Source organism: Myroides odoratus, from assembly GCF_965118575.1.
Classification (GTDB): Bacteria; Bacteroidota; Bacteroidia; order Flavobacteriales; family Flavobacteriaceae; genus Flavobacterium; species Flavobacterium odoratum_B.
In genome coordinates, this window is sequence record NZ_CBCPHW010000023.1 from 1 (window position 1) to 57,671 (window position 57,671).

Consider the following 57,671-nt stretch of genomic DNA (forward strand, 5'->3'; position numbering starts at 1 on the left):
ATTCTTCACTCATAACACATTTCTCATAACCCATAACACATTTCTCATAACTCTTCACACTCCCTCCCTCATCATCCAAAAGATTTGATATCAGACATAAAACTTTTTTTGTTCTAATCAATTTCAAACCATCAACTGTCCCTTATTATTTTGCATTTTTTATTAATTATTCTTCTTTCCTTTACTGAATGAAGGGCTTTTTTTGCTTTTATGTAGAAAAAATACTTTTTATTTTTAGGATATGTTTTTTTTACCAAATAGTATTGCTGATAATATAAAATTAGCTATATGCACAGAATAATTTCGTTTACAAATATTTAACTACCGAATATTATTCATTTAATATGTATTGTTTCCGTATATAATTCTTTTGTAGTACATTTGCACTATAAAATTAAGGAAGGATGGAATATAAGTTAGATGAGATCGATTTGAAAATTCTGCGTATGATGCAAGATAATGCTCGTATCAATAATTCTGAATTGGCTCGTGAGCTTGGAATGGCTCCATCCGCAGTGTTAGAGCGTGTAAAGAAACTAGAGCATAAAGATGCTATTGTGGCTTATCATGCAAGAATTAATCCAAATGCGATTAATCAAAAAATGCTTTCTTTTATTTTTATCAAGGTAGATGAAATTATCGGAGATGAAAATACAGGTAGAGCTTTAGCTGAGATTCCTGAAGTTTTAGAAGTTCACGATATCGCTGGTGATGATGGGTATATCGTAAAAGTAAGAACATCAGATTCTATTGCGCTTGTGCATTTAATGCGTAATTCCTTATCTAAGATTGAAGGAATCATTTCAACAAGAACAATAATAGTATTACAAACAGTAAAAGAAGATAATAAATTAATAATTCCAGATACGTTAGAATAGTTATGAAAGCAGTAGCTACAAATCAGACAAATAATAAATTAGTACTAGGTGCCTATTTAGTAGTGTACTTTGTATGGGGATCTACTTTCTTTTTTATTCATAAAGCACTGAGTGATTTTACACCTTTTGTTTTAGGCTCTTTGCGTTTTTTTGCTGCCAGTATGATTTTGTTGACTTATTGTAAAATGAGAGGTTATAAGCTTTTTAATAAAACAGTAGTTAAGCAAGCATGTATTACTGGATTTCTGTTGTTATTTATTGATATGGGAGCATTAATTTGGGCAGAACAACATGTATCTAGTGGTATTGCCGCTATTATGGCTGCTGCTGCCGCCTTGTGGTTTATTATTTTAGATAAATCCCAATGGAAACAGAATTTTTCGAGTTTACCTATTATATTAGGATTAATATTGGGGTTCACAGGTGTTGTTATGTTATTTGCAGAGCAAATTACAATTGCAGGAGATGAAAGTCAAAGATTGTTGAATATGTTCTGCATGGTTTTATTGATTCTTGGATCGATTGCTTGGACAGTAGGGTCTTTGTATTCTAAATATTCAAAAGCTAAAAATGTAAATCAAGGAGAAGATTTACACGTGATGGTAAAAACATCGTGGCAGATGATTACTGCGGGCGTGTTATTTACAATCGTTGCTTTATTAAATGGAGAATATGCGCAATTCGACGTGTATGAGATTTCTGCATCAGGATGGTTTTCTTTATTGTACCTAATTACGTTTGGATCAATTCTTGCCTTTGGATCTTATATTTGGTTGATTCAAAATAGACCAGTAACTGAAGTTAGTACCTATGCTTATGTAAATCCCGTTGTTGCTGTTGCCTTGAGTTATTTCTTCACAGATGATGTTATTACTAGCCTTCAAATCGGTGGATTAGTAGTAGTCTTGTTGAGTGTTGGCTTGATGAATTGGGACTTATACAAGAATAAAAAATTCTTTAAAGGGTTCTCAAAAAAGCGTTCTATCCATGCACAAGACGAAGAACAACTCCCTATAAGTAATTAATTCTTTTTTTTCATTATTATAAAATTGATTAAAGCTAGCGAAGTGATTCGTTAGCTTTTTTTTAATACTTTAATTTTGAGCTGATTGATTATTAAAAATTATCAATATATGTTTTTTACATATAAAAAATGTTGTACTTTTGCACAGCTTTTAGATCAGCATTGTTTCACTAAAAGTCAAAGTAATATAAATGTAAAACCACTTCTGCCTTTATCTGCTGTATAAAGAAACGCGATAAAACAGAATACAAATTTTTATCAGCAAATGTCTGAAAACACAAAAACACAGGAAGAATTTTTAACTGATTTTAATTGGGATAACTATGAAAATGGTATCGATGCAGTAGATGCAACTCAATTGAAAGAATTTGAAAGCTTAGTAGACAAAACTTTTATTTCTACAAACGACGAGGAAGTAGTTGATGGAATTGTAGTGAGAATCACTGACAGAGATGCGATTGTAGATATCAATGCTAAGTCTGAAGGTGTTATTTCATTAAATGAATTCCGTTACAATCCAAACTTAAAAGTAGGTGACAAAGTTGAAGTATTAATCGACGTAAGAGAAGATAAATACGGACAATTAGTGTTATCTCACAGAAAAGCTCGTACAATCAAAGCATGGGATAGAGTTATCGCTGCTCATGATACAGGAGAAATTGTTAATGGTTTCGTAAAATGCAGAACTAAAGGTGGTATGATCGTTGACGTATTCGGAATCGAAGCATTCTTACCAGGTTCTCAAATCGATGTTAAGCCGATCCGTGATTACGATCAATACGTAAACAAAACAATGGAATTCAAAGTTGTTAAAATTAACCACGAATTCAAAAACGTTGTTGTATCTCACAAAGCGCTTATTGAAGCAGATATCGAAGTTCAGAAAAAAGAAATTATCGGTCAATTACAAAAAGGTCAAGTGTTAGAAGGTGTTGTTAAAAACATTACTTCTTACGGAGTATTCATTGACTTAGGAGGTGTTGACGGATTAATCCATATTACAGATTTATCTTGGTCAAGAATCAACCACCCAAGTGAGGTGTTAGAATTAGATCAAAAATTAAATGTTGTAATTTTAGATTTCGATGACGAGAAAACAAGAATCCAATTAGGTTTAAAACAACTTTACGCTCACCCTTGGGATGCTTTAGATGGTAACTTAAGTGTTGGTGATAAAGTAAAAGGAAAAGTAGTTGTTTTAGCTGATTACGGAGCTTTTATCGAAGTTGCTGAAGGAGTTGAAGGTTTAATCCACGTTTCTGAAATGTCTTGGTCTACACACTTAAGATCAGCGCAAGATTTCGTAAAAGTAGGAGATGAAGTAGAGGCAGTTATCTTAACTCTTGATAGAGAAGAAAGAAAAATGTCTTTAGGAATTAAACAATTATCACAAGATCCTTGGACTGATATTACAACTAAATATCCTGTTGCATCTAAACATACGGGTATCGTTCGTAACTTTACAAACTTTGGTGTATTCGTAGAATTAGAAGAAGGAATTGATGGATTAATTTACATCTCTGACTTATCTTGGACTAAGAAAATTAAACACCCATCTGAATTTGTAAACGTAGGAGATAAATTAGAAGTTGTTGTATTAGAGTTAGACGTTGAAGGACGTAAATTATCTTTAGGACACAAACAAACAACAGCTAATCCTTGGGATAAATACGAAGATGCTTACGCTGTAGGAACAGTTCACAATGGTGAGATTTCTGAGTTAGTTGACAAAGGGGCTACTGTAGTTTTTGAAGAAGATGTAGTTGCTTTCATTCCAACTCGTCACTTAGAAAAAGAAGACGGTAAGAAATTGAAAAAAGGTGATTCAGCTGAGTTCAAAATTATTGAGTTTAATAAAGAATTCAAAAGAGTAGTAGCTTCTCATACTGCAATTTTCCGCGAGGAAGAGGAGAAAAACGTTAAATCTGCTGAAAATTCAGCAAATAATAGCGAAAAAACTACTTTAGGAGATATTGATGCTCTTGCAGAGTTAAAAGAAAGAATGGAAAAAGGAAACTAATCCTTATTTCAATATAAGTAAGCCCCTCATGAAAATGAGGGGCTTTTTTTTGGCTCTATTTTTATTGAGATAGATAAATGCATAAAGTATCTATTTTTTGATTTAGGAAAGTTATATTTGAATCTTAAAATACAATAAAATGATTGAATTAAAACCCTTGTCAAAAGAGGATGTTGTACCTTTTTTTACTTGGTTAAACGAGGAGGAAGTAATAAAATATTCTTTAAGTTCTTTTCAGAACCTCTCTTCCAAAGCGTCGATAGAAATATGGTTTGAAAGTCTGTTTGTAGAACAAAATACGTATACTATTGGGGTGTATTTAAAATCTACGCAACAACTCATAGGCTATGCTGGAATTAGTGGAATCTCTAAGTCAAATAGAAGTGGCGAATACTTCATTTTTATTGGAGATAAGTCACAATGGGGAAAAGGTGTAGGAACTATTACTACACAAAAGATAGTCGCTTACGGATTTGAAACGTTGAACCTAAATCGAATTATGTTGACTGTTTCTCAACCTAATATTGGAGGAGTTAAGGCCTATGAACGTGCAGGTTTTAAAGTTGAAGGTATATTGCGCGAAGCATGTTTGCGCGATGGGGCTTTTCACGATAAAATAGTGATGTCCATTCTTCAATCAGAATATAAATCGATAGGGAAATAAGCTGTATTTGACTTAGGAAAGTTAAAAACGAAAAGTCAAGTAGTACGTGTGTTTTTCTTGTTTTTTTAGAAATGTTGGTTCAAAGTGTTTCTGTTTTCTATATTATTAGATAAATTAATAGCAAATGATTTTGCTTTATTATAAATTGAAAATGAACTTTTATGGGAAGATATACGGATAGAAGTCGATTTTGGGAATTATCCCAAACTTTTGTTTTTTATACTTGGTTTATGTTCAATGGTTACGTATGGTATATTTACACCATTGCTTGTTTTTATAGCAGCTTACCGCGTTGCTTATACCTCTTGGACAATTAAATCACTTGTCGTATTGGCGATACATATTGTCGTTATGGGAGGAATACTTTTCTTTAGTAAGTCTTTGAATTTGGGTGACTTAATATTCATTATGCCATTTTTAATGGTAGGTAGCGCTTATGTTTTTACCGTTTTTATGTCTTTTTTCATTAGAGAATATCTAGAGCGTTTAGATTTAAAAAACTACATGAAATTGGAATTGGATGTTTCTTATAGTTATCGTGTAGTCAAAGACAGTTTGCTGAAATTGGAAGCAAAAGAAAGGGATGAGAAGGATGTGTTTCTGAACATGTTACAAGGTTATCGTGCGAAAATAACGGATGTCCACATGATTAATAATTTAATTGAAATGGAACACTTAACCCGTTTAATTGTTGACAAGGACAAGAATCGCAGTGGGATTTTTTTTCTTAAACATTCGTCTGCTTTAGATAGTATATTGAAACAGTATATTGAGCTTCAAGATTTGCCTATAATTGATTCTGGAGTAGAGCAATTAAAAGCAAAACTTTATCAAGTCATCGGATTGTCAAGGGAAGCATTTGATAGGAAATAATTCAGGCACTGGAAGATAATAAAGCAAAAAGGAGATTCGATCGAATCTCCTTTTTTTATGTAAAAATATTACAAGTGTTATTTTGAAGCATTTTTAGCTGTTAGCTCTGCAATCTTAACAATAACTTCGGTTGCTTTAACCATACTTTCTACGGGAACATATTCGTATTTTCCATGGAAGTTATGTCCACCTGCAAAAATATTTGGACAAGGTAACCCCATATAAGATAATTGAGAACCATCTGTTCCACCGCGAATAGCTTTGATAAGAGGCTTAATACCTAAATCTTTCATCGCTTGTTCTGCTGTGTTAACGATGTGCATCACTGGCTCAACTTTTTGTTTCATGTTGAAGTACTGATCCCCAATTTCGCAGGTTACGATTGGCCCACCAAATTTTTTGCTGTGCTTTTTGTTGAATTTTTTAGCTAGCTTGTCAATGAAAACTTTTCTTTGTTCGTATTTTTTAAGGTTGTGATCGCGAATGATTAATTCAACAACAGATTCTTCAATACTACCACTTACCGTATGTACGTGGAAAAACCCTTCATAACCCGTGGTTTTTTGTGGAACTTCATCTTTTGGTAATTTGTTGATGAATTTGTTTGCTAAAAGAATCGAGTTAACCATTTTTCCTTTCGCATACCCAGGGTGAACACTTTTACCTGCAAAAGTCAATTTCGCATATCCCGCATTGAAGTTTTCGTATTCTAATTCTCCAATTTGACTTCCATCCATGGTATAAGCCCATTCAGCACCGAATTTTTTCACATCGAATAAATGTGCTCCACGGCCAATCTCCTCATCTGGTGTAAAACCAATTCTTATTTTTCCGTGTTTTACTTCAGGATGTTGTACCAAATACTCCATGGCAGAAACAATCTCTGTGATTCCTGCTTTGTCATCTGCGCCTAATAGCGTAGTACCATCTGTCGTAATTAAAGTTTGACCTTTATACTGTAATAAATCCTTGAAGTAAGAAGGCGATAAAATAATGTTTTGCTCTTTGTTTAAAACAATATCTCCACCATCATAGTTTTCTATGATTTGTGGTTTAACATTGGCGCCAGAAAAATCTGGAGAGGTATCAAAGTGAGCAATAAAACCAATAGTAGGTACTTCATGTTCTACATTGCTAGGCAAAGTAGCCATCACATATGCGTTTTCATCTATTGTTACGTCTTCTAGACCAATTTGTTTTAATTCTTCAACTAATTTGTTTGCTAAATCCCATTGTTTTTCTGTACTCGGACAAGTGTTAGAAGAAGAATCAGACTCTGTATCAACAGTTACATAACTGATGAAACGATCAATAATATGTTGCATAGTATTAAATTTTATATCTAACAAAAGTATGAATTTATTAAATGAAAGCCTTATAATGTACAGGCTTTTTCATTGAATAAATGTTGCCGTTTATTTTCAAAATATTAGAATACTATTAGGAGATTGTTTTTTTGAAAGATTGCAATTATCTGAAAAGGGGATTGTTGTATCTTTGATTTTCATTTAAAAACATCGGTACAAATGAAGTGTTTATTTTGTTTATTTACCTTGCTGTTTGTGAATCTGCTTGGTGCTGTCAATCCCATAAGGGAGTATGCAGATAATCCTGCTAATTCAAAATTTAGATATGAAGAAGTGAAGATTAATACAAAAGATGGATATACCTTAAATTCATGGGTTTTGTATCCTGACTCAGCTAAAAAATTGGATAGAACCTTGATTCTAGCCTATGGAGATGCGGGTAATATGTCTTACTGGCTAAGACAAGCGATTGAAGTTGTTAATCAAGGGTATAATGTTGTGCTGTTTGATTATCGCGGATTTGGGGCTAGTGCAGATTTTGAAATGGATGAAAATGTTTTGTATTACGATGAATTTGCAACCGATTTACAAGCCGTTGTAACCTATACAAAAGAAAAATTTACTACAAAAATTGGCGTTTGGGCTTTATCGATGGGAACAATTTCCGCTGTATTGACCAATGATGTTGAATCCTATGATTATTTAATAGCCGATGGATTTGTAGTTAGTCCTAAAACAATTGTGGAGCGATTAGATGGCTTTTTAGAAAAAGAAACCAAATTACCCCAACAGGCCAAAGACTACGATCATGCGCTAACTCGTTTATCTATTCCTGTTTTATTTATCGCGGGTGACCGCGATGGATTGACAACAGCTCATGATAGTAATCGCGTTAAACCCTTAAATCCTAAAAATCAATTAGTCCTATATAAAGGAGGTCATCTCCAAGGATTTCAAGCAATGACAGATACCTATCACGGACAAGGCTATATCGAAGCAATTAATTCGTTTTACCAAAACACATTTGAAAAGTAATAGATAAATAAAATGGAGCACAGGCATTTTCTTTTGTATAAGCCTCATGGGTATATTAGTCAATTCATCTACGAAAAAAAGAGAACCAAAAAAAAGCTAGGCGAATTGTTTGACTTTCCTGAAAGTACGATGGCAATTGGACGATTGGATGAAAATTCTGAAGGGCTGTTACTTCTTACTACAGATGGTATGACGAGTGAACGTGTACGCAGTGAGAAATACGAAAAAGAGTATTATGCACAAGTAGATGGTCAAATTACCGCAGAAGCCATTGAAATATTGAGAAATGGCGTTGAAATTGGAGTGAAGGGAGAAAAGTATTTCACCAAGCCTTGTGAGGTTACTGCATTAGCAGAAGTTCCTCATTGGATTGGGGTGGGAAGGAGAATACGCGATGAAAGACATGGTCCTACGAGTTGGATTCGACTTGTTTTGACTGAAGGCAAATTTAGACAGGTTCGCAAAATGACAGCACATGTTGGATTTCCTACCTTGCGATTGGTACGAGTTCGAGTAGGAGATATTCGATTGGAAGGCTTGCAAGTAGGCGAAGTAAAAGAAGTACACGAATTATAAATTTGAGTTTTATGCATAGTAAAGCAAATGAGAATTACCAATTTCAAAAAATAATAGCAATAGTAGGCGTACTCTTGTTTATTATCAAACTAGTAGCGTGGTATATGACTCGATCTGTAGCAATTTTTACAGATGCTTTGGAAAGTGTAGTGAATGTAATTAGCGGTTTTATCGGATTGTATAGCCTCTATTTATCTGCTCAACCAAGAGATCGAAATCATCCGTATGGTCACGGTAAAGTAGAATTTATTTCTGCAACCATTGAAGGAGGATTGATTATCATGGCAGGAATTGCTATTATTTTTGAAGGTATTCGAAATATCGTTAATCCTCAACCTATCGGTAAATTGGATTATGGGATATTGTTAGTCGCAATTACAGCCGTGGTCAATTATGTTTTAGGTTGGTATGCGGTGAAAAAAGGGAGATTGAATAAATCTTTAGCACTCGTAGCTAGTGGAAAACATCTTCAGTCAGATACCTATTCAACAATCGGCATTATTCTAGGACTTCTCTTACTGTATTTTACCAAGTTAGATTGGTTAGATAGCGCAGTGGCTTTAATTTTTGCTTTAATTATTATTGTTACGGGCTACAAAATTGTTCGTGGTGCTGTTTCGGGAATTATGGATGAAACGGATGAAGCGCTATTAAAAGAAGTAGTCGATTATCTTGAAACTAATCGAAGAGAAAATTGGATTGACTTGCATAATATGAGAATTATAAAATATGGAAGTGTTTTGCATTTTGATTGTCATATGACCGTTCCCTGGTATTTTACCATCGTTGAAGGACATCAAGAAGTTGAATTACTTGAAAAAGAAATAAGTGAACATTTTGGTTCGGAATTGGAGCTATTTGTGCATATGGATGATTGCAAAACTTTTTCTTGCTGTATCTGTAGTAAACAAGATTGTCCCTTTAGAAAAGATCCCTTTGTTAAGCAGGTGAAATGGACGATAGAAAATGTTTCAAAAAACAAACGCCATACGAGTACTACAAGGCAAGAGTAAAACGTTTATTCAATCGATCAAATTGTAAAACGTTATCGGAAAAAAAATGATCAAAGACACCATTGGAAATTAAGTTTTCGATGGTGTTTTGTGTGTAAAAATCTTCTTGAAGCACAATAGCTTCATCTGCAAATTGGAGCGCTAATTCAATATCATGGCTAGAAAAAAGAATTGTTTTATTCTCTTTTTGTGTTAGGTATTGAAGCAATTGATATAATTTAACCTTGTGATTTAAATCCAAATGACTAGAAGGTTCATCTAAAATAATAAGCGGTGTATTTTGAGCAAGTGCTCTTGCAATTAGTACACGCTGTAATTGTCCATCACTTAAACTTAGTAGCGATTGTTGTACGAATGGAGCAATAGAAGTTAGATCAATCGCTTTGTCAATCCAATAATTATCCGCATTGGTAAGGGTTGATTTCCAATTGAGATATGGGGTTCTGCTAATTTGTAAAACTTCTAATACCGTTAAATTGGATTGAGGGATGGCATCCGTTAATACTACACTAAGCTCTTTGGAAAGGGCTTGGGTATCATAAGTTGTAAATTCTTTATTGTTTAGAGAAATACCACCGCTTAAAGGTTTTAAATGACCTGATAATGTTCGTATTAAAGTCGATTTTCCAATCCCGTTAATACCTAATAAAGTAGTTAGTGTATGGGGATTCAATTGAAGGTTTAAATTTTTTTGAATGACATGCGTTTGTTTTCTTCCCCTTTGATAACCAATCGTTAAGTCTTTTGTTTGTAACATGAATCTAGTTTTTAAGCAGCAGGATACAAACTTACTACAATCTTTTTTATTGCAGGAGAATTGTCTTTTAAATGGCATAGATACTTTTTAGATTCACAGGATTATAACATAGAGAACAGTAAATAAGTTTTATATTTGTTGCATAATAAATTTAGATTGTCGAAATAATGAAACCGAACACACAACAACTAACGGAGTTAACTACACAAGTAAGAAGAGATATTCTTAGAATGGTACATGCAGTGAATTCGGGACATCCTGGAGGTTCATTAGGATGTGCTGAATATTTAGTGTCTTTATATCAGTCTATTATGGATAGAAAAGAGTCATTCACTATGGATGGTGAAGACGAAGATATTTTCTTTTTATCTAATGGACATATTTCTCCTGTATTTTATAGTGTATTAGCCCGTAGTGGCTATTTCCCAGTGGCAGAATTAGCTACTTTCAGAAAGTTAAATTCGAGATTGCAAGGGCATCCTTGTACGCATGATAAATTACCAGGTGTACGTATGGCCTCTGGATCTTTAGGACAAGGTTTATCTGTGGGAATCGGCGCTGCTCAAGCGAAGAAATTGAATAACGATGAGCATTTGATTTATGTGCTTTTGGGAGATGGAGAACTTCAAGAAGGTCAAAATTGGGAAGCGATTATGTATGCCTCCGCAAATAAAGTAGATAATTTAATTGCTACTGTTGATTTAAACGGAAAACAAATTGACGGTGCAACAGAAGATGTTTTGAATTTAGGTTCTATTAGAGCAAAATTTGAAGCCTTTGATTGGACGGTAATTGAAATTAAAGAAGGCAATGCGATTGATGCTATTCTGAAAGGATATGAACAAGCTAAGGCGTTGACAAAACAAGGCAAACCAGTTTGTGTCTTATTGCATACAGAAATGGGGAATGGAGCTGATTTTATGATGGGAACACATGCTTGGCATGGAAAAGCACCTAACGATGCACAATTGGAGGAAGCCTTAAAACAAAACCCAGAAACTTCATTTGGAGATTATTAATCTTTTGACTTTAGAATTATCATGAAAAAATATACAAATACAGGAAGTAAAGATACGCGTTCAGGTTTTGGAGCTGGACTTACAGAATTAGGACAAACAAATGAAAATGTAGTAGCCTTGTGTGCGGATTTGATCGGATCATTAAAAATGGACGATTTTAAAAAGAACCACCCAACGCGTTTTTTTCAAGTGGGAATTGCAGAAGCAAATATGATTGGAATTGCTGCGGGTATGACAATTGGAGGGAAAATTCCATTTACAGGAACTTTTGCCAATTTTTCTACTGGTCGTGTGTATGATCAAATTCGTCAATCTGTAGCGTATTCTGAGAAAAATGTAAAAATATGTGCTTCACATGCTGGATTGACACTAGGAGAAGACGGTGCAACGCATCAAATCCTAGAAGATATTGGATTGATGAAGATGTTACCAGGTATGACTGTAATTAATACGTGTGATTACAATCAAACCAAAGCAGCTACCTTGGCTATTGCAGCGTATGAAGGTCCGGTTTATTTGCGTTTTGGACGCCCAGTTGTACCTAATTTTATGCCCGAGAATGAGAAGTTTGAAATTGGTAAAGCCGTGCTTTTACAAGAAGGAAAAGATGTGACGATTCTTGCAACAGGACATTTAGTTTGGGAAGCTTTACTTGCTGCTCAAACGTTAGAAAAAAAAGGAATTTCTGCGGAGGTAATCAATATCCATACAATTAAACCGCTGGATGAAGATGCTATTTTGAGTTCAGTAGCAAAAACAGGCTGTGTAGTTACTGCAGAAGAACACAATTTCTTAGGAGGATTAGGAGAAAGCGTAGCTAGAGTTCTTACTTTAAACAACCCTTTACCACAAGAATTTGTTGCTGTACAAGATACATTTGGTGAATCAGGTACTCCGGATGAATTAATGGAAAAATATGGCTTAAAAGCGACTAATATCGTTGCAAAAGCAGAATTAGTGATCAATAGAAAATTTAAGAGATAATACAACTTATAAATAACAAAAAAAGAGATGCTTCAGCATCTCTTTTTTTATGAAGTATTTTTCCCTCAAAGGCAAAAAAAAACAGGAGCTAATTCTATTGACTCCTGTTTTTCTGTATTTTTTACTGTGACTATTTGTGTTTATATTTTTTTATTTTGTAGGCCAAACCCATTCTCCATCAACTAAAAAGGGTCTACAAGTAGCATCTAAATAGCGCGGTGTACCAGAACATGTTTTTAGCTCAGAAGCATCATAGCTGTAGTGTTTAATCTTACCATTAGCATCCTTATACTGTAGTTCTATTCGGGTAGGAACTCCATCTCCATCATCGTCAACATCCAAGAAGTTAGGTATTGCATCCTTATTGGTGTCTAACTCAAAATAATCGTGAATGGTTAATTCGGTTCCTATTTTCTCCGGTTTTACTTCATATTTAGTAGGAATACCATCTAAATCATGGTCTCTTTCAAAAGTATTAACTAAAGTTAAATCTGCAATATAGGGTTGATATGATTTTAAACTAGAATATCCCGCATTAAATTGACCAATTCCAGAAGGGATAAATGCTATAATTCGTCCAGCAGTCGCTTCATCAAAAGAAACAGTGCCATCTGGATTAATCCCTGAGTCTAAAGCCGTTTTAATAAAACTCAACATTTGACGTTCACCCGTATACATGCGTAAAGGTGCTGCTGTAGTTCCTCTTAACTCTGTAATGGTTTGCGGAAATGAATAAAAACCTCCCGTTGTTGGATGATTTGAAGAGACCACGCGCTCATTTTTTAAAGTATGGTTGATTCGCTTAACAAAAATTGAATCAACAGGCGAACTCTTTTTCCCTTGTCCTTCATTGAGGATCAAATAGTACATTTTGTATTTAACCGTATCTGCAGATCGCGCATATTTGAAAATAGTTTTGGTACGATCATAAGGATCTACCAAGGAGAATGCAGCATAATCGTCATTGTTTACAACAACCGTTTTCAAACGACTATCTTCAAAAATAGGAGGCTGATTTTTATAATCAGGACTCGTAATACTGTCAAAAGTGATAATTCCATTACTTTCAACCATGTAGTTGTTTTTCAAATACTTTTCGATTGAATTAATGTTTTCGGTGTATACTTTATGTGAATCTTTAAGTGGTTCAATAATAGGCCCTGAAGAATCATCGCTCTTATTACAGTTAGATACTGTAAAAGCAATAGTTAAGATCCCTAAAACAGAAAATAGTCTATTCATTATTTTTGAGTTATTTTAGTAGTGCAAGATACAATTTTACTTTATTTTTGTCTTGATTATTGAATAATTTTAATATTTAATTATGCGTATTGATAAGTATTTGTGGTGTGTACGATATTATAAAACTAGAAATATAGCAACGGAAGCTTGTAAAAAAGGACATATTACGGTGAATGGACAAACGGCAAAGCCTTCTCGGGAAGTTTTTTCTACGGATAAAATTACTTTGAGAAGAGATCAAATTGTTTATAGATTGACTGTATTAGATATTCCCCAAAGTAGAGTCGGAGCTAAATTAGTAGATATGTATCGCAAAGATGAAACCCCTGCTGAAGCGTTTGAACATTTGGATTTGTTGCGTCAAACTAAGGAATATTACCGAGCAAAGGGAACGGGAAGGCCTACGAAAAAAGACAGAAGGGAAATAGATGGCTATCTAGATAATGACGAAGATAATGACGAAGAAAACGATATAAAAAATGACTAAAGAGTATTGGGAAAATAGATACCTCAATCAGCAAGTTTCTTGGGATGCTAAATCCATTACGACTCCACTTAGAGCGTATATTGATCAGTTAGCGGATAAAGAGACGAAGATTTTAGTTCCAGGACTTGGCCACGGCTATGAACTTTTATATTTACATAAACAAGGATTTAAAAATAGCCTAGGATTGGATTTTACAGCAGTTGCCTTTGAAGAAACAAGTAAAGTAGAACTTGATTTTCCAAGGGATAAAGTTAGTATAGGTGATTTTTTTCAGCATGAGGGTGAATATGATTTGATTTTGGAGCAAACCTTTTTTTGTTCTATTCCTGTTGAACAAAGAACAGACTATGTGAAAAAAATGCATGGTTTGTTGCGACCAAATGGTAAATTAGTAGGTTTGTTGTTTGATGCTACTTTTGAACTAGCTACTCCGCCTTTTGGAGGAAGTAAAGATGAGTATTTAGCTTTATTTGAACCTTATTTTACGATAGAAGTTATGGATCGAGCATTTAACTCGATCAAACCAAGACAAGACAGAGAATTGTTTATTATATTAAAGAAAAAGATATGACACAAAAAATCATTTTAAATAAAGAGCAGATTGGGTTTAAAACCAAGCGCATCGCCTATCAGATTTACGAAACATTTTCAGAAGAACAAGAAATTGTAATCGCAGGTGTTGCGAATAGTGGTTTTATTTTTGCTCAAAAAATAGCAAAAGTGTTAGCAGAGATATCCACCATTCAAGTAAAACTGTGTGAAGTACAAATCGATAAAGCAAATCCAATTAATCCGATTCACACGTCTTTGAAAGGAGAGGAATACCAGGGAAAGGCAATAGTATTAGTAGATGATGTTTTGAATTCAGGCACAACCTTAATTTACGGTGTAAAACACTTTTTGAATGTACCTATAAAGAAAATGAAAACAGCGGTTCTAATCGATCGAAACCACAAGACCTACCCCATTAAAGCAGATTATAAAGGCTTGTCTCTATCGACTTCTTTATTAGAACATATTCAAGTTGTCTTTACCGAAGAGGATGAATATGCGTATTTAAGCTAAGTAGAAAGCAGAGCGGTAATTTCCTTTACAATTTGATCAATAGGCTTGGTATCTACCGGAATAATGTGTTTAGCTTGGTAATAAAAATAGCTTCGATCAAATAGATGTTTAGCGATATAAGTTTCAAGAGTGTCTTCTGTGTTGGTTTGCAACATAGGACGATGCTCTTTTTCTTTTTCTAATCGCTCAGTTAGCGTTTGTATGGAAGCTTTTAGATAAAAAGATTGAACATCTTTGCGTTGTAATACTTCATGATTATTAGCATAGCATGGCGTACCCCCTCCTAAGCTAATTACAGCTCTTTCTTCTTTGTTTAAGAGCTGATGGAAAATTTGGTGCTCTAATTTTCTAAAAAATAATTCGCCCTTTGTAGCAAAAAGAGTGGAAATACTTTGTTGCTCTTGTTTTTCAATTTCATGGTCTAAATCATAGCAAGGAATATTCAGTTCTTGCGCAAGTTTTTGCGAAATAGTTGATTTTCCAGCTCCCATATAACCTAAAATAATTATTTTTTCCATAAAATAAGAAGTTGTTAAATAGTGAGTTATGTAAAAAACACCTGTTTTGTAGTGATGTTGTTGACAAAAATAAAACAAAAACATGATGTTTTTAAAAAAAAACATTCTATATTTGCACCCGCAATCAGGAATTGATTTTGACTCGATAGCTCAGTTGGTAGAGCACAACACTTTTAATGTTGGGGTCCTGGGTTCGAGCCCCAGTCGGGTCACAAAAATTCTAAAAAATACAATTCTAACGATTGCAAAGACTCGATAGCTCAGTTGGTAGAGCACAACACTTTTAATGTTGGGGTCCTGGGTTCGAGCCCCAGTCGGGTCACAAAAACTTTTATAAAATACATCGCAATTTTACCATTGCAATGACTCGATAGCTCAGTTGGTAGAGCACAACACTTTTAATGTTGGGGTCCTGGGTTCGAGCCCCAGTCGGGTCACTATTTTATAAAAAAAAGACATACAATTTATAATTGATTAGACTCGATAGCTCAGTTGGTAGAGCACAACACTTTTAATGTTGGGGTCCTGGGTTCGAGCCCCAGTCGGGTCACTTCTTTTATAAAAAAATGCGCATACAAGTTACATGAGTAACGACTCGATAGCTCAGTTGGTAGAGCACAACACTTTTAATGTTGGGGTCCTGGGTTCGAGCCCCAGTCGGGTCACAAAAGCTATTCCTAATCGAATGGCTTTTTTTAAATCTAGGAAATAAATTTTTCAAGATATAGATTTAAAAAGAAGTATATTTACCTCGTACGGCCGGGTGGAGGAATTGGTAGACTCGCCATCTTGAGGGGGTGGTGTCGCAAGACGTATGGGTTCGAATCCCATTTCGGTCACTTTTTAAAAACGCAAATAGCTAATAATTAGTCATTTGCGTTTTTTATTTGTCTGAATTATACTGTGTTTGCACGATTAGAGGTAGTGCTATTGAGTTATAAATGTAGGTAAAATGATATAGATGAACCAAGAGTAAAAGTTGGATGCTATTTGAGTGTTAAATAGTTATTACAAGCATGAATCAGTGTATATATAACCTTGTTAGGGTAAATAAATGATGTGCTTTGAGTGTTTGTTAGTCCTTTAGATGTAGGTATTAAAAAAAGGCTTCGTGATAAGATCATGAAGCCTTTTGTCTAAATTTGGATATTATTTATTCTTTCTTTTGTACATTCTTTTTGAACTTAATTCTACCGAAAGAAAAAATGGAGAATTTACTACTTCTTAACTTCAGAAAAAGGGACATCATTAATTGTTAATGAGAGAGGACTTTTTGTTATTTTTAGGATCTTAATTAAGTCAGAATGAAACTCTGTAATTTCTCCAAATTGACAGATTTGATCCTTAACTCGATCGCGATACAATGATACAACATGCCAAGGTTCTGTTGATATAGGTACTAAAATTTCTAGATCGTATTTTTTATACTTTCGATTTAAGGGGTTGGTTATTTCTACCCCATTGCTATCGCAAGTATAAAAAGTATAACTCTGCCATTGGCTTCCACCTATTAGAATGGGAGGTGGACCAGATTGTTCTTGTGCAAATGTTACAAGCGATAATAAAAAAGCGAAACCTAAAAATAATTTTTTCATATTAATATAATTTAAATTGGTTAAGGGTAATTTAAAACATATTAATGATAAGATAAAATAAAACGTTGTTATTAACGTAAGATACAGTTTTTATGTACTAGTATAGCGTCTGTATAAAAATAGCAACATTAAAAAGAAATATGCTTAAAAAACAAATCTACAATTGGATGGTGCACTTCCATGATTTCTTCTTTTGAAAAAGTCGATAGGTCAAACCATTGCAATTCCTTGATGTCATCTTTTGCCTGAATAGTCTTTGTTGTTGTGGTCAGTTCCAAAAGATACAGATGGGTAATGATTTTGTCTTTGTGGTTTCTGTAGCGCGGATCATCGATTTTAGTTGACCCTAGGTATTTAATTTCACCAGGAGTAGCTACGAGGTTCGTTTCTTCAAATAATTCCCTTACAGCGGCGGTTTCATAGCTAGAATCGTCTGCATCAACAAAACCTCCGACAAATCGCCATTTGGGTTCGTATTCTTTTTTACCTAAGAGAAGGGAATAGGTATGGTCTGGGTTTAAACGTAGAATAGCAATATCAACGGTTGGTATTGCATTTGGGTAAACTTTTTCTTGCATTTTTTGTTTGATTTTGTTGTGAATTTAAAACAAAAAAGGCTGAAATTACATTCAGCCTTTGCGTTATTTTAAAAATGAAATTATTTTTTCTAAAGCCATTCCTCTTGAGCCCTTGATTAAAACGGTATGATGCGCCAATAACTGGGCTATATCTTCGTGTTGCGCTAAGAAATCAGCAAGGGTTTCAAAAAAAGTAATTGCTTTTGATGCGGTTGTATCCTTTACTTTTGAAAATTCTTTTCCAATGAAGATTGCCTTTTCAAAGTTAGTTTCTTCTACTTGTTGAATGATGTTTTTGTGTTCTTTCTCACTGTCTTTACCCAATTCAAACATATCACCTAAAATGTAAATTTTAGGTATAGTAGAAGGCAATTGATTAAAGTTGGCAATCGAAAGCTCCATACTTGATGGATTGGCATTGTAAGCATCAAGTAGAAGGGTAAAAGGTTCTTGCTTGATCCATTGGGAACGATTATTGGTAGGGGTATAGCTCGTAATCGCTTGAGCTGCTTCAGGTAGGCTAACACCGAAATATTGACCAATCGCTACTGCCGCTGCTATATTTGTACCATTATAAGAACCCGTTAGATTAGAGGTAATCGATTGGTCCTTGACTTGTAGAGTTGCTACTTCGGTCTGTTTTAAAACTTCGATTTCCAGATCAGGATTTGTGTCTTTAGTGCCAAATGTATAGCGAGAAAAAGTTAGAGTTTTAGCATCTTGTCGAGGGTCATCTAAATTGACAAAAGCTATTTTATGATTATCTTCTAAGTAGTCATATAATTCACTTTTTCCTTTAATAACCCCTTCAAAACTGCCAAATCCTTCTAAATGCGCTTTGCCAAAGTTTGTAATATACCCATAATCGGGTTGAGCAATACGGCATAGAAGAGCGATTTCGTTCAGGTGATTGGCACCCATTTCTACAATTCCAATATCCGTTTCCTCATCAAATTGAAGGAGGGTTAAAGGCACACCAATATGGTTGTTATAATTGCCTTGGGTTGCTTTTACGTTGTATTTCTGACTTAAAACAGCTTTGATTAATTCTTTCGTTGTTGTTTTTCCGTTACTGCCAGTTAAAGCAATTATAGGCAAACCCAGTTGTTGTCTGTGGTAATTGGCCAAACTTTGTAAAGCTTGTAAGGCATTGGGAACCAGTATCGTTTTTTCTTTGTCCGTCACAAGTTTGGGGTTGTCCATAACCACATACAAGGCTCCTTTGTCCAAGGCTTCTTGAGCCAGTTCATTGGCGTCAAAATTATCGCCTTTTAACGCAAAGAAAAGACTGTTAGGGGTAATGTTTCTTGTATCTATTGATAAGCCATCAGCTTGTAAAAAACAGCTATATAATTCTTGTATGTTCATCTTTCAAAAATAAAAAAAAGTCCTAATCAAAATTAGGACTTTTTAAAGAAATATAGGGTTATATTATATTAGTTTTTCGTTTTGCGAATCACTTGTTTTGTACCTACTTTTGTCATTGCTAAACGGAAACCGATATAGTCAGTCGCTTGATCTTCTGGATAGAATCTTCTTGTAGCCGGATCTAACCAATACGCTCTGTCTTTCCATGAACCACCTTTTATTACACGACTTTTGTCATTGTAGATATTTGTGATTTGATTTCCTTTTTTGTTTGTCATAGACACTTCAACTAATTCATCTGTTTCAGATTGATCTGAAATTTGATTTGAATCTGCATCATAGGATAGTTGAGCCACTTGTCCAGGTAAATTACGAACTCTTAAACGGCCATTCGATAAGGTATCGAATTTTATCGATTGATCTGTTACGATTTGTGGTCTTCCGTCAGGGCCAATTTGATTTTTATAATAAATATTGCCTTTGAAAAAGTTAAAATCTGTATCAATTTGATCAATTTGAGGATCATAAACATCCGCTACCCATTCTGCTACGTTACCAGCCATATCATATAAACCAAAATCGTTTGGTGCGTATGATTTTACAGCATTTGTAATATCAGCATTATCTGTAGCCCAGCCTGCAATTCCTCCATAATCACCGCGTCCTTGTTTGAAGTTCGCGTATTGAGATTTTAAAGTGCTATTACGTCCTTTTCCTTGTTTTTTTGTTGGATTTTCCCAAGGATATGTTTTTCTTCCTTGGTAATTATTATATTCTCTAGTACCTGCCATTCCAATTGCAGCATATTCCCATTCTGCCTCAGTAGGTAGACGGTATTCTGCAGTGAAAAGACCATAGTTCATTGTTGCATAGAGGTTTTTTTCACCCTCTTTTGCTTTATTTTTTACTCCGCGATATACGATATCAGTATTTCCACCATATACAGCTTCAGGGTTAGCTAAATAAGCTTCCGTACTAAAGTGTGCATCTGCATAAGCTTCAATAATCTTAGCATCTTTCTTAAGGTAGCCAGCTCTTTCAAGAGTTAATTCATTCACTCTGTCCGTTCTCCATTTAGCAAAATCATTGGCTTGAAGCCAAGTTACTCCAACTACAGGATAATTAGCATAGGCAGGGTGTCTCAAATAACTAGAAATTAATGTTTCATTAAATCCTGAGCCACTTCTCCAAACAGTTGTATCTGGTAATGCACTTTTGTAGATTTCTGCATAAACTTGATTTGTAGGAGGAAAAACACTTTTTAACCAATACAAGTATTCATTATATGCAATGTTAGTTGTTTCTGTTTCATCTAGATAAAACGATTGCACATATTGTTGCTTAGGATTGTTATTCCAATCAGCCATGATGTCATCTTGTACTCTTCCCATTGTAAAAGCACCCCCTTCAATGGATACCATACCCTTAGGATTTTGCTGTTCAAAATTTGTGTTGTACTGAAAGCCTCCTTTTTTATCATTTATTTTCCAACCAGTAGCAGAAGAAACTCCATTGTTTGTGTTGCTGCAACTCGTTAAACCAACTGTAGCTAGTAGGCCAGCAAGCAGTTGTAAAGTCATAAGTCTATTAATCTTCATGTTAAAAACGGGTAAATAATTTGACGCAATATAAGAATTAACGATTAATTAGCAATATCCTTGCTATGAATATTTTAAAAAAAACTTAATTTTTCTGTTTCAAAATAAGTATCATCACCTAAATAACGCTTTTTTAATACGTGTATTGTATATGGAAAAAATAATTATTTTTGCCTAGGAATAATTCCCACTCATGCAAATATATATGAAAATAATTATTAATACACTACTGATTCTTACTTGCTTTACACTTTTTTCTCAGTCGAAAAGATTGGACTTAAAATGGGACAATAATTTAGTAGAACAGGCGTTAGTTACGGATGATTTTGACGTGACTCGAATAGATAAAAATTTAACATTTGAAAGTGTTAATAATAAGTTAATTTACTCTTTAAAAGAGTTAAATATTCCGGTTGGTTCAAAAAATAATGTGCGAATAATACAAGTAAATTACGAGGATTTAGATCAAAGTTTACTCGGTGTAATTGAGAAAAGAAAGTACCAAGAGGAATTAAAAGTTCAAATTAAAACCGCTTATATAAATAATATACCTCAAAGTTATGTTTATTTTTCGCCTATTGTTTACAGTAATGGTGGGTTAAAACGTGTAAAATCACTAACCTATCTTGTAGAGAATCAAACCTCAACTCCTGTTTTGCAACCGCGTTTGTTTAATTCGAGTAGAAATTTAACCGCTAATGCGGTTTTAAAACAAGGAAATTGGTTCAAATTTGGGATAACTAAGACGGGTATTTACAAGTTGGATAAAAATTTTCTAAACCAATTGGGCATTCCGCAATCGGTTGATCCTCGTACAATTCAGATATATGGACAAGGGGGTAAAATGTTGCCTTTATTAAATCAATCGAATTATCCTACCGATTTACAGGAGAATAGTATATATGTACAAGGGGAAGCAAAGGGGACATTGGATAACGATGATTATATTTTATTTTATGCAACGGGGGTAGATCAATGGAATGAAGAAAGCTTAACGTATCAAAATTTATATGTAGACGAGGCCATTTATTTCATCACCTATGGCCAACAACAAGGACTGCGTATTTCAAATTATATAGAACCAACAGCTAGAGAAGTTGAGACGATTACAGAATTTGATGGCCAAGTATTTCATGAACAGGATTTGGTTAATATAGGTAAACTCGGTAGAAAATGGTTTGGCGAAGATTTTGGTTTGGTTAATGAACGCAGTTTTTCTTTGGAATTACTTCATTTAAAGACTAGTTCTCCCGTAACTTTTGGGGTGAATACCGCATCTAGTTCTTATGGAAATACCTCCTTTTCCTTTTCTTTGAATACTAGATATGTAGGGGGTGTTTCTTTTTTTCCTATCCGCAGTACAACGACAAAAGCATATGAGAGTTTTTTGGAAAAAGAAGAGTATTTGAATTCACCTTTTGTTGAGGTATCACTTACCTATCAGAATGGTGGCGTGCCTAATTCGAGAGGGTATTTGGATTATATAGAATTTCAATATACAGGTCTGCTACAAGGAGGAAATAAGCAATACCGATTTTCTAATGCGAAAACCAAAACAATAGAGGGAGTCATTCGTTGGAGTTTGACAAATACAACACAAGTGAATCGAATTTGGAATGTTACGGATATCGGTGCAATTAGTACAACTACAGTAGGCAATCAAAATCAATTTAGTTTTAAAACGCAGGGTGGAACGGAACAGTATTTCCAAATTGAAATACCAACGGATTATTATATGCCTAAATTAGTGAATAACAGTCGGGTACGCAATCAAGATCTAAAAGGAAATATCCGCGCCCAGGAAAGTATAGATTACCTTATTATTACCAATGAAGCGTTGCAACCTGCAGCAGAGCGATTAGCACAGTTTCACCGTCAGCACAGCCAACTAAATACGGTCGTTGTGCCCGTTGAGCAAATCTATAATGAGTTTTCATCCGGACAGCAAGATGGGGTTGCCCTTCGCAACTTTGTACGCTATGTGTATGCAAGTATGCAAGAAAAAGGAAGGGAATTAAAGTACCTTAATTTATTTGGGACAGGATCCTATGATTATAAGCAAAGAGTAGCGCAAAATACCAATATTGTACCCCTGCATTATGGGATGAGTAAATCAAAAAAGGCACAGAATAGCAATGCTAATTTTTCCATGTATACCACTTTTATGTCGGATGACTTTTATGGGTTATTAGATGAAGGAGAAGGGGATATGTATACTCTTGTTTTTGGGATTGATGTTACGGTAGGAAGAATGTTAGTTAAAAATTTGGATGAAGCGAATCAAGCCGTACAAAAAATCGTTTCCTATTATGGAGAGCAAGCGAAAGGACGATGGAAAAACAATTTAATCGCCATGGCAGATGATGTGGATAAAGAATCTGATTATGCGTTGCAAGTAGAAACGGACACGATTGTCAATCGAATTTTATCCCATAATCCTTTTTTCAATCCCAAGAAGATTTACCTCGATGCGTATATACAAGAAACTTCAGCAGGAGGAAATCGCTATCCACAAGCGCGATTAGATTTTTTAGAGGCTATTGAAAAAGGAGCTTTATTTGTTAATTATTTAGGACATGGTGGTGAAGATGGATTGGCACAAGAACGCGTTTTTACGATTGAAGATGCGCGAAAGTTAACCAATGAAAATAAATACCCCCTATTTTCTATTATCACTTGTGAATTTAGCCGATTTGACGATCCTCAATATATCAGTGGTGGTCAAGTTCTTTTTACCAATACCAAAGGGGGAGCCATTGCTTTAATAGGAACAACGCGTGAGATAGGCATTGATATAGGTCGACTTTTAAATCGAACGTATACCGATTTGTTTTTTGAACATTCAGCAACCTATTCCATGGCAGATGCTTTGCGCCATACTAAAAATGCCTATACGAATAGAGATAAAAACGTGGTTTCTTTTATTGGCGATCCTGCCTTAAAAATAGCTTTACCTCAATTGAAAGTTGTGCTCTCTCAGGTGAATGACCAGGACGTCAAAGCAACCGAAAACGAGCCTGTTAAGGCATTGGATTATGTGAAAATGAAAGGTGAAATACAAGATGAACAGGATAATCTAGTCGAATCATTCACGGGGAACTTAGCGGTTGAGATTTATGATAAATATTTGGATAAGAAAACCTTAGGTAATGATAATGTGACGCATAATGGAGCTCCCTATCTCATGGACTTTAAAACGTTAGGGGAAGTTGTTTTTAGAGGAAATGCCAGTGTGAAGAGTGGTGCTTTTTCTTTTGATTTTATTATGCCCAAAGATATTCGCCTAAATCAAGATAAAGGAAAAGTGAGTTTTTACTCTTTGAATAAAGACACTGAATATACAGGAAGTAATGGTGATTTGGTTATCGGCGGATTAAATGAAAATGCACCGAAAGATATTACACCACCAATGGCAAAACTATATATGGATAACGAATCTTTTGTATCTGGAGGTGCTACAGACAATAATCCTATATTTCTTGCGTTTGTTGAAGATGAAAGCGGTATTAATACGGCTAGTGGGATTGGACATGACATCGTGATAACCGTGGATGACAAAGAAGATAAGACGGTTATACTCAATGACTATTATGAAACCGAGTTGGATAATTTTAGAAAAGGAAAAGTAACGTATCAACTCAAGGATTTAGATCCTGGGATGCATACAATTCAATTCAAAGTTTGGGATGTTTACAATAATTTGACTACAACAGAAATACAATTTTTAGTTAAACAAGAGGAAGCATTAAAAATAGAACACGTCCTGAATTACCCCAACCCATTTGTCAGTTATACGGAGTTTTGGTTTACCCATAATCGACCTTTTGAACCTTTAGATGTTCAGGTACAAATTATGACCATTACGGGTAGAATTGTAAAAACAATCAATCAACAAATTGTAACAGAAGCCAATTTAAGTCGAGAGATACAATGGAATGGACGTGATGATTTTGGTGACCGAATCGGAAAGGGCGTCTATATTTACCGCTTGACCGTACGTTCTACACAGACGGGAAAAAAAGTCGAGAAAATAGAAAAATTAGTTATACTTTAGAAAACAATTATATTTGTATTATTTTATAAACACAACTGAATGAAAAATTTCACAGCATTAGTTTTATCTATATTAGGAGGGTCTACTTTGTATGCACAGAAAGATATACATCCCATAACCACAGGAGTTCCCTTTTTAACGATAGCCGCAGATGCACGATCTGCCGGTATGGGAGACATGGGAGTAGCGACTACTACAGATGCTTTTTCACAACAACACAATGCGTCAAAATATGCTTTTGCTAAGCTAGATCAAGGCTTTGCTATGAGTTATACACCTTATATGTCTAAGATATCAAGCGATATGTCATTGGCACAGATAAACTATTACAACAAGTACAACGATAGAAGTGCTTTTGCTATTGGTTTTCGCTATTTTGGAATGGGTGAAGTTACGTATAGAGAAGACTACAATAGTATTGGACAAACGTATAAACCGAGTGAATTTGCCATTGATGCATCGTATGCTTTGAAATTAAGCGAGAATTTCTCAGGAGCAGTAACCGGACGCTTTATTAATTCAAATTTAAAATTACCGGATACGGGAGATGGAGATAATAGCAGTGCAAGTACCTTTGCAGTTGATATCTCGGGGTTTTATCAATCGGATAGAATGCAGTTTGCTGATTTTGATGGGCGTTGGAGATTGGGTTTCAACCTTCAAAACTTAGGCCCTAAGATTAGTTATAGTGATCGACCAAATGGAGATTTCTTACCCGCTAATTTAAAATTAGGTGCAGGGTTTGATTTTATTCTGGATGATTACAATACGTTAACCTTAACCACAGAATTCAATAAGTTATTGGTTCCAACACCACCTTCAAATAACAATGATCCAGAAGAAATGCGTAAATACAACGATACGGGATGGTTCAAAGGGGTCTTCAAATCATTTGGAGATGCACCTGGTGGGTTCAGCGAAGAGATGAAAGAAATTGCGTGGTCTTTTGGAGCGGAATATTGGTATGACAATGTATTTGCTTTCCGTGCAGGTTACTTTAATGAAAATAAAAGTAAAGGAGCTAGACAATATGCAACGTTAGGAGCTGGATTTAAATACAGTATGGTAACCGTAGATTTATCTTATTTATTCTCTACGTCAAAAATCAATAATCCACTAGAAAATACACTGCGTTTCTCTTTGACTTTTGACTTAGGAAGAAAGACTTACCCTAGAGGATAGAAGCAAGAAAAGTATTATATTTGTAAAACAATCCAAACCGTTGAAGGTAAACAACGAGTTTGGATTTTTTATCTCTAATCGTTTGACTTATGAAAAAAGTAGAAGTGCTAACCACTTTCGTTGAATATGAATCAATTCACGAATTAGAACAACAAGACCAAAAACTGATGGAACAAGCCATAGGAATTAGAAAAAATGCTTATGCACCTTATTCTAAATTTCGTGTAGGTGCTGCTTTATTGTTAGAAGATGGGACTATTGTTTTAGGGTCTAACCAAGAAAATGCCGCTTTTCCTTCGGGATTATGTGCCGAACGTACCGCTATTTTTCAAGCAGGAGCACTATATCCACATCAAAGAATACTGAAAATTGCTATTTCAGCGACGTCAGACTTAAAAGTAACCAACCATCCGATTCCCCCGTGTGGTGCATGCAGACAAAGTATATTAGAATATGAAGTAAAACAAGCACAGCCCATCGAAATGTTCTTTATGGGAGCAGAGGGAATCGTGTGTTATTCTCCTTCTTTGCTTAATATGCTACCTTTTCATTTTGATGCAAAATCGTTGTAAAAAGAAAGGATACAAAAAAACAAATAATAAGTATAATAAGGTATAAAATATCAATATTTACTGCTTTGATTTAGAGATAATTACTTGTTTTAAAAAAAACGCACGCGAAGCATGGCATTATATCAAATAAATTATTAATTTTGATATGAAAAGGCGATGACACTAAAACTTCGCTTATAGGTCTTAAAAAAAGATAACCAAGACCTTTTGAATTTATAAAATGGACACATACCCCCAGATCATCACAATATTAGCTAACGTTACTATTGTTCCCGAAGAAATTTCAGTTGGTAAGTTATTGCTTACGTTATTCTTAGTATTCTTAAATGGATTTTTCGTTGCAGCAGAGTTTGCAATTGTAAAGGTAAGAACCTCACAAATTGAAATACATCAAGAATTAAACTCTAAAGTAGCAGGTGTTGCAAAAAATATTGTAGTGAATCTAGATGCTTATTTAGCAGCCACACAATTAGGAATTACCTTAGCTTCATTAGGATTAGGTTGGGTTGGAGAAAGTTCATTGACTCCCGTTATCATGAGGATGTTTGAATTATTTGGCATGACAGGGCCGGAGTGGTATTCCATAGCAAAAAGCATTTCATTTCCAATAGCATTCGCTATTATTACTATTTTACATATTGTGTTTGGTGAGTTGGCTCCAAAGTCAATTGCTATTCATTTTCCAACTAAAACAACATTCTCAATCGCTTTGCCATTGCGCGTGTTTTATTTTGTTTTCAGACCAATTATTTGGATGATGAACGGATTGGCAAATAGTATTTTGCGTATGATGGGAATTGTACCTATACACGGTTCTGATATTCACACAGAAGAAGAATTGAAAATGATTATCACAGAAAGTCAAGCGGGTGGAGCAATCGAAGAAACGGAAAGACTTTTGATTCAAAATGTTTTTGAATTTGATGATCGACGCGTAAATAATATTCAAACCCTGCGTAAAAATGTTTCAGCAATTGAAATTCATACCAGTGTAAAAGAAGCCATTGATTACGCTATTTCAGAAGGGTATTCTCGTTTTCCTGTTTACGATGATTCACTAGATGATATCAAAGGAGTTATTTATACCAAAGATTTAATGAAGGCGATGATTAAGGAAAATGAAGATGTAGCGTTGGCCTCTTTAATGCGAGAACCAATCTATATTTCTGAAAATGCGCTGATTAAAAATGTCTTAAAACAATTTCAAGCCAAGCACTTACAAATGGCAATTGCAACTAATGAAGTAGGTGAATTTACTGGAATTGTTACTATGGAAGATATTTTGGAAGAATTGGTAGGTGAAATTCAGGATGAGTACGACAATGAAGAACCTGCTGTAGTATCCATTGGTCAAGGCGTTTATATGGTAAGTGCGCATTATAATATTTCTGATATTAACCGATTATTGCCTATTAAATTTGATGAAAGTGAACACTACGATACGTTAGCTGGATTGATTGGTGAAGTTTGCCCAGAACAAGAATTAAAAGAAGGGGATGCCATCAACTTAGAGCATTATACGGGTGAAGTGATTAATATGTATCGAAATTCAGTGGAGACAGTAAAGCTTACACTAAAAGACGAATACCTAGAAGAAATTGCACAAAGCTAGATTATAGTTTAATTGTATGACCTTATAACCTAGGTGTAAAAGATAAAAATTAAAAGGATGTCCCCAAAGACATCCTTTTTTTTGTGTATGTTTATGTTTCATCCTGAGATAACGCTTGCTTTTTGTATATTGCTTTTTCAAGACGGGGCATTCTTAAAAGAAAAACCAAGCGTTGAGTAGCTTGGTTTTTATATTATAATTCAATAATATCAAAATTGTGTTCTAAAGGCTTTAATTGTATCAATAACTTTTGGATGAGTGCGTCTCCCGCTTCTTGATAAAATTGCGCAAAATTGTAATAGCGCTCTTGTAAGCTATGCTTTGGAAAGAGTTCCAATTGAATAGCCATAATTCGATCCAATAGCTCCTTGTTTTTTCGTTTTTCCGCTTTTTGCAATCGTTTTTCTAAATGATCAAGTCCCTTAATCTGCTTTTTTTCTTGGGCATTAACGGCTCCTATAAACGAAGCATCTGTTTGTTGTGCAAGGTTTCTCAATTTTTCAAATTGCTGATTTAAGATAAGACGTTGAGCCTGAAAATCAAAGGAAACATTAGATAATGCTGCTGATTTGGTATTCAGTAATACATCCGAAGGTAAGAAAATATCGGACCAAGACAACTGTAACTTATCCATTTTTTTGATTTGTTTTTCTGTTGCCAAAAGGACTGAATTTCTCAATAACAACATAGGAAAATCAACTTGGTGTAAATCAAATACAGGTTTTAATTGTAGCCAATAGGCCAGTTCTCCTCCACCTCCAATATAGCAGAGATTAGGTAAAATGGTTTCTTGATACAACGGACGTAAGATAACATTTGGACTGAAATTTTCAGGGTGATTTTTTAATTCTTCGAGTATATCTTCTTTACTAAATGAAAGGGCTGTATTATTTATTTTGTAACGATTGTTTTCCCAAATAATTCGCTCGCGAAGATTATCTTGAATGTAAAATAAGTTAATATCGCGTGGCGTTACTTGTACAAAATATTCTTGTAGAATCGGATATGTTTTTTCTACTTCTTGAATTGCATTTTGATGGAGTAGTTCTTCTTGTATAGAGGGAGTGAAAATAGCTTTGAGTTTAGGGTCATCTCCATCAACAATAACTAAACCATAAGTGGCAAATAAAGCATTGGCTAGGTATCTAGTAGCCTCTGCTAAATTGGCGTGCTTTAAATAACTCTCTTCAAATAGTTCTTTGAGTTTTTTGGCGTTATCTCCAGCATTGAGTTGTCCTTTAAAAACGTCAAAAACTTTATCTAAAGTAGCGGTACTTAAACGTCCTACAGGTCCTTTGCTTTCCTGATCCCAACAGATTTTTTTATCTTGGAAATAGAAGTGATTAATTTCTTCAAAATCGTGGTCTTCTGTTGCCATCCAGTATACTGGAACGAATTTTTGATTGGGGTATTTTTGGTTTAATTCAACCGTTAAGTTAATAGCGGAAACAATTTTATACAAAAAATACAACGGTCCAGTAAATAAATTCAATTGATGACCAGTTGTGATAGTAAAGGTATTTTCCCCTTTTAATAAGGCTAGATTGTGTTTGGTCTCCTCAGATAATTCCGTGTTTTTATATTGTTCTACTAAGGCAGTGTGTAATACAGCACGTGTTTCGCTTGAATAGCTTTTTGCTTTTGCTTCTATTTGCTTTTTGAAATTATCAAGCGTAGGGAATTGGTTGTATAGCGGTTTTAATTTTTCCGCTTGGTTGAGGTAATCAACCATCAATTGAGAAAAATAACCTGAGTTTTGAAATGTAATACTTGGTATAGTCATACGTAACTATGTCGATTAGAAAGTTTGTTTTAAAAAAAAGCTTTACTACTAAGGTAGTAAAGCTTTTTTAGCAAAGTAAAAATACGGTTTTATTTCAAATATTAATAGATTAATTCAATCCATCCCGTATAAACTCCTGTAATTCCTTCAAAGTAATACCAATACGTTCCACTAGGAAGTTTGGTATTGCTCTTAGATGACTGGCCATGCCATTGGTTGGCATAGCCTCCTGTTTTTTTATAAACTTCAACCCCATAGCGGTTGAATATTTTTACATTAATTACACCATAAGGTGTTAAATCCCAAGAATCATTAATCCCATCCCCATTTGGAGAGATTCCTTTAGAAATGATACAACCTTCGGTGGTAATGGTAAAGCTATCTTCAAAAGAACAATCATTTAATACGGGGTGACCGTATTCTTTTTTGGCGTAGATAAATAGTGTTTTAGGACCGTAAAAAATACTTTCAAGGGTGTTTGGCTTAATTGAATTTCCTTGTTTATTAGGTTCAAAATAATAGGTATACCCTTCTGGTAAATCAGGAAGTTTAAAAGGCAGACATTCTGTATTGAGCTGATCTTCCATTCTAAATCTAGGAATTGCATCTAATCGAATTTCAGAAGTGATAAAACAACCGTTCTTATCAGTTATTTTTACCGTGATTGTTTGTTCTTGGTAATAGGGAACCTTGTAATTTATTGTATTTTCTATTTCATTTCTGTCCTCTTTTGCATCTTCAGCTGTCATGAAAAATTGTAAAGTATAGGGCTCTGGATCTTTGCCATTGAGTAAGGTGCTAATGGTAGTATTGAGGTTGTAATTTAGACCTGTTTCAGCTTCGATAGCACAAAGTTCAGAATAAGTAAATGAAGTAGTTTGAACATCAATAGCGTTGACAATTAATTTTAAAGGAATCTCTATGGGACACTTCTTGTTAATGGTCATGTGAATCGTAAGCGTTGTACTTCCAGATTCATAGCTGCGTGGTCGATCTATTTGACGTAGAGTATCATTGAAAGGTTCAAAATAAGTAAAAGCAATTGTACCTATGTTCTGTTCATTGAGCTTGGTTTCAAATTGAGTCAAGTCAAAAGTAGCTACCTTGGTCTTGTCTTTTATTTTTTCATAGCAAAGTGCATATTCTAATTTTTTTACTGGAATTTTCGGCGTTTCATTTGTAATTAAGGTTATTACCATGGTTTTAAAATAAATGCCATTTGCTCTTTTAAAACGGGCGAAAATTTTCTTTGGACTATCCGCAAGTGTTACAGTATACGGAGAAGCTAATACATTTGTTGCAAGTGGATTTCTTGCATCAGCAGCAGATTCAAAAAAATCAATAGTAAAGGTTTGATTGATATTGTTGATCTCTTGTCTGATAGCTTCTAGATCAAAGATTTCTTTATTATCATAGTCTACATCACATTGTTCATAGGTTTTTTCTGTTAGCTCGCAATTTAGCACCGCATCTCCACCAAAAGATAAAGTAAATCCTGCATCTGTTTGCGAAAATCGATTGACTGCGATAAGAATTCCATCTCCAGGTTGAACGTCATAGTATCGCACAAAACCGGGTCTCGTTGCCGAGCCTCCTGTAATTGGACCTGCACCAGGAATTTCACATAACATCGTTTCTGTTAAGGATAATCCAATGGCATATTGTCTAACGCCAACACCATCGTTTTGGGAGCCCCGATCGGAAGGACCCAGATTTTCGAAATTGGGGTTTTGCCAGGAAGCGAAATCATAATCAACCGCAGCTTGAGGGGTGATTGTAAAGGTAAAAGTCGTACCTGATTTTATTTCTACATAAAATAAGGTGAGTGAGCTTGTTAAAGGACTAAAGGGGCCACAGGAAGTTCTCAATGTGGTGTAGTTCGTACCTTGAGGGGTTTGTCCTACAATTTGTTGATTAGAACATATTACTATCACATCATCAGGATTTATCCTTTGGCCAAATATTAAATTAGATGTAAATAGCAAGATTAATAGTAAAATATGTTTCATAAGTTGATTTTTTTAAGGTGAACTAATTGTAAATATAAGTTAAAATTAACTTAAATTAAATGATTGAATAGATTAAATTTTAAAATACTATTTATAGTAAAAAAATGTAGGTAATTTTGTTTTCTAAATTATTTAGGGTGCAAACGACAATTACGGTAATTACTCCGCCTTTCACACAGCTGAATACACCATATCCAGCAACAGCTTATATCAAAGGTTTTTTGAATACTTTGGATATTTCCTGTTGCCAAAGTGACTTGGGCATAGAAGTTATTCTAAAACTTTTTAGCAAACAGGGACTGGTTCGTCTTTTTGATCATATCCATGCGGTTGTTGACGAAGTCAATGGCAATACGCATCGAATGTTAGCTTTAGAAAAGGAATATATAACAACAATTGATCCAGTTATTAAGTTTTTGCAAGGAAAAAATCCAACATTTGCTCATACAATAATAAAAGACGATTTTTTGCCAAGAGCATCTCGATTTGAAGCTTTAGAAGAATTGGAATGGGCCTTTGGCTCGATGGGAATTCAAGATAAAGCCAAGCATTTAGCTACTTTGTATCTGGAAGATATTGCTGATTTAATTGTTGATACTATTGATCCACATTTTGGTTTTAGTCGTTATGCCGAGCGATTGGGGAGATCCGCTCATACCTTTGATGAGTTGTATGCATCGCTTCAGCAACCGTTGACCTTTATTGATGAATTGACGATAGAGTTACTAGAGCAAATCATTGCAAAATCCAATCCAAAAATAGTTGGATTTTCTGTTCCTTTTCCAGGAAATTTGTACAGTGCTTTTCGTTGTGCTCAATGGATTAAAAAACAGCATCCTACTATAAAAATTACTATGGGTGGTGGTTATCCTAATACCGAACTTCGTTCTTTAAAGGATGTTAGAGTATTTGAGTTTTTTGATTTTATTACCTTAGACGATGGAGAAGCTCCCTTAGAGAATTTAATTTTATATGTTGAAGGAAAAATAGCTCAAGAGGAATTAAAACGCACTTTTGTTTGTAAGGATGGAGCAGTTTTGTATATCAATAACCCATTAAAACGCGATTACAAACAAGCAGAAGTGGGTACACCTGATTATTCGGATTTAAAACTAGATGGCTATATTTCAGTTATCGAAGTGGTTAACCCTATGCATCGCATGTGGAGTGATGGCCGTTGGAATAAGCTAACTATGGCACACGGTTGTTATTGGGGAAAATGTACGTTTTGTGATATTAGTTTGGACTATATTAAAGTATATGAGCCCGTTGCTGCTAAGTTAATTGTCGATCGAATGGAAACCTTGGTGGAACAAACAGGAGAAACGGGGTTTCATTTTGTAGATGAAGCAGCACCACCTGCTTTGATGCGAGAAGTCGCTTTAGAAATCATACGCCGAAATTTAACAGTTTCCTGGTGGACGAATATCCGTTTTGAGAAGAGCTTTAGTCGCGATCTGTGTTTGTTATTAAAAGCTTCGGGATGTATTGCTGTCTCAGGGGGACTAGAAGTTGCATCAGATCGCTTGTTGAAATTGATTGATAAAGGGGTAACCGTTGAACAAGTAGCACGTGTAAATCGAAATTTTACAGAAGCTGGAATTTTAGTTCACGCTTATCTTATGTATGGTTTTCCTACCCAAACCGCACAAGAAACCATAGACAGTCTAGAAATGGTACGTCAACTTTTTGAAGCGGGTATTATGCAATCTGGGTTTTGGCATCAATTTGCGATGACAGCACATTCACCCGTAGGAATGAATCCTGATGAATATAAAGTAATTGCTCAGAAAAAAGAAGAAAGTACATTTGCTAATAATGATGTTCCTCATGTTGAAATGAGCGGAGCAACACACGATAAGTTTTCCTTTGGTTTGAAGAAATCGTTATTCAATTATATGCATGGTATGTGCTTTGATTGGCCGTTGAATGACTGGTTTGACTTTAAAGTACCTCGTACTTCCATTCAACCCAATTATATTGCTTCGTGTTTACAAGAGGTACTGTTGCCTATCTATAGAAGTAATCAAAAAGTTGTTTGGTTGGGAACTTATCCTTATAAAGAATATTTCTCTAAAAAGAAAAAGGGGCAAGTACGCGAAATGGTCAATCTTGTCTTTTATACAAAAAGCGATACACTTACGATTAGTCTTGATCAAGAAGAAGGCGATTGGTTTGCTGCGTTTATTGAAGAATTAAAAGGAAGCTCAACACAAACCAAGACGTATCAGGAGATGAAAACTAGTTTTGAAACGACTTGTACGACAGATTTTGAATTGTTTTGGTATTCAAAGTCTGCCCGACAACTTCGTGAAATAGCTCTATTAGTAGTATAAAAGAGTGGATACTTGAATTAGTTGCGTTTGTCAAATCGATATAAGCGATACTCAACCCATATAATAACAAGCAGTACTCCTATTCCAAGAGTTGTGCCTTCAACGGGTTTAAAATTGGAAGAGGGTACTATAGAAAAATAGAATAAAAGACTATTTACGAGGAGTATCCCTCCTAATAGAAGTATAGCCGTACCACTTAATTTTTGCGCTAAGTCCCAGTTGGTTTGATTTTTCATACTTCTTGGAGTACGATACCCAACTGGACCTATGGTTTTGTACTGAGGAAGTATAAATCCGAGGGCTATAAAAATAAAGGGCAGAATGAAATAAGAGATAAAAGTATCAAGCATAAGAAAAGTAATTAGTGGTTTAAAATAAAGGTTGACAACGTTGAAACCAAGGCAGGATGTAAAGGAAATGAAGGATCTCCGTAACTTTTCAGATTGTCTTCTTCCTTGTCTATTTGTTTCAATACGTGATTCATGTTTTGTAGCGTAATTCTTTTCGCTTTGGGATTTGCTTGTTGTAATAAATCCCCTTGTTTGATAGATACTTGTAAATCTTTATCGCCATCAATAAGAAGCGTCGGTTGCTTTGTTTTTTGAATTTCGAGACTCGGATCGTATTTCATCCAGGATATTAAATACGGCTGTACACTAGGGCGGTATAACGCTTGTAAGAAGGAAGGAACCTTTTCAACAAGTACCCCTTTTTTTAAGGTTTGATTGATGGTATTAACTTGCTCTCCTAAAGCAGGAAATTGTTTGGTCACTTGTTCATAAATGATTTTATCAGCCGATTCTCCTGGGCCTTGTAGTGCAATATACTTCGTAACCTTAGAATTCGTATTGGCTACAAGATTGGCTATTAAAGCGCCTTCGCTGTGCCCTATTAAAGTGATGTTAGGGTATTGAGTAGCAAAATAATTGACAATTAATATTAAATCAGTAACCCCATCATCGAAACGCGTCTCTTCTTCTTTTACTTGATTCGCTTTTAGTTGGGCAATGATTCGCTTGTCATACGTAAAGACATCGATTGATTTTGTTGCTAATGCAAATGCTAATTGTTTGTATGAATCACCTTTTAATCCCATATAGCTATTGCCATTTCTATTCGTTGGACCCGAACCGGGTACGATAATGGCTAGGTTATCACTGCTGGTAGCTGTAGTATATAGATCTCCAAGGAGTTGAGGTTCAATTTCGATTTCTTTTATCGATGGCGATTGAGCAAAACCCAATGCTACAGTTAATAAAAAAAAAATAAAGTGTAGTAATGCTTTCATGTTAATATAAATTGGATAATAAATGAGTTAATAAATTCGCACTAAATAGCTTTGTTTTGAGTGTGAGATATAAAAGGGTTTAGTATATTATCTTCGATACAAATCAAATAAATCCTGGTTAATAGCAGTAAACAAGTAGTTTAGAAACTCCTTCCGCAGCTAATACAGCTACAAGTAAGAGCACTAAGTGAGAGGCTTTTTTAGCATTCGTAGCATTCTTATATCCGTTGTAGATTAAAAATCCCATGATTACCAGAGCACCAAGAGCAAGAAGAGCTCCTCCTCCTAGTACAAGGAGATTGATAAGGGGAAGTTCTTTGATTGCTAATGGATTGTCTAAATGATTCACGATGTATTCTGTTGTTTCTTTGTTAATGCCTCCTATATTGGTTAGTAAGGTAAAATAAAGGGGAATACGGCAAATCAAGGCCACATTAAGGAGGTCAATGATACGCGCTTTGGTCGGTTGTAAAAGAGAGAGTAGATAGAAAAATAAAGTTAGACAAAGCGTATTAATACCATTATCTAAAAAAGGTTGGTACCACTGTATGTGATTGGTTAGATGCATATCTAATACGCCATCAAATCGCGTATGCGTTAAGAAAGCGAAAATTGAAGCGAGTAGTAATAGAAAGAGGCCTATCAAAAAGAGTTGTTTTTCTTGTATTATTTCAAAGGGTCTTAGCATTGCATTTTTCATGATAATTAGTTTGGTTGGGTCGGTAAGTTAGGTTATTGATTTTGTAATTTTTTAATGTGTTCAATCATATCATCTAATTTATTTCTCACGGTTGGATAACTGATATTCATTTGTTGTGCCATTTGTTTTAAACTGCCACTGTAGAGAAAAAATTGAAGGATAAAATCTTGTTCTTCTTGTGTTAATTGTGATAAGAGGGGAAGATCAAATTGACCACTTACAACTGTTTCACAGCTTTCACAAGCAAGTTGAGTGACGTGAAGTTTAGTGTTACAACTTGGACATTGCGTTGGTAATTTATGTTTTGTTTTCAATTATTTCAGTTTTGTTTAATTCAAATTTAATAAAATTAAAATAATGTTCACTAAAATTTATTTTAATTCTTTTAACATAAAACGTATATCTATCAAGTAGCTTGTAAAATCTTTACTCATTCCCGTTTTTTATCCTTCAATAAAAAATCAATTGATTAGTTATATCTTCAAAGTAGACTTTTATATCAAATAAATCGTTGTAGTTACCAGCTGTAGGTTCGGACATGGCGAGAGGTAAACCTTGACGATCTGTAAAGTATAAAGAATTCGTTGTTTTACCTTTTTTCCTACCCTGATAGGTAACTTGTTCTCCTCTTCTTAAAGCTGTTGAATGACTTCCATCTAAATCTCCACTTGACAAATCAATAGGAGATTTATTCTTTTTTAATAGTTCAGTCCAACAAGATTGCCATACACCTGCCTTTGACCAATTGCGAAAATGGACAAATCCTGTTTTATGGCTTAATACTTTATCACTAAACAAGGTTAGGACTGGTACATAACTCTACTGAATACTTGTTTTAGTTTATAGAATATAGCATTAACTATTTCATAAAGTGCGACTTTTGATTTTGAACCTCTTTTTGGAAATGGTAAATGTGGACTATATCTAATTCTATACTATCTATGTGGAGTACTTGGTACACCGGGTTTTAGGTTTTGTTTGTTTAGCGACACAAATGGCTATGCCCCCTTCTTTATGTTACAAAAGTCAAGACGACTTCTATATAAATTTACATGTCAATTAGTTATTTTTTCAATAAAAAAAAGGATTATCTGAACTTCAGATAATCCTTTTTATATTAATGAAAGTAAAAGAATATTTTGATTAAAAAAAACCTCTTTCTTGTCTAGTAGTATTGATTTAAAGCAAAGAAAATATTTTTGACTGTTGTAATCGTTCGCACAAGAAAGAGGAAATAATAATAATTGAAATTATTTTCTACGATAGTTTTCGTTGATTTTTTGACTTACTTTTTCCAGTACAGATTCTGTATGGACGATTGTATATAAAACACAAAAAATATTTGCAGTAATCATAAGCGCTTGTTGCGTGTGTTCCGCATAGTCAAATTGCGTTAAGGTATAGTTTAAACAAATTAAAAATAGACTTGCTGCAATCAGAGATGAACTACTTATTCTTTGAGCAATTCTCCAGTGTTTATCATCTTTTAGTGCATTATGACTTCTATATCCTAGTATGTGTACTTGTTTAAAATGGAACAGAAGATTGATAAAACCTATAATTCCAAGGAGTATAGGGAATATGTATAGAATAGTCATAAGTTAAAGTTTTTTAGTTGGTTTTGGTATTTGCTAAAATAAACAAAAAATTAACTTAAACTTAATATTGAATTTTAAAATATAAGAATTGCGGGTTTTTTAGTATTTTGTATTGTAATAGTTGTTTTGTTTGGGTATTTTTCATTATTACTTGATTTAAGTGTGGATTATTTAATAAAATCAAATTAAAATTAGAGTATTTCTTTTTGAATTTGATAAAATGAGGTACGGTAAGAGCCTAAAAAAGCCCACTTGTAAGAAGTGAGCTTTACTATAACGGGTTGAAATGGTTTAATTTACAATTTTAAAACTTGGTGCATAAATCTCTCTACTTCTGCAGAAGCAAAGTCAGCCCCACCTACAATACGCTGAATCATATTTCCTTTTTTATCAAAGATGATAGTCGTTGGAATAGAAGAGCCTAAATAGGTATTTGATATTGCTTCGGCAGGCGTGTAAATAGGAAGATCTAAATTTTTCTTATCCATAAAAGCTTTTGCTTTATCGTATTTTCCATCGACATCTACGAGTAGAAAAACAACATCTTTGCCTTTCATTTTGTCTTTTAACGTTTGGATAGAAGGCATTTCTTTGATACATGGAGGACACCAAGTTGCCCAAAAATTGACAAATACAACTTTTCCTTGAAGGGAACTCAAAGAAACTTTGTTTCCATCAGCATCTAGAAAAATAGCATCAGTAGTTTGAGTATTTACAGTTGGTGTATTTTTTTGTTGTGCAAAGGAGCTATTAATTCCTAGAGCAAGCATTAGAGCTGAAGCTAAAATACGGCGTTTAAATTTTTGTGCTAGTTGCATAATAAAGTGTTTAATTGGTTGTGTTTTTTAAATCTTCTGTAGGTTCATTGATAAGTAAGTCAGATTTATGTAATGTCCCAAAAATTTCGGTAATTGTATCCAATTGTATCCCCAATTCAATAGGTATTCGAGTCAACGTATTAGCTGTACTTTTTGTTAGGACAAAGGTACCCGATTGGGTGACTAATATATTTTTGGTAGCAACCCAAAAAGTTTCTATTTGGCGTTGTAAGTTTAGTTTTACTTGTGCATAATCTCCTCCTTTTAATTTTTGACCTTTATTGTCTAAATCAAATTCTAAAAGTAAAGATCGATCTTGTTGATTTAATAAACCCGAAGTTCTAGAAAGAGGAACCGTAAATTGTTCTCCTGGCTGAGAGCTAATAGTAAAAGTAGCTGTTGTTGATTCGGAAATAGCATTTACGTGTTTTTCAGGGATGGAAACAGTTAAACGTAACTTGTCATTTTGTGCCATTTCAAAAATAGGAGGATTACCGTTCGGACCCACTAAAGAACCAGTAGAGAGATTTCGATGAGTAATGATGCCATCAAAAGGAGCAAGAATACGCAAGTAATTTTGTAGCTGATAGGCTTGTGACGTACTTGCCTTCGCAGATTCAAAAGCGGATTTTGCACTTTGCATTGCACTTTGCGCGCGTTCTAATTCAATTTGAGCTACAGCTCCGGTTGTTCTTGAAGCCTCTACTAATCGATCATACACCTGTTTGGCTAAAATATAATCGCTGTATACCTTATCTTGGATAGATTGATCTGATAAAGCCCGTTGGTTCATCTCGGGCGCTTCTAACAGAGCAAGTAACTGCCCTTTTTTTACAAAATCTCCACGGTCAACATACAGTTGTTTGATGAAACCAGAAACTTTGGCATGCAGAGCTACTTGTTCATAGGGTTTTATTTCTCCAGGTACAGTGATTGTATACGTTGGTTTTAATACTTGTATGGGAGAAGTACTCCATGCCACTGCGGTAGGTTTTTCGATTAGTTTGGTTTCTATAGAGGTATTATCCTTACAAGCTGTCAGTACAAATACAGAACTTCCTAGTACAGCTAGAGATAAAATAAAATAATGTTTCATAATTGAGTAGTTAAAAATCAAAATTAAGGGGTTTCAATTGTGTGAAATTTACTTTTGGGATCATCCGGATCTAAGGAAGGATCAACAAGCGAAATTTTAGTCATGGTTGAGGTGAAAAAATGAGGAAGAAGTAATAAGATTGTTAGTGTTGAGGCAAGAAGTCCCCCAATGACTGCTTGTCCTAATGGGGCAACTTGTTCTCCACCATCACCTAAACCTAAGGACATCGGCAACATCCCTGCAATCATGGCTGCTGCCGTCATCAATACAGGACGCAATCTCGAAGAAGCAGCCAAACGAGCTGCATTCACCGTGCGCAATTGCATTTGTTTGCGATAGTATTCCGCCTGATTAATCAAGAGTACTGCGTTGGAAACCGAAACGCCAATAGACATGATAATCCCCATATAGGATTGTAAATTTAAGGTACTGCCACTGAAGTATAAGAGTAGCAAACTACCAGCAACTACAGCCGGTAATACCGAGAGAATAACCAAAGGTAATCGAAAGGATTGGTAATAAGCAGCGAGCATTAAATAAATGGTAAGAACAGCAACGCCTAACCCAGCTAATAAATTACCTAAGGTTTCATCCAATAGATTCAAAGTTCCTTCCATCCAAACGGTCGTTCCACGAGGAGGCTCACCCACAGTTGCAATCGCCTTTTTTACAGCTTTAGAAGCTGTACCTAAATCTTTTTCGTGAATATTAGCAATAATAGTAACGTAACGGTTTGGTCCCTTTCGATTTACTTGAGCTGCTTCGTATCCGTTTTTTACAGTTGCTACATCTTCTAAAATAGGACGTAAGCTTCCTTTTTTTAAAGGAAGTGCTTTTAATTTTTCCGCACTGTCAATCGTTCCTTCTGGAATTTGGATTTGAACTTGGAAAACTAAACCTGAATTTGGGTCTATCCATAAATTTTTGTCGGTATAGCGTGTAGAAGAAGTAGCTGTAGCTAAACTTCGAGTTACATCACTCATGGTTAAGCCAAATAGACCCAATAAATCCCGATTTACCTCAATTTGGAGTGTTGGATAATTCAAAGGTTCTGCAATTCTAATATCACGTAAATAAGCGATTTTCTTTAATTCTTGTTCTATCTTTTTGGCATGGGCTTCCGCCGTTTTGATTTGCCTTGCGCCAACTTTTACTTCAATTGGAGTCATAGCTCCTTGTCCCATGATTTTTTCAACTAATTCCATCGGTTCAAAGTTGATCCGCACATCGGATCTCGTCTCTTTTACTTTTTCTCGGATTTTTTCTTTTAAATCTGCCATGGACCCCTTGTATATTTTTTGATCAACAGCTACTTGTAATACGGCTTCATGTGAAGCATTGGTAAATAGAAAAATCGGATTAATAGGTGTGGCAGCAGGATGCATTCCCACAAAAGAAGAGGTGATAGAAATCCCGTTTTCTGGTAATAGGGAAGTAATATCTCCAATAATAGCTTTGACTATTTCTTCTGTTTTTTCAATTCGACTCCCCTGAGGTGCTTCAATTCGTATCTGAAAGTCACCACTGTTGGAAGTTGGCATTATATCTGTTCCTATCAATTGAAGTAACAAGGCAATAGATCCCACACCAATGAAAATATACCCTATAAAAAGAAGCCTAGATATCTTGTGCCATTTGCGGACTACTTGAGAATAACGCAAGCGGAATTTTTCAAAGAATTTGCGCTCTCTTTTGGCTTTTTGCTCATAAAGTGCAAGGTGTTTATTTTTCATTAGCCAATTCGCTAAAATAGGAACGAAGGTTTGTGAAGCTAAGAACGAAAAAATCATGGCAAATGCCACAGCTAAGGATAACGGCATAAACATATCCTTAGGGATTCCCGTCATGATAAATGCTGGGGTCAATACCGCTAGAATACAAAGAAGGATTAATAATTTGGGAATTGAAATTTCTAAAAGTGCATCTAAAATGGCTTGGGGTTTAGATTTGCCCATCTCAAAATGTTGATGAATATTTTCGATGGTAACCGTAGCCTCATCGACGAGAATACCAATCGAAAGTGCCAGTCCGCTGAGTGTCATGATATTGATAGTCTGTCCCATAAAATACAAGGCAGCAACCGCAGATAAAATCGCAACAGGAATCGTTAAAATCACGATAAGCGCTCCACGGGTATCTCCCAAAAATAAGAAAATCATCAAACCTGTAAATAAAGCCCCTAAAATTCCTTCGTGAATTAAATTAGTTAAAGAACGTTCGATGTATTTGGACTGATCAAACTCATAACGAATAGAAACATCTTCAGGAAGTGTGTTTTCTAGCATCGGCAAAGAGGCTTTTAAGTTTTTGACTACGTCAATCGTCGAGGCATCTGCTTTTTTAATAATAGGTAAATAAACCGAACGTGTCCCATTAATTAAAGCATAACCTGTCGTCTGGTCTGCAGCGTCAATGACTTGTGCCACATCTTTGATGTAAATGGTACGATTTGGAGTAGTGCGCACAGGAGTTTGAAGAAAAACCTCAGGGTTAGTTGCAATTGAATTGACAGGGGCCATTAGGTTTTGTTCGCCAATGCGAATATTTCCCGCAGGAGAGGGATGACTGTTTTTTGTAATAGCTAACGTGATTTCTTCAGGACTAAGCCCATGGGCTTGCATGGCATGTGGATCGATATTAACAATAATGGAACGCACATTTCCTCCAAATGGAGCAGGTGCAGTAACCCCAGGTATTTGAACAAACATAGGTCTAATTCTCGTTTGAACCATCGTTTGTAATTCGGTAATAGAGCGTTGAGAACTTTCAAATACCAGTTGACCAACAGGAAGAGAACTACCATCAAATCGAACAACCATAGGCGGAACAGCACCCGGAGGTAAAAATCCCATAGCCCGCGATACTTGGGTAGAAACTTCTCCCGCCGCTTGTGCCATATCCGTTCCTGGATAAAAGGAAAGTTTCATCAAAGTTAAACCCTGAACACTTTTAAAATCAATGTTTTCAACGCCGCCAACAAAGAGTAATACTTTTTGAAATTCATTTGCCATAAACCCATCCATATAAGCAGGAGAAAGTCCGCCATAGGGCATCGCAATATAGATGGATGGAAGCTCAATTTCAGGGAAGATATCAACGTTGATTTTCCGAATAGAATTAATCGATAAGAAGCCCAATGCCAATACCACGATTAGAATGGCTAGAGGCTTTCTTAAGGCAAATCGGATAAGATTCATATAGTCTATATTATAAATTAGTAAATAAAAAGTCGAAATGAGTCGTAAAGCTCGCTTCTGTAACGAGTTGTAGCCAATAGTACTGCGTTGCTTCGATATGTATTTTTTCCGCTTGTTCAAGTAATTGTTGAATCTGCAATAATTCACTCAAAGCAATTAAACCGTTTTGATAGCGAGCCATATACATCGCATAAGCTTGTGTGGCTTGTTCCACCGCTTGAAGGGTCTGTTTAAGTTGTTCAGCCTGCGCATTTAGCTGAATATGACTTGCTTCAATATTGGTTTGCAACGCTTGCTGATAAGCTTTATATTTTTGACTCGCATTTTCTGCTTGTTGTTTGAACGCTTGTTTTTTGTATTGATTTGTAAATAAAGAAGAGAAATTCCAAGTTAATCCAACACCTACTAAGTAGTTATCTGCAGTATTCGAAAAACCATCGTTCCATGAATTAGAAACCGTAGGGGCTTGAATCCCTGTTCCGCGAATGGCATAACCCCCAAGTAACTTTATACTGGGTAGAGCCGCGCGGGCTATAGATTTACTGCGGTGTTCAAAAAAAGAAGTTTCCTCTTGGAATTGTTGCAAAGTAGGATGATCAGCCTCTTTTAGTATAGGGGCTTGCTCTTGCTCAAGAAGGGCAGGAGTTAAAAATTTTTCTATGCTCTTTGAATCGATAGTAGGCAGAGGTTCTCCTAGTAATTCAACCATAGCAAGATGAGTAGCTTGTTTAGTTCCTGTCCAAAAAATTTGTTGTCCTGCTGCTTGTAAATAAGAAGAATGAGCAAGTAAACTATCCGCAGCAGGTCTTAACCCCGATAATGCTAAACCACTGGTGATTCGTTTGATTGCTTCTAAGCGACGCACATTTTTACTAATCCAATCATAAGTGGCATTGGCATATAAATTTTTGATGTGTCGCAGAGACAATTCTTTTTTAAGTTGTATTGTATACTCCTCTTTTTGAGCCAGACTTTGATTGTATTGGGCGAGAGCCGCTTTGTTTTCTTGGTTTTGTTTGCCAAAGGCAAATATTTCCCATTCAATAACTGCTGACCCAAATGTATTAAAGGCTTGGTTGCTTCCTTCAAGTGCATGCGGCGTTCCACTGACATTAAAAAAACCAGCTTGTGGAAAAAAGGCACCATTGCTTCCCTCAAAGGTACCATAGGTGTTTTGGGCTTGAATCTTGAGTTGAGGTAACGCTTGACTTTGGATGGCATTTTGTGTGTTTGCCATGGAGGCAACTAATGCGGTTTGCGCTTGTAAGCCAGGGTAATTATGTTCTACTTTTTGCCATAAATTTTGCAAATTAGTGGATGGTTGATCTTGGGCATATACAGTCATGCCTGAACAAATCAACCCCAATAAAGTAGCTGAACGAAAATTCGTTTTCATTTGAAAGAGAATTTAGTGTAACCTATACGGATATAGATACAAAGTTGTAGGATTGTTTTAACGATACATAAAAATTATCCATCTGGGGCCAATGTTACTACTGACTATAGATGAATAAGCGTTAAAAAAATCAAATTCTCAGATTCTGAAATTCAATAAATAAAGGAAGTTTTCCCTGTAATTGAGAGGTATCTCGATATAAAGGGTGAGGATTAGCATCGCCTCGTAAGCGAAATCCAAAAAAGAAGACAAAAAAAGTAGATACTAATAGCGCTACAAAAGGATTGGCAATATCCCATCCTGCTTTGTGTAATACGGTCGTATTATCATCCGAAATAAGGTTTTGATGACAGGTTCTTTCCGTAACCGTTGTTTGTTTTTTACTTTTATTGGTTTTAGTAGTTTGTTCAGTAGCAATGGGAGCATCATGAAGAAGATGACTTAGACTTGTTTGCATGGAACACGTTGAGAAAATAAGCCATACCGCACACAACAAAGTCAACACTTTGTGCATTTTTTGCCAAATGATAGGTAATGCTTTTATTTTCATATAGGAACAAACATAGAATAATTCAAATATAAATGCAAAATATTTGGTGTTTAAATATAAAAAATAAGCAAGTATTCATTTGAGATGAACGGTGATGCACAGAAAAGCAAAAATAGTAGGAAGATTAACTTGGGATAAGAAAATAATAAAGGGGGCCTTTTAGAAGTGCCTTTGTTTTTGGTATGAATTTTGTAACTAACTTAGAAGTTAAAGTTAAATCAAAGGATATGAAAAAATTATTCGTAGTATTTGGATTCGTTTTTAGTCTTTTCTTACTCACAAGTTGTACTAATGACGATGGAGGTTCGAGAGAACCCTATCCGATTGGCGGAATAACGATGGTCAATGGATATGCAGGTTCTCCTGCAGTTTGGTATGTCGTTGATGGACGGTTAGTCCAAGCGCCTTATTATGGATTAGCATTTAAAAAATATGATTTTACTCGATTATTTGTAGGAAATCGCTTGATTGAAGTAAAAGCGAATCAAAAGGAACAACTAGTAGAAAACACAAGATTACAAGTAAAGGACAATCAATCGTATACCTCTTTTGTAGGAGGAAATGCCAAAGATAACGCAATTCATTTTATAACCGAAGATCATGCGATTTCTTTAGGAGAGCAAGGAAATATTGAAAATGCAGGCATTCGCTTTTTTAATTTAACAGGAGAGGATTTAGCAGTGGATGTTAAATTAGATGACCAAATAATTTTTGCCAATCGAAATTCAGAGACCGAACTTTCTGCGAAAGAAAATGAGAAATTTATTGCTCAGTTAGGTAAATCGTATACCCTAACAGTACAAGATAAAAATGGAAAAGAAATTGTGAAAAGAGAACGCGTACTGTTAGAAAAAGGAAGATACTTTTCTTTGATTTTAGTTGGGTCTAGTTCTGTAAATGAGCCTTATTATTTGGGTATTGTAAAGTAGTTTTAATTCTATATCTATAAATCAATTGGAAAAATAGTCATCATGTTTATGATGGCTATTTTTTTTTGAACCTAAGATGTCGTTTGATCGCAATGAAAAGGATATATTTGTTTTTTTTAATTAGCTTATTCTTGTTATGTCTGCAGCTTTTACTAATGAACAAATTCAGTGTACAGAATTGCCAACTTTGGATACCGTACAATTCCAACCGCTACATGCGAAGTATAAAAAAGTTGTTTTAATTCAAAATGCTCTTTTAGGCTTGTTTTTACTTCTACTAGGAGCAAGTGGCTTTTATTTACCCTTAACGGAAGATAAGTCTTTACTTCTAGAGTATAAACTAGCTGTGTTTGTAGGTAGTATCATATTGGCGTTGGGAATCCTGATTCTAAATCTAGCTGGTGTAAATAAAAAAGGATATGCACTAAGAGAACACGATATCATTTATAAATCGGGATTAATTAGTCAAAAGCAAATTGCAATTCCTTTTAATCGCGTACAGCACGTTGAAATTTATGAAGGCGCGGTATTGCGACTTTTTGGGCTGTCTCGAATAGAATTTTTTACAGCAGGAGGAAGTTTTGGCGATTTGAAAATCCCAGGTCTACCTATAGATGAAACCAATAAGATTAAAGCTTTTGTAATTAAACAAGTAGTACCTCCAGCCCAAGAGCAACCAATCAATGCGGCAAACGATAGCTTAAATACAGAGTTGTAATGAATTTCTATATTCCCAATAAACAGGCGCCCATTGGCATTATAGTAAATTTTATTTACGCCTTGCAAAAGCTGATTCGCGCTTTTTTTCCAATTTTAATTTTAGGTGTTCTGAAATTTCGCAAAAGTGAAACAGGAATGCCATTGAATTGGATAATCCTAAGTACAACTATTTTTATTGTTCTTGTTTTTGTAATAGCCTATTTGAATTATCGCAATTTTTATTTTCATATCGAAAAGGAAACGGATTCTTTTGTTGTGCAAAAAGGAATTTTTAATAAAACCAAAACAACAATTCAACTTCGTAAAATTCAGCAAGTAAATATCAATCAATCTTTTATCAATAAAATATTAAATATTTATTCGATTGAAGTAGACTCTGCGGGGAGCAGCGTGAAAGAAGGCGTTATAAAGTCTGTCTCTCATGAAGTTGCACAAGCCTTAAAAGAAACCCTTTTAACGTATAAGGAAGGATTACTAGAAGAAGATAAAGTTACTCTTACTAACGAACAAGCGCATGCGATAGCTAATATCCATCAAGATGTTCGCTCTATTAGTGTATGGACGCTATTAAAGGTAGGCGTAACAACTAATTACCTCTATACTATGGGGATTTTTTTGCTATTTGTCAATTCTATCGTAGCGGAGGGATCAAAGTTTTTTAATGATTCAATAGACGATGAGGCTATTGATACCTTTTTAGAAGAAAGAGTAACCTTATATGTAGGTTTGATTGCAATTGTCTTCTTTTTAGCCGCTATTTTTATTGTAAATATCATTCGAACCGTACTTAAATTTTATAATTATAAAGTGATTGTTCAAAACGAAAGCTTGTTTTTATCATATGGATTATTACATACAAAGAGTACAATCATAAAACCTTCTCGCGTGCAGTTAGTAAAAATTGTTCGCAACTACTTTCAAAAATTATGGGGAATATCGAGTGTTAAAATTCATCAGGTTTTTGGAAAAGAATCCTTGAATCAAAAAACAGCCTTAGAAATTCCAGGCTGTTCAAATGAAGAAACGACGGAGTTTTTTGATATGATTTACAAAAAACCACTCGAATTAGAAGGGGTAGAATTGAAACACAACTATCGTTTTTTTGGTTTTCGTTTTTTCTTTTTAGTGCTGATTCCGGTGAGTTTATTTATGAGATTGACCCATGATATACTAGAAAGTACGTGGATATTTATAAGTGGCGGGGTCTACTTTGTAATAGTTACACTGTTGATTTGGCGTTATTTCAAAATAGGTCGATTAATCGTGACTCCTCATTTTATTGTTGTAAAATCAGGTGTTTGGGATATAACGCATACGGTTTTAGAACCTCATAAGATTCAAAAGATAGTACTGTCTCAATTGGTGTGGCAAAAATCGGCCAATGTAGGGAGTATGTTGCTCTTCACAGCAGGTGGAATTGTGAGTTTTAGTACTTCTAATTACGCGGAACTGAAACAGGTAAGAGATCAATGGTTATACGAAATAGAAAGCCAAAATAAATCTTGGATGTAGAGTGGTAAACTGTCAACAGTTTACCGTCCACTGTAAATCGTTCACCGTTCACTATATCTCAACATACTCTTTTAACGAACAATTCATTAAAATAAAGCCAGGTAATGTTTCCTTTTTTAGTTTCTTTTTCAAAAGAGAAACCAATAAACCACTGAAGTTTTCACCGTGAATAAACAAGCATTTATTTTCGGCTATAGGAATAATTTCAAAATAGTGATAGCCATCAAAAATACCTTTGATTCCTAATTTACCTACCCAAGTGAATTTTTGATGCGGTTTGCAAATCTGAACAACTGGAGAGAATTTCATATTCTGAATTTGAACCTTTAATTTGGTATTTGGTATAGGTATTCCTTCAATTTTTGAAATAAAAGGATTCCAGCGATAGTAATTTTTAAAGTCCAGTAAAGCATTCCAAATGGTTTCCGCATTTGCATTGATTTCTATTTGTGTGACAAGTTTCATCTGTTTTATTTTTTCACAAATATCTAAGCTTTAAAAAGGAGAACTCTTGATGTAAATCAAGAAATTAACCTATCGATTTTTACGTCTCAATCGACTTAAGGTTTCAGGAGTCATTCCTAATAGCGATGCAATATATTGATGCGGCACATGATTGAATAAATATTCAAATTGACTGCAATAAGCAAGGTATCGCTCTTCACTGCTTTGAGATAAAAATTGAAAAATTCGATTTTCCATATAAGCAAAACAATGGCCTATAAACAAGTATTCCTTGCTATGCCAATTGGAAATTTGATTTTGTAAAAGTGCATAATCTTGTTTGGAAATGGCTAGTAAAGAAACGTCAGTTAATGTAGTTAGATTCCATTTAGCCGGTTGATTAAAAAGCCAAGAAGAAAGATCCGTAAGAAAATAAGAAGGAATGCTAATCCATTGTGTGATTTCCTTTCCATCAAAACAGGCATGGACACGGACGAAACCATCCGTAAGAAAAAAAAGGTGATTGGTATATTTACCCACTTCTAACAAAGATGTGTTTTTAGGGTAGGTATGTGGAACAAAGTATTGAGAAGCCTGTTGAGCTTCGGTAGGAGATAAATTGAGAATAGTTTGTAAAGCGTTGTGTAATGGCATAAAAAAAATTGTCCTTTGAATTCAAAAGGACAATTTACAATTATTCAGTAGCTTTTGCTTCTTCTTTTTTTCTTTCTTGAATAAATTCATTTAAGCTTTTGGCGTATTTGTGATTCAATACTTCGGGTGTCAATGAATTATAAACCGTATCCAAGTATTTGATATTGCGATCATACAGTTCAGTAAGTGCAATATATGGAGCAACGTCGGAGTTTTTATTGTTGATGGCAAAGTTAACTGCATTCAAAAATAAACGACCCGTTAATTTTTTATTTACCGTTTGTAAACTATCTAATTTAGCTATATCATTTGCTTTTTGAGCTTCAAATAAAGCCACGTATAAGTCGTTTTGACGATCGGTGATCAGCGTTCTAGATTTTAAATATTCCGTATAGCGATCATTATTCTGAGAACCTTTTATTTTAGCATCTTTATAAAAGTTTTTCAGCGTTGTTTCTATGGTCATCGTTCCAGGTTCAGCAAAGAATGAAAGCTGATTGTCCATTGAATTGCTATGCCCACGATCTAACGAAAGAAACAACATTTCTGGAGATTCTAAATGGTGTTTGAAGGTGAAAGCAGCAGATTTCCCATCTACAACTAACGAGTCAAGAACAACAAATGTGGTATCTTGGACGTGATATAAAAATAGTTTCCCTTGTTTTAATCCTTCAATTTTACCCGTAAGCGTAAAGTTTTCATTTTCTTTGGTGTCTTTGCTACAAGAAGCAAAAAGTGATGCACCTAAAATAAAGGCTGCACCGATATACTTTTTTATCATATCTTATTTAAATAAATCTAAACCAGGAATATTAGGCATACCATCCTTAGCTGCAGCGGCTAATTCAGCTTCGTTAATGGCTGTCGCTTTTTCAATTGCTCTGTTCAATACCATAATAAGGTAATCTTCCAGCTGTTCTTTGTCATTCATTAATTCTTCGGAAATTGATAGAGAACGAATGGTTCTGTTTGCCGTTAAAGTAACCTGCAATAATTCATCCTTACTTTTTTCGTCAATTAGAATCGTATCTAGTCTCTTTTTAGTTTCTTCAATTTTAGCTTGGGTTTCTTGTAATTTACCCATCATTCCCATTAAGTCACCAAACATAATATATACATTAAAATTTTGTGCCACAAAAATAGCATAATCTTTTTATGTTTTGCTTATCAAGTAGTAGAAGACCGTAACTAATTTTATAGTATCTTCAAGTAGAAATTAATTTACATTAACTTATACCGTAGGGATAAGTGGTGTTTTTGAGCTTAGTATACAAATTAATTCAAAAAAAATGAAAGAAGAATTCTTACCTTTAGAAGTACATAAAAATAAAGATACAAAGCGCTTTGAACTGACAGTTGATGGATATACCGCTTTTATAGCGTATAAAGAAGAGGGGCAAACAATTCAATTAATTCATACTGAAAGTCCAGAGGAACTAGCAGGAAGAGGTGTAGCAACTGCCTTAATTGAAAAAACACTTCATTATTTGGAAGAACAGGCTTATAGTGTGATGCCCTATTGTCCGTTGGTATTTGCTTATATAAAAAGGCATCCAGAATGGAAAAGAATAGTTAGTACTAATTTCCCTGCCTACGATAATTTATAAGAGATAAAAGATGAAAGTAATTGGATTTGGTGCAAGTATTTCTTCCACCTCTATAAATAAAAAATTAGCCGCTTTTGCATTGGATTTTTTTCAAGAGGATGAAGTAGAATTAATCGACTTAAATGAGTATGCAGTGCCTGTTTTTTCAGTCGATCGCGAGAAAGAACATTTTCCAGATGAAGCCAAAGCCTTTTTGGAAAAATTAAAAGAGGCAGATGTTCTCGTTTGTTCTATGGCAGAACACAATAGAAATTGGACAGGCGCTTTTAAAAATTTGTTTGATTGGTGTTCGAGAATTGATTTGAAAGTATTACAAGAAAAACCGATGCTGTTAATGTCAACTTCTCCAGGTGGTTATGGCGGACAGAATTCGTTGAATATTGCGAAAACTGTTTTTCCGTCTTTTGGTGGTGTTATTATTGAAACTTTTGCTTTGCCCAAATTCTATGAAAATTTTGATGAGATAAATGGAATTATCGACCGTACTTTATTGGAAGAGTTGAAAACCAAAGTAATGCGTTTTAAAGAACAACTAAAACAGGATTAAGTGGGTTCAGGTAAAGAAAGAGATAGACGGAAAGGTCATCTCTTTTTTTTGTTAGTATGCTGTTAAAGAATCGCCTACAGCCCTAAAGTATGAATATATTTGAGTAAAATACCAGTAGAAATTTAATGAATGACCTTATGCCTGAAGCACTAAATTTATCAACTTTTGACTTTACCAAAGACTATGTTTTAGAAAATGATACCGTACGGTTAGTTCCTCTAAGTGAAAAACACTTAGTTGACCTTTTATATTATGCGCTGAATGAGTCAGATATCTGGTATTTTTCATCAGATAAGCCTACCAACAATGAAAATATGATCAACTATGTTAAGGCTGCTTTAACCCTGCGCAAAGAAAAACAAGGCTATGCTTTTGTTGTCTGGGACAAAAAACAAGGCAAATATGTAGGGTCTACCCGATTTTATAAAGTTGATTTGAGAAATAAGGTAGCTTTAATTGGCTACACCTGGTATAGTAAATCTGCACAAGGTACAGGAGTAAATAAAAATTGTAAATATTTATTGTTTGAATTTTTATTTGAAAAGCTTCATTTTGAACGTGCGGAATTTGAGGCAGATAATGAAAATAAAAGAAGTATTGCAGCTATTCTGAGTCTAGGATGTAAGCAAGAAGGTGTTTTGCGTCAGAATAAAATTAGAACAGATGGTACAAGAAGAGACAGTGCTATTTTTGGTTTACTTAGAGAAGAGTGGCTTAGTTCTGCCAAAGAGCGATTACAAGCAAAATTATAAAAGATAGGATATAGTGGCTTTATAAACTAAAGATGTAAATCTTGGTTGAGCCCATTAAAAACTCTTATTTTTGTATTTTAAATAAAAAAAATGAACAAATCTATTCAAGCACCCCTAGCGAAAAAAGTAGCCAAAGAGCTAAAGGCGCACAATCATATACGCATTGATAATTATTTTTGGTTGAATGACCGAGAAGATAAAGAGGTAATTTCTTATTTAGAAGCTGAAAAGGCTTATTATCAAGAATCAACAGTACACACAAAAGAACTGCAAGAAGCGTTGTTTACAGAAATGAAAAATAGAATTAAAGAAGAGGATGCTTCTGTTCCTTATTTCTTTAATGGATACTATTATATCACCCGTTTTGAACAAGGAAAAGATTATCCGATTCATTCCCGTAAAAAAGGAAGTTTAGAAGCAACGGAAGAAATTCTTTTTGACTGTAATGAAATGGCGGCACCTTATGCTTATTTTCATTTGAGAGGAATTACGGTTTCTGAAGATAACCAATGGGTTGCCTACGGAGTAGATACCGTTTCTAGAAGAGAATATACCATTTACGTAAAAAACCTTGGTACTGGAGAAATTTTGGATTTCGCTATTAGCAATACAACGGGAAGTTCAACTTGGGCGAGCGATAATAAAACGTTGTTCTATTCGCGTAAAGATGCCGTGACATTGCGTTCAGATAAAATTTATAAACGCGAGATTCATACTTCTTTGAAAGAGGATGTGTTAGTTTATCACGAAAAAGATGATACGTTTGATACTTTTATCTATAAAGAAAAATCAAGAAAATATCTCGTTATTGGCAGTGAAAGTACACTGACGAGTGAGTATCGTATTTTGGAAGCAAATAATCCCGATGGTGACTTTAGAATTTTTCAAAAAAGAGAACGAGGAGTAGAATATGGAATCTCCCATTATGGCGATTGTTTCTATATTCTTACCAACAAAGATGAAGCAGACAATTTTAAGTTGATGCGCTGCCCTGATTTGCAAACAACAACGGATACTTGGACTGAACTTATCCCACATCGGGAGGATGTATTGCTAGAAGGTGTAGATATTTTTAAAGATTACTTGGTGATTTCTGAACGATCCAATGGATTGCCTCATATTAAAATTCAACCTTGGAATGAAAGTGAAGAAAGCTATTATTTGCCTTTTGAGAGTGAAACGTATAATGCGCAAGCGCAGATTAATGCTGATTTCGAAACAGAAAATTTTCGCTTTGTATATCAATCGTTGAATACACCTTCATCTGTAATTGATTTTAATATGCGTACCAAAGAAAAGGAGGTACTGAAAGAACAAGCGGTTTTAGGTGATTTTGATAAAAATAACTATGTAGAAGAAAGAATATGGGCAACGGCCAGTGATGGAGTAAGAGTTCCAATCTCTATGGTTTACAAAAAAGGAGTAGAACGCAAGGGCGAAAATCCATTTTTATTGTATGCTTATGGCTCTTATGGAATAACCATGGAACCTTATTTTTCTACTACGCGTTTGAGTTTACTCGATCGTGGATTTATTTATGCCATTGCACATATTCGCGGTGGAGAAGATATGGGACGCGATTGGTATGAAGAAGGAAAATTGTTGGTGAAGAAAAATACGTTTTCCGATTTTATTTCTTGTTCAGAATATGTGATTGAACAAGGTTATACTTCCAAAGAGCATCTATTTGCAGAAGGGGGGTCCGCTGGAGGAATGTTAATGGGGGTAATTGCAAATGAACGCCCCGATTTGTATCAGGGAGTAATTGCTCAAGTTCCTTTTGTGGATGTGGTAACAACGATGTTAGATGATAGTATTCCATTGACAACAGGTGAATACGATGAATGGGGAAATCCAAATGAGAAAGAATATTACGATTATATGTTATCCTATTCTCCTTATGACAATGTAAAGGCACAAGCGTATCCAAATATGTATATTTCAACTGGATTACACGATTCGCAAGTACAGTATTGGGAACCAGCTAAATGGGTGGCTAAATTGAGAGATATGAAAACAAACGACAAGCAGTTGTACTTTGATATTAATATGGACACCGGACATGGTGGTGCTTCAGGTCGATTTGAATCTTTGAAAGAAGTAGCTAAAGAGTTTGCTTTTATGTTTGATTTAGAGGGAATTAGAAAATAAAATAAATACATGTATTTCACATCATTGTTAGGTGAAATACATTTTAAATAGATTGAAAATGAAAGAAAAAATCCAAGCTGTTGATAGTGTAATTTCGTTGGTGGGTGAAACTCCATTAGTGAAATTGAATAAAATTACCGCTACACTTAAGGGGCATTTTTATGGAAAAGTAGAAGCTTTTAATGCAGGTCACTCTGCTAAAGATAGAATCGCTTTGCATGTGATTGAAACCGCAGAAAAACAAGGAATTTTGAAACCAGGTGGAACCATTGTAGAAACTACTTCAGGGAATACCGGTTTTAGTATTGCGATGATTAGTGCGATTAAAGGGTATAAATGTATTCTTTCTGTAAGTGATAAATCCTCCCCAGACAAGATTGATATGTTGCGTGCAATGGGAGCAAAAGTATATGTATGTCCCGCTAATGTAGCAGCAGATGATCCAAAATCGTACTATGAAGTAGCTAAAAGAATCCACCAAGAAACACCAGGATCAATCTATATCAATCAATATTTTAATGAATTAAATACAGAAGCGCATTATTTGTCAACTGGACCAGAAATTTGGGAACAAACCAAAGGACAAATCACGCATTTTGTATGTTGTTCAGGTACAGGAGGTACAATTTCAGGTACAGCGCGTTATTTGAAAGAGAAAAATCCAAATATCCAGATCTTGGGTGTTGATGCTTATGGTTCCGTTTTGAAAAAATACCACGAAACAGGTGAATTAGATCCTGCTGAAATCGCGCCATATAAAATTGAAGGGCTAGGTAAAAACCTAATTCCTTCTGCTACTGATTTTTCTGTCATTGATCAATTTGTTAAAGTAACAGATAAGGATGCAGCTTTAGTAGCAAGAGAATTAGCTCGTACAGAGGGATTGTTTTTAGGGTATACTTCAGGTGCTGTTTTACAAGCTACCCGTTTGTATGCACAACAAGGAATGTTTGATGAAAATAGTGTTGTTGTAATGCTTTTTCCTGATCATGGATCTCGTTATATGAGTAAAATTTATAGTGATGAATGGATGCATCAACAAGGTTTTCTCGATGAAAGTGAACCTGAAAATGAAATTAATTATATCAAATAAATTAGATATTAAAAAGGCTGTTTTGAATCAAAACAGCCTTTTTTTCTTTCAAATTAAGGGGTTATCAGAAAGAAGTTGTTGTCCTATATAAGCTGGATTTTTTTATGTAAAGCGCAAAATAAATAATCGCTTGCGTATTGTTTCTGCTAGAGTAAAAATACTGCTAGATAAAGGTAATGAAAAAAAAGTTATTTTTTAAATTTACGTGTTTATTTTTGTTAAAAATATATTTTTAATATATTTTTTTATTTTTAAATAGTACTATTGGGTGTTTTAACTGTTAATTGGTTGAAATGTTGTTTTTTTAATTAATTTGGTCAGAAAAGAAAAGTCAAAACTTTGTTTTACGTAGAATTTGAGATGGAAAAAAGTCAAATAGCGTAACCGCATCTTAAGATGAATTCAAATTATGTTTAACTCGTTTCTTCCTGTGAATGAGGTGTTGTTTCTATTTCGATATGCAGAAAAGCTCCACTGTTGTTTAGTAATCGAATACTATCTGCGCGGAGATTGCGCAAGATAACTTTTTTATTGACTTCTTGGTATTTAGCAATTATTTTTTTGAGTACCTCTAAGGCAGACATATCTGCAATATGAGATTCCTTAAAGTCAATAATAATGATATTAGGGTCGTCTTGAGGGGCGAATTTTTCAGCAAAAGAGATTGAACTACCAAAAAATAGAGGGCCGTAAATCTCATAAACTTTATGACCTTTTTCATCATATGATTTTCTCGCTCGAATACGCTTCGCATTGTCCCAAGCAAAAATTAAAGCAGATACAATAACACCAACTAATACAGCTAAGGCTAAGTTGTGAGAAAAAATAATAAGAGCAGTAACTAGAAATAGTGTAAAAATATCTGATTTGGGCATTTTAGTAATTAGTCGAAAAGAAACCCATTCAAAGGTAGAAATAGCAACTACCATCATTACTCCAACGAGTGCAGCCATAGGAATTTGCTCAATCACAGGGCCACCAATAAGAATGATAAATAAAATAGTCAAAGCGCCAATCACAGCTGCAATTCTAGTTCTTGCACCCGCGCCTAGGTTTACAAGAGTTTGAGCAATCATGGCACAACCTCCCATACCTCCAAAGAAACCATTGATAATATTTGCACTTCCTTGAGCCATCGCTTCTTTGTTACTATTGCCTTTGGTATTGGTTATTTCATCCACAATATTTAGAGTTAGTAAAGACTCAATCAAACCAACACCCGCCATGACGAGTGAAAAAGGCAAAATAAGTTGTAAAGTTTCCCACGTAAAAGGAATAGTTGGAATATGGAAAGAAGGGAAGGCCCCACTAACTTCGGCAATGTCAATGACTTTCTTCGTGTCAATTTGAAAGAAGAAAACAAGAAGCGTAAGGACTATAATAGCGATTAATGAAGAGGGAATTTTTTTAGTGAGTTTAGGTAAGAACCATACAATACCTATGGTTAAAGCGGTAAGGCCAAGCATTAGGTATAGTTCCGAACCCTGTAACCACGTGGTTGAATCTGGGGTTGTTGTTTTAAATTGGGCAACTTGAGCCATAAAGATAATGACAGCCAAACCATTTAAAAAACCATACATTACAGGCTGTGGAATTAAGCGAATAAATCGACCTAATTTACATGCACCAACGATAAACTGGATAATACCCGCTAAGACAACAGCGGCGAATAAATATTCAACCCCATGCAAAGAGGCTAAAGCTATTAAAACAACTACGGTTGCTCCAGCACCTCCAGAAACCATGCCGGGACGGCCGCCAAAAAGGGCAGTAATGATCCCCATTAAAAAGGCGGCATATAAGCCTGTTAAGGGAGATAATCCAGCGAGAATGGCAAAAGACAACGATTCAGGAATCATGGTCATAGCAACTGTTAGTCCCGCGAGAACCTCATTTTTAAGATTGATTTTTTTTAATTCTGTTAACGACAAGAAGGGATGAGGCATTTTCATTTTATTATACCGCAAAAATATAGTTTTAATCCAAGTAAATCACAATAGAATAGAACAGATTGTTTTAAAAGCTCAAGAGGGAAATAGAAATAATTTAGAAGAAAATAGAAATAGTAGATACTATTTTAGGTATTTGTGTAACAAAAGAGTAAGGTTGGATACTTATATAGTAAATCAAAAAATAGAAGTATGAAATTAGTTATTGAGAACTTGAGTAAGACCTATAAAAATGGGGTGAAAGCATTGGATGATTTATCCATAGAAATTGGACCAGGTATGTTTGGACTTTTAGGACCGAATGGCGCAGGAAAGTCTACTTTAATGCGAACAATAGCTACTTTACAGAAGCCTGATGCAGGAAGCATTCGATTTGGAGATTTAAATGTGATTGAACAACAAAATGAATTCCGTAAATTATTAGGGTATTTACCTCAAGATTTCGGTGTTTATCCTAATATGTCTGCGTTGGATTTATTAGAGTATTTTGCGCGCTTGAAGGGGATTTCGAATGCAAGTGA

Annotated in this window: 53 protein-coding genes and 6 tRNA genes (1 of these 59 running past the window's edge); 33 read left to right on the plus strand and 26 right to left on the minus strand. The window is 34.8% G+C overall.

The genetic code is table 11. From position 1 onward, the window contains the following. Nucleotides 1-404 precede the first annotated feature (404 nt). The 5 genes from ACMHJ2_RS15640 (at nucleotide 405) to ACMHJ2_RS15660 (ending at nucleotide 5,459) form a co-directional block, all read left to right on the plus strand. The gene (locus ACMHJ2_RS15640) at nucleotides 405-878 is read left to right on the plus strand and encodes an Lrp/AsnC family transcriptional regulator (RefSeq protein ID WP_413513804.1); all 474 of its coding nucleotides are present in this window, start codon (nucleotides 405-407) and stop codon (nucleotides 876-878) included. Nucleotides 879-880: 2 nt separating this feature from the next. Then, nucleotides 881-1,903 carry an EamA family transporter gene (locus ACMHJ2_RS15645; protein ID WP_413513805.1) on the plus strand — a complete coding sequence of 341 codons (1,023 nt, stop codon included), beginning with the start codon at nucleotides 881-883 and terminating at the stop codon, nucleotides 1,901-1,903. 264 nt (nucleotides 1,904-2,167) lie between these two features. Beyond that, a complete protein-coding gene (gene rpsA, locus ACMHJ2_RS15650) occupies nucleotides 2,168-3,922 on the plus strand; it encodes a 30S ribosomal protein S1 (protein WP_413513806.1) in 1,755 nt (584 codons plus the stop codon). A gap of 139 nt (nucleotides 3,923-4,061) precedes the next feature. Continuing rightward, entirely contained in the window at nucleotides 4,062-4,586 is a 525-nt protein-coding gene (locus ACMHJ2_RS15655; protein WP_413513807.1) for a GNAT family N-acetyltransferase, read from the plus strand. A 210-nt stretch (nucleotides 4,587-4,796) separates the two neighbouring features. Beyond that, complete coding sequence (locus tag ACMHJ2_RS15660; RefSeq protein ID WP_413513808.1) at nucleotides 4,797-5,459, plus strand: hypothetical protein; 663 nt, start codon at nucleotides 4,797-4,799, stop codon at nucleotides 5,457-5,459. Between the two features lie 77 nt (nucleotides 5,460-5,536). Here the strand turns inward: ACMHJ2_RS15660 and pepT are convergent, their stop codons facing one another. Further along, nucleotides 5,537-6,784, minus strand: coding sequence for a peptidase T (gene pepT / locus ACMHJ2_RS15665; RefSeq protein WP_413513809.1), 1,248 nt, complete (start codon nucleotides 6,782-6,784; stop codon nucleotides 5,537-5,539). 201 nt (nucleotides 6,785-6,985) lie between these two features. Here pepT and ACMHJ2_RS15670 point away from each other — a divergent pair, with 201 nt between their 5' ends. The 3 genes from ACMHJ2_RS15670 to ACMHJ2_RS15680 are packed head-to-tail and all read left to right on the plus strand — an operon-like array spanning nucleotide 6,986 to nucleotide 9,390. Continuing rightward, the gene (locus tag ACMHJ2_RS15670) at nucleotides 6,986-7,801 is read left to right on the plus strand and encodes an alpha/beta hydrolase family protein (RefSeq protein ID WP_413513810.1); all 816 of its coding nucleotides are present in this window, start codon (nucleotides 6,986-6,988) and stop codon (nucleotides 7,799-7,801) included. A 12-nt stretch (nucleotides 7,802-7,813) separates the two neighbouring features. Then, nucleotides 7,814-8,377: a pseudouridine synthase gene (locus tag ACMHJ2_RS15675; protein WP_413513811.1), complete on the plus strand. Its 564-nt coding sequence runs from the start codon at nucleotides 7,814-7,816 to the stop codon at nucleotides 8,375-8,377. A gap of 11 nt (nucleotides 8,378-8,388) precedes the next feature. Continuing rightward, nucleotides 8,389-9,390: a cation diffusion facilitator family transporter gene (locus ACMHJ2_RS15680; RefSeq protein WP_413513812.1), complete on the plus strand. Its 1,002-nt coding sequence runs from the start codon at nucleotides 8,389-8,391 to the stop codon at nucleotides 9,388-9,390. On the opposite strand, the gene ACMHJ2_RS15685 is transcribed toward ACMHJ2_RS15680, so the two are convergent. Further along, a complete protein-coding gene (locus ACMHJ2_RS15685) occupies nucleotides 9,374-10,147 on the minus strand; it encodes an ABC transporter ATP-binding protein (RefSeq protein ID WP_413513813.1) in 774 nt (257 codons plus the stop codon). The two genes, ACMHJ2_RS15680 and ACMHJ2_RS15685, sit on opposite strands and share 17 nt — an antisense overlap. 167 nt (nucleotides 10,148-10,314) lie before the next feature. Here ACMHJ2_RS15685 and ACMHJ2_RS15690 point away from each other — a divergent pair, with 167 nt between their 5' ends. Continuing rightward, entirely contained in the window at nucleotides 10,315-11,166 is an 852-nt protein-coding gene (locus ACMHJ2_RS15690) for a transketolase (RefSeq protein WP_413513814.1), read from the plus strand. Nucleotides 11,167-11,187: 21 nt separating this feature from the next. Then, the gene (locus ACMHJ2_RS15695; RefSeq protein WP_413513815.1) at nucleotides 11,188-12,150 is read left to right on the plus strand and encodes a transketolase family protein; all 963 of its coding nucleotides are present in this window, start codon (nucleotides 11,188-11,190) and stop codon (nucleotides 12,148-12,150) included. Between the two features lie 150 nt (nucleotides 12,151-12,300). On the opposite strand, the gene ACMHJ2_RS15700 is transcribed toward ACMHJ2_RS15695, so the two are convergent. Continuing rightward, nucleotides 12,301-13,392, minus strand: coding sequence for a hypothetical protein (locus ACMHJ2_RS15700; RefSeq protein WP_413513816.1), 1,092 nt, complete (start codon nucleotides 13,390-13,392; stop codon nucleotides 12,301-12,303). An 82-nt stretch (nucleotides 13,393-13,474) separates the two neighbouring features. Between ACMHJ2_RS15700 and ACMHJ2_RS15705 the strand changes: the two genes are divergently transcribed. Genes ACMHJ2_RS15705 through ACMHJ2_RS15715 form a run of 3 tightly spaced genes read left to right on the plus strand, consistent with a single transcriptional unit; the run spans nucleotide 13,475 to nucleotide 14,944 of the window. Continuing rightward, nucleotides 13,475-13,879, plus strand: coding sequence for an RNA-binding S4 domain-containing protein (locus tag ACMHJ2_RS15705; RefSeq protein WP_413513817.1), 405 nt, complete (start codon nucleotides 13,475-13,477; stop codon nucleotides 13,877-13,879). Then, nucleotides 13,872-14,450 (plus strand): methyltransferase domain-containing protein, encoded by a 579-nt coding sequence (locus ACMHJ2_RS15710; RefSeq protein WP_413513818.1) that lies wholly within the window; start codon nucleotides 13,872-13,874, stop codon nucleotides 14,448-14,450. Before ACMHJ2_RS15705 ends, ACMHJ2_RS15710 begins: the two co-directional genes overlap by 8 nt. Further along, entirely contained in the window at nucleotides 14,447-14,944 is a 498-nt protein-coding gene (locus ACMHJ2_RS15715) for a phosphoribosyltransferase domain-containing protein (RefSeq protein WP_413513819.1), read from the plus strand. Before ACMHJ2_RS15710 ends, ACMHJ2_RS15715 begins: the two co-directional genes overlap by 4 nt. Here ACMHJ2_RS15715 and ACMHJ2_RS15720 read toward each other — a convergent pair. After that, on the minus strand, nucleotides 14,941-15,462 hold the full coding sequence (locus tag ACMHJ2_RS15720; RefSeq protein ID WP_413513820.1) for a shikimate kinase: 522 nt from the start codon (nucleotides 15,460-15,462) through the stop codon (nucleotides 14,941-14,943). The two genes, ACMHJ2_RS15715 and ACMHJ2_RS15720, sit on opposite strands and share 4 nt — an antisense overlap. A 139-nt stretch (nucleotides 15,463-15,601) precedes the next feature. Between ACMHJ2_RS15720 and ACMHJ2_RS15725 the strand changes: the two genes are divergently transcribed. From ACMHJ2_RS15725 to ACMHJ2_RS15750, 6 genes are all read left to right on the plus strand, one after another. Continuing rightward, nucleotides 15,602-15,674: transfer RNA gene (locus tag ACMHJ2_RS15725), tRNA-Lys, on the plus strand. A gap of 37 nt (nucleotides 15,675-15,711) precedes the next feature. Then, nucleotides 15,712-15,784: transfer RNA gene (locus ACMHJ2_RS15730), tRNA-Lys, on the plus strand. A 42-nt stretch (nucleotides 15,785-15,826) separates the two neighbouring features. Further along, a tRNA-Lys gene (locus tag ACMHJ2_RS15735) sits at nucleotides 15,827-15,899 on the plus strand. 40 nt (nucleotides 15,900-15,939) lie between these two features. Next, nucleotides 15,940-16,012 (plus strand) — tRNA-Lys (locus ACMHJ2_RS15740). 42 nt (nucleotides 16,013-16,054) lie between these two features. Further along, nucleotides 16,055-16,127: transfer RNA gene (locus tag ACMHJ2_RS15745), tRNA-Lys, on the plus strand. 92 nt (nucleotides 16,128-16,219) lie between these two features. Beyond that, nucleotides 16,220-16,301, plus strand: a tRNA-Leu gene (locus tag ACMHJ2_RS15750). A gap of 378 nt (nucleotides 16,302-16,679) precedes the next feature. Here the strand turns inward: ACMHJ2_RS15750 and ACMHJ2_RS15755 are convergent. From ACMHJ2_RS15755 to gldJ, 4 genes are all read right to left on the minus strand, one after another. Next, nucleotides 16,680-17,057, minus strand: coding sequence for a hypothetical protein (locus ACMHJ2_RS15755; RefSeq protein ID WP_413513821.1), 378 nt, complete (start codon nucleotides 17,055-17,057; stop codon nucleotides 16,680-16,682). A gap of 128 nt (nucleotides 17,058-17,185) precedes the next feature. Continuing rightward, nucleotides 17,186-17,635, minus strand: coding sequence for an NUDIX hydrolase (locus ACMHJ2_RS15760; protein WP_413513822.1), 450 nt, complete (start codon nucleotides 17,633-17,635; stop codon nucleotides 17,186-17,188). A gap of 63 nt (nucleotides 17,636-17,698) precedes the next feature. After that, on the minus strand, nucleotides 17,699-19,003 hold the full coding sequence (locus ACMHJ2_RS15765; RefSeq protein WP_413513823.1) for a UDP-N-acetylmuramoyl-tripeptide--D-alanyl-D-alanine ligase: 1,305 nt from the start codon (nucleotides 19,001-19,003) through the stop codon (nucleotides 17,699-17,701). A 68-nt stretch (nucleotides 19,004-19,071) separates the two neighbouring features. After that, a complete protein-coding gene (gene gldJ / locus ACMHJ2_RS15770) occupies nucleotides 19,072-20,601 on the minus strand; it encodes a gliding motility lipoprotein GldJ (protein WP_413513824.1) in 1,530 nt (509 codons plus the stop codon). A 205-nt stretch (nucleotides 20,602-20,806) separates the two neighbouring features. On the opposite strand from gldJ, the gene porU reads away from it, so the two are divergent. From porU to ACMHJ2_RS15790, 4 genes are all read left to right on the plus strand, one after another. After that, complete coding sequence (porU, locus tag ACMHJ2_RS15775) at nucleotides 20,807-24,655, plus strand: type IX secretion system sortase PorU (protein WP_413513825.1); 3,849 nt, start codon at nucleotides 20,807-20,809, stop codon at nucleotides 24,653-24,655. Between the two features lie 39 nt (nucleotides 24,656-24,694). After that, nucleotides 24,695-25,837, plus strand: coding sequence for a type IX secretion system outer membrane channel protein PorV (gene porV, locus ACMHJ2_RS15780; protein ID WP_413513826.1), 1,143 nt, complete (start codon nucleotides 24,695-24,697; stop codon nucleotides 25,835-25,837). A gap of 89 nt (nucleotides 25,838-25,926) precedes the next feature. Beyond that, on the plus strand, nucleotides 25,927-26,409 hold the full coding sequence (locus ACMHJ2_RS15785; protein WP_413513827.1) for a cytidine deaminase: 483 nt from the start codon (nucleotides 25,927-25,929) through the stop codon (nucleotides 26,407-26,409). Between the two features lie 220 nt (nucleotides 26,410-26,629). Further along, the gene (locus tag ACMHJ2_RS15790; RefSeq protein ID WP_413513828.1) at nucleotides 26,630-28,021 is read left to right on the plus strand and encodes a hemolysin family protein; all 1,392 of its coding nucleotides are present in this window, start codon (nucleotides 26,630-26,632) and stop codon (nucleotides 28,019-28,021) included. Nucleotides 28,022-28,214: 193 nt separating this feature from the next. On the opposite strand, the gene bshC is transcribed toward ACMHJ2_RS15790, so the two are convergent. Both bshC and ACMHJ2_RS15800 read right to left on the minus strand, forming a co-directional pair. Beyond that, on the minus strand, nucleotides 28,215-29,804 hold the full coding sequence (bshC, locus tag ACMHJ2_RS15795; RefSeq protein ID WP_413513829.1) for a bacillithiol biosynthesis cysteine-adding enzyme BshC: 1,590 nt from the start codon (nucleotides 29,802-29,804) through the stop codon (nucleotides 28,215-28,217). Between the two features lie 101 nt (nucleotides 29,805-29,905). After that, entirely contained in the window at nucleotides 29,906-31,813 is a 1,908-nt protein-coding gene (locus tag ACMHJ2_RS15800) for a gliding motility-associated C-terminal domain-containing protein (RefSeq protein WP_413513830.1), read from the minus strand. Between the two features lie 137 nt (nucleotides 31,814-31,950). Between ACMHJ2_RS15800 and ACMHJ2_RS15805 the strand changes: the two genes are divergently transcribed. Then, nucleotides 31,951-34,149: a B12-binding domain-containing radical SAM protein gene (locus tag ACMHJ2_RS15805; protein ID WP_413513831.1), complete on the plus strand. Its 2,199-nt coding sequence runs from the start codon at nucleotides 31,951-31,953 to the stop codon at nucleotides 34,147-34,149. 17 nt (nucleotides 34,150-34,166) lie between these two features. On the opposite strand, the gene ACMHJ2_RS15810 is transcribed toward ACMHJ2_RS15805, so the two are convergent. From ACMHJ2_RS15810 to ACMHJ2_RS15860, 11 genes are all read right to left on the minus strand, one after another. Further along, nucleotides 34,167-34,499: an SdpI family protein gene (locus ACMHJ2_RS15810; protein WP_413513832.1), complete on the minus strand. Its 333-nt coding sequence runs from the start codon at nucleotides 34,497-34,499 to the stop codon at nucleotides 34,167-34,169. Between the two features lie 11 nt (nucleotides 34,500-34,510). Beyond that, a complete protein-coding gene (locus ACMHJ2_RS15815; protein ID WP_413513833.1) occupies nucleotides 34,511-35,437 on the minus strand; it encodes an alpha/beta hydrolase in 927 nt (308 codons plus the stop codon). 118 nt (nucleotides 35,438-35,555) lie between these two features. Beyond that, nucleotides 35,556-36,137 (minus strand): hypothetical protein, encoded by a 582-nt coding sequence (locus ACMHJ2_RS15820; RefSeq protein WP_413513834.1) that lies wholly within the window; start codon nucleotides 36,135-36,137, stop codon nucleotides 35,556-35,558. Between the two features lie 32 nt (nucleotides 36,138-36,169). After that, on the minus strand, nucleotides 36,170-36,451 hold the full coding sequence (locus ACMHJ2_RS15825) for a DUF2089 domain-containing protein (RefSeq protein WP_413513835.1): 282 nt from the start codon (nucleotides 36,449-36,451) through the stop codon (nucleotides 36,170-36,172). Nucleotides 36,452-36,587: 136 nt separating this feature from the next. Next, nucleotides 36,588-36,935 carry a hypothetical protein gene (locus ACMHJ2_RS15830; RefSeq protein ID WP_413513836.1) on the minus strand — a complete coding sequence of 116 codons (348 nt, stop codon included), beginning with the start codon at nucleotides 36,933-36,935 and terminating at the stop codon, nucleotides 36,588-36,590. Between the two features lie 452 nt (nucleotides 36,936-37,387). Further along, the gene (locus ACMHJ2_RS15835) at nucleotides 37,388-37,735 is read right to left on the minus strand and encodes an SdpI family protein (protein WP_413513837.1); all 348 of its coding nucleotides are present in this window, start codon (nucleotides 37,733-37,735) and stop codon (nucleotides 37,388-37,390) included. A 296-nt stretch (nucleotides 37,736-38,031) separates the two neighbouring features. Next, on the minus strand, nucleotides 38,032-38,553 hold the full coding sequence (locus ACMHJ2_RS15840) for a TlpA family protein disulfide reductase (RefSeq protein ID WP_413513838.1): 522 nt from the start codon (nucleotides 38,551-38,553) through the stop codon (nucleotides 38,032-38,034). A 10-nt stretch (nucleotides 38,554-38,563) separates the two neighbouring features. Continuing rightward, on the minus strand, nucleotides 38,564-39,649 hold the full coding sequence (locus ACMHJ2_RS15845) for an efflux RND transporter periplasmic adaptor subunit (protein ID WP_413513839.1): 1,086 nt from the start codon (nucleotides 39,647-39,649) through the stop codon (nucleotides 38,564-38,566). Nucleotides 39,650-39,672: 23 nt separating this feature from the next. Further along, on the minus strand, nucleotides 39,673-42,846 hold the full coding sequence (locus ACMHJ2_RS15850) for an efflux RND transporter permease subunit (protein ID WP_413513840.1): 3,174 nt from the start codon (nucleotides 42,844-42,846) through the stop codon (nucleotides 39,673-39,675). Nucleotides 42,847-42,856: 10 nt separating this feature from the next. Further along, the gene (locus tag ACMHJ2_RS15855; RefSeq protein WP_413513841.1) at nucleotides 42,857-44,242 is read right to left on the minus strand and encodes a TolC family protein; all 1,386 of its coding nucleotides are present in this window, start codon (nucleotides 44,240-44,242) and stop codon (nucleotides 42,857-42,859) included. A 130-nt stretch (nucleotides 44,243-44,372) separates the two neighbouring features. After that, nucleotides 44,373-44,792 (minus strand): hypothetical protein, encoded by a 420-nt coding sequence (locus ACMHJ2_RS15860; RefSeq protein ID WP_413513842.1) that lies wholly within the window; start codon nucleotides 44,790-44,792, stop codon nucleotides 44,373-44,375. 227 nt (nucleotides 44,793-45,019) lie between these two features. Here ACMHJ2_RS15860 and ACMHJ2_RS15865 point away from each other — a divergent pair, with 227 nt between their 5' ends. The 3 genes from ACMHJ2_RS15865 to ACMHJ2_RS15875 all read left to right on the plus strand — a co-directional run bounded on the left by ACMHJ2_RS15865 (nucleotide 45,020) and on the right by ACMHJ2_RS15875 (nucleotide 47,953). Next, nucleotides 45,020-45,721 carry a DUF4397 domain-containing protein gene (locus ACMHJ2_RS15865; protein ID WP_413513843.1) on the plus strand — a complete coding sequence of 234 codons (702 nt, stop codon included), beginning with the start codon at nucleotides 45,020-45,022 and terminating at the stop codon, nucleotides 45,719-45,721. A gap of 136 nt (nucleotides 45,722-45,857) precedes the next feature. Beyond that, nucleotides 45,858-46,439, plus strand: a complete 582-nt coding sequence (locus ACMHJ2_RS15870; RefSeq protein ID WP_413513844.1) for a PH domain-containing protein — start codon at nucleotides 45,858-45,860, stop codon at nucleotides 46,437-46,439. Then, nucleotides 46,439-47,953, plus strand: coding sequence for a PH domain-containing protein (locus ACMHJ2_RS15875; protein ID WP_413513845.1), 1,515 nt, complete (start codon nucleotides 46,439-46,441; stop codon nucleotides 47,951-47,953). Before ACMHJ2_RS15870 ends, ACMHJ2_RS15875 begins: the two co-directional genes overlap by 1 nt. Before the next feature lie 51 nt (nucleotides 47,954-48,004). On the opposite strand, the gene ACMHJ2_RS15880 is transcribed toward ACMHJ2_RS15875, so the two are convergent. From ACMHJ2_RS15880 to ACMHJ2_RS15895, 4 genes are all read right to left on the minus strand, one after another. Beyond that, nucleotides 48,005-48,418, minus strand: coding sequence for an SRPBCC family protein (locus ACMHJ2_RS15880; protein WP_413513846.1), 414 nt, complete (start codon nucleotides 48,416-48,418; stop codon nucleotides 48,005-48,007). 69 nt (nucleotides 48,419-48,487) lie between these two features. Further along, a complete protein-coding gene (locus ACMHJ2_RS15885) occupies nucleotides 48,488-49,051 on the minus strand; it encodes a Crp/Fnr family transcriptional regulator (protein ID WP_413513847.1) in 564 nt (187 codons plus the stop codon). 40 nt (nucleotides 49,052-49,091) lie between these two features. After that, the gene (locus tag ACMHJ2_RS15890; protein ID WP_413513848.1) at nucleotides 49,092-49,832 is read right to left on the minus strand and encodes a DUF4369 domain-containing protein; all 741 of its coding nucleotides are present in this window, start codon (nucleotides 49,830-49,832) and stop codon (nucleotides 49,092-49,094) included. A gap of 3 nt (nucleotides 49,833-49,835) precedes the next feature. Next, nucleotides 49,836-50,159 (minus strand): YbaB/EbfC family nucleoid-associated protein, encoded by a 324-nt coding sequence (locus tag ACMHJ2_RS15895; protein WP_413513849.1) that lies wholly within the window; start codon nucleotides 50,157-50,159, stop codon nucleotides 49,836-49,838. Nucleotides 50,160-50,340: 181 nt separating this feature from the next. Here ACMHJ2_RS15895 and ACMHJ2_RS15900 point away from each other — a divergent pair, with 181 nt between their 5' ends. The 5 genes from ACMHJ2_RS15900 (at nucleotide 50,341) to ACMHJ2_RS15920 (ending at nucleotide 55,201) form a co-directional block, all read left to right on the plus strand. Continuing rightward, nucleotides 50,341-50,658, plus strand: a complete 318-nt coding sequence (locus tag ACMHJ2_RS15900; RefSeq protein WP_413513850.1) for a GNAT family N-acetyltransferase — start codon at nucleotides 50,341-50,343, stop codon at nucleotides 50,656-50,658. A gap of 10 nt (nucleotides 50,659-50,668) precedes the next feature. Next, a complete protein-coding gene (locus ACMHJ2_RS15905; RefSeq protein ID WP_413513851.1) occupies nucleotides 50,669-51,205 on the plus strand; it encodes an NADPH-dependent FMN reductase in 537 nt (178 codons plus the stop codon). A gap of 137 nt (nucleotides 51,206-51,342) precedes the next feature. Further along, a complete protein-coding gene (locus ACMHJ2_RS15910) occupies nucleotides 51,343-51,957 on the plus strand; it encodes a GNAT family N-acetyltransferase (protein ID WP_413513852.1) in 615 nt (204 codons plus the stop codon). Nucleotides 51,958-52,047: 90 nt separating this feature from the next. Next, nucleotides 52,048-54,108, plus strand: coding sequence for a S9 family peptidase (locus ACMHJ2_RS15915; RefSeq protein WP_413513853.1), 2,061 nt, complete (start codon nucleotides 52,048-52,050; stop codon nucleotides 54,106-54,108). A gap of 58 nt (nucleotides 54,109-54,166) precedes the next feature. Then, nucleotides 54,167-55,201, plus strand: a complete 1,035-nt coding sequence (locus tag ACMHJ2_RS15920) for a PLP-dependent cysteine synthase family protein (protein WP_413513854.1) — start codon at nucleotides 54,167-54,169, stop codon at nucleotides 55,199-55,201. Between the two features lie 413 nt (nucleotides 55,202-55,614). On the opposite strand, the gene ACMHJ2_RS15925 is transcribed toward ACMHJ2_RS15920, so the two are convergent. Then, nucleotides 55,615-57,153 (minus strand): SulP family inorganic anion transporter, encoded by a 1,539-nt coding sequence (locus ACMHJ2_RS15925; RefSeq protein ID WP_413513857.1) that lies wholly within the window; start codon nucleotides 57,151-57,153, stop codon nucleotides 55,615-55,617. A gap of 189 nt (nucleotides 57,154-57,342) precedes the next feature. Between ACMHJ2_RS15925 and ACMHJ2_RS15930 the strand changes: the two genes are divergently transcribed. Beyond that, nucleotides 57,343-57,671, plus strand: partial view of an ABC transporter ATP-binding protein gene (locus ACMHJ2_RS15930; RefSeq protein ID WP_413513855.1) — the 5' portion only. The gene runs 544 nt beyond the window's last position; 329 of the gene's 873 nt are visible here — the first part of the coding sequence; it begins with the start codon at nucleotides 57,343-57,345; its stop codon lies off the right edge, out of view.

Excerpts from the sequence above, each read along its gene's own strand:
- ACMHJ2_RS15685 (WP_413513813.1), bottom strand. The coding sequence starts at position 10,147 with ATGTTACAAACAAAAGACTTAACGATTGGTTATCAAAGGGGAAGAAAA.
- ACMHJ2_RS15810 (WP_413513832.1), bottom strand. The coding sequence starts at position 34,499 with ATGCTTGATACTTTTATCTCTTATTTCATTCTGCCCTTTATTTTTATA.
- ACMHJ2_RS15895 (WP_413513849.1), bottom strand. The coding sequence starts at position 50,159 with ATGTTTGGTGACTTAATGGGAATGATGGGTAAATTACAAGAAACCCAA.
- ACMHJ2_RS15875 (WP_413513845.1), top strand. The coding sequence starts at position 46,439 with ATGAATTTCTATATTCCCAATAAACAGGCGCCCATTGGCATTATAGTA.
- ACMHJ2_RS15645 (WP_413513805.1), top strand. The coding sequence starts at position 881 with ATGAAAGCAGTAGCTACAAATCAGACAAATAATAAATTAGTACTAGGT.
- ACMHJ2_RS15835 (WP_413513837.1), bottom strand. The coding sequence starts at position 37,735 with ATGACTATTCTATACATATTCCCTATACTCCTTGGAATTATAGGTTTT.
- ACMHJ2_RS15880 (WP_413513846.1), bottom strand. The coding sequence starts at position 48,418 with ATGAAACTTGTCACACAAATAGAAATCAATGCAAATGCGGAAACCATT.
- bshC (WP_413513829.1), bottom strand. The coding sequence starts at position 29,804 with ATGACTATACCAAGTATTACATTTCAAAACTCAGGTTATTTTTCTCAA.
- ACMHJ2_RS15700 (WP_413513816.1), bottom strand. The coding sequence starts at position 13,392 with ATGAATAGACTATTTTCTGTTTTAGGGATCTTAACTATTGCTTTTACA.
- ACMHJ2_RS15710 (WP_413513818.1), top strand. The coding sequence starts at position 13,872 with ATGACTAAAGAGTATTGGGAAAATAGATACCTCAATCAGCAAGTTTCT.
- ACMHJ2_RS15720 (WP_413513820.1), bottom strand. The coding sequence starts at position 15,462 with ATGGAAAAAATAATTATTTTAGGTTATATGGGAGCTGGAAAATCAACT.
- ACMHJ2_RS15655 (WP_413513807.1), top strand. The coding sequence starts at position 4,062 with ATGATTGAATTAAAACCCTTGTCAAAAGAGGATGTTGTACCTTTTTTT.
- ACMHJ2_RS15680 (WP_413513812.1), top strand. The coding sequence starts at position 8,389 with ATGCATAGTAAAGCAAATGAGAATTACCAATTTCAAAAAATAATAGCA.
- ACMHJ2_RS15675 (WP_413513811.1), top strand. The coding sequence starts at position 7,814 with ATGGAGCACAGGCATTTTCTTTTGTATAAGCCTCATGGGTATATTAGT.
- ACMHJ2_RS15885 (WP_413513847.1), bottom strand. The coding sequence starts at position 49,051 with ATGCCATTACACAACGCTTTACAAACTATTCTCAATTTATCTCCTACC.
- porV (WP_413513826.1), top strand. The coding sequence starts at position 24,695 with ATGAAAAATTTCACAGCATTAGTTTTATCTATATTAGGAGGGTCTACT.
- ACMHJ2_RS15905 (WP_413513851.1), top strand. The coding sequence starts at position 50,669 with ATGAAAGTAATTGGATTTGGTGCAAGTATTTCTTCCACCTCTATAAAT.
- ACMHJ2_RS15695 (WP_413513815.1), top strand. The coding sequence starts at position 11,188 with ATGAAAAAATATACAAATACAGGAAGTAAAGATACGCGTTCAGGTTTT.
- ACMHJ2_RS15865 (WP_413513843.1), top strand. The coding sequence starts at position 45,020 with ATGAAAAAATTATTCGTAGTATTTGGATTCGTTTTTAGTCTTTTCTTA.
- ACMHJ2_RS15850 (WP_413513840.1), bottom strand. The coding sequence starts at position 42,846 with ATGAATCTTATCCGATTTGCCTTAAGAAAGCCTCTAGCCATTCTAATC.
- ACMHJ2_RS15920 (WP_413513854.1), top strand. The coding sequence starts at position 54,167 with ATGAAAGAAAAAATCCAAGCTGTTGATAGTGTAATTTCGTTGGTGGGT.
- ACMHJ2_RS15785 (WP_413513827.1), top strand. The coding sequence starts at position 25,927 with ATGAAAAAAGTAGAAGTGCTAACCACTTTCGTTGAATATGAATCAATT.
- ACMHJ2_RS15845 (WP_413513839.1), bottom strand. The coding sequence starts at position 39,649 with ATGAAACATTATTTTATTTTATCTCTAGCTGTACTAGGAAGTTCTGTA.
- ACMHJ2_RS15760 (WP_413513822.1), bottom strand. The coding sequence starts at position 17,635 with ATGCAAGAAAAAGTTTACCCAAATGCAATACCAACCGTTGATATTGCT.
- ACMHJ2_RS15715 (WP_413513819.1), top strand. The coding sequence starts at position 14,447 with ATGACACAAAAAATCATTTTAAATAAAGAGCAGATTGGGTTTAAAACC.
- ACMHJ2_RS15890 (WP_413513848.1), bottom strand. The coding sequence starts at position 49,832 with ATGATAAAAAAGTATATCGGTGCAGCCTTTATTTTAGGTGCATCACTT.
- ACMHJ2_RS15840 (WP_413513838.1), bottom strand. The coding sequence starts at position 38,553 with ATGCAACTAGCACAAAAATTTAAACGCCGTATTTTAGCTTCAGCTCTA.
- rpsA (WP_413513806.1), top strand. The coding sequence starts at position 2,168 with ATGTCTGAAAACACAAAAACACAGGAAGAATTTTTAACTGATTTTAAT.
- ACMHJ2_RS15705 (WP_413513817.1), top strand. The coding sequence starts at position 13,475 with ATGCGTATTGATAAGTATTTGTGGTGTGTACGATATTATAAAACTAGA.
- gldJ (WP_413513824.1), bottom strand. The coding sequence starts at position 20,601 with ATGAAGATTAATAGACTTATGACTTTACAACTGCTTGCTGGCCTACTA.
- ACMHJ2_RS15800 (WP_413513830.1), bottom strand. The coding sequence starts at position 31,813 with ATGAAACATATTTTACTATTAATCTTGCTATTTACATCTAATTTAATA.
- ACMHJ2_RS15915 (WP_413513853.1), top strand. The coding sequence starts at position 52,048 with ATGAACAAATCTATTCAAGCACCCCTAGCGAAAAAAGTAGCCAAAGAG.
- ACMHJ2_RS15900 (WP_413513850.1), top strand. The coding sequence starts at position 50,341 with ATGAAAGAAGAATTCTTACCTTTAGAAGTACATAAAAATAAAGATACA.
- ACMHJ2_RS15860 (WP_413513842.1), bottom strand. The coding sequence starts at position 44,792 with ATGAAAATAAAAGCATTACCTATCATTTGGCAAAAAATGCACAAAGTG.
- ACMHJ2_RS15815 (WP_413513833.1), bottom strand. The coding sequence starts at position 35,437 with ATGAAAGCATTACTACACTTTATTTTTTTTTTATTAACTGTAGCATTG.
- ACMHJ2_RS15855 (WP_413513841.1), bottom strand. The coding sequence starts at position 44,242 with ATGAAAACGAATTTTCGTTCAGCTACTTTATTGGGGTTGATTTGTTCA.
- ACMHJ2_RS15820 (WP_413513834.1), bottom strand. The coding sequence starts at position 36,137 with ATGAAAAATGCAATGCTAAGACCCTTTGAAATAATACAAGAAAAACAA.
- porU (WP_413513825.1), top strand. The coding sequence starts at position 20,807 with ATGAAAATAATTATTAATACACTACTGATTCTTACTTGCTTTACACTT.
- ACMHJ2_RS15925 (WP_413513857.1), bottom strand. The coding sequence starts at position 57,153 with ATGAAAATGCCTCATCCCTTCTTGTCGTTAACAGAATTAAAAAAAATC.
- ACMHJ2_RS15910 (WP_413513852.1), top strand. The coding sequence starts at position 51,343 with ATGCCTGAAGCACTAAATTTATCAACTTTTGACTTTACCAAAGACTAT.
- ACMHJ2_RS15765 (WP_413513823.1), bottom strand. The coding sequence starts at position 19,003 with ATGAACATACAAGAATTATATAGCTGTTTTTTACAAGCTGATGGCTTA.
- ACMHJ2_RS15870 (WP_413513844.1), top strand. The coding sequence starts at position 45,858 with ATGTCTGCAGCTTTTACTAATGAACAAATTCAGTGTACAGAATTGCCA.
- ACMHJ2_RS15640 (WP_413513804.1), top strand. The coding sequence starts at position 405 with ATGGAATATAAGTTAGATGAGATCGATTTGAAAATTCTGCGTATGATG.
- ACMHJ2_RS15670 (WP_413513810.1), top strand. The coding sequence starts at position 6,986 with ATGAAGTGTTTATTTTGTTTATTTACCTTGCTGTTTGTGAATCTGCTT.
- ACMHJ2_RS15690 (WP_413513814.1), top strand. The coding sequence starts at position 10,315 with ATGAAACCGAACACACAACAACTAACGGAGTTAACTACACAAGTAAGA.
- ACMHJ2_RS15755 (WP_413513821.1), bottom strand. The coding sequence starts at position 17,057 with ATGAAAAAATTATTTTTAGGTTTCGCTTTTTTATTATCGCTTGTAACA.
- ACMHJ2_RS15790 (WP_413513828.1), top strand. The coding sequence starts at position 26,630 with ATGGACACATACCCCCAGATCATCACAATATTAGCTAACGTTACTATT.
- pepT (WP_413513809.1), bottom strand. The coding sequence starts at position 6,784 with ATGCAACATATTATTGATCGTTTCATCAGTTATGTAACTGTTGATACA.